Annotated in this window: 54 protein-coding genes, 1 pseudogene and 1 riboswitch (1 of these 56 running past the window's edge); of the genes and pseudogenes, 26 read left to right on the top strand and 29 right to left on the bottom strand. The window is 72.6% G+C overall.

Features of this window, described 5'->3' with window-relative positions; genetic code table 11:
• Positions 1 to 4: 4 nt before the first annotated feature.
• Entirely contained in the window at positions 5 to 964 is a 960-nt protein-coding gene (locus ACIO3O_RS02720; RefSeq protein WP_401741039.1) for an oxidoreductase, read from the top strand.
• A 32-nt stretch (positions 965 to 996) separates the two neighbouring features.
• On the opposite strand, the gene ACIO3O_RS02715 is transcribed toward ACIO3O_RS02720, so the two are convergent.
• The 4 genes from ACIO3O_RS02715 to ACIO3O_RS02700 all read right to left on the bottom strand — a co-directional run bounded on the left by ACIO3O_RS02715 (position 997) and on the right by ACIO3O_RS02700 (position 4,799).
• Positions 997 to 1,794 carry an inositol monophosphatase family protein gene (locus ACIO3O_RS02715; RefSeq protein ID WP_401741036.1) on the bottom strand — a complete coding sequence of 266 codons (798 nt, stop codon included), beginning with the start codon at positions 1,792 to 1,794 and terminating at the stop codon, positions 997 to 999.
• Positions 1,782 to 2,669 (bottom strand): RimK family alpha-L-glutamate ligase, encoded by an 888-nt coding sequence (locus ACIO3O_RS02710; protein WP_401741033.1) that lies wholly within the window; start codon positions 2,667 to 2,669, stop codon positions 1,782 to 1,784. Before ACIO3O_RS02710 ends, ACIO3O_RS02715 begins: the two co-directional genes overlap by 13 nt.
• The gene (locus ACIO3O_RS02705; RefSeq protein WP_401741031.1) at positions 2,666 to 3,739 is read right to left on the bottom strand and encodes a RimK family alpha-L-glutamate ligase; all 1,074 of its coding nucleotides are present in this window, start codon (positions 3,737 to 3,739) and stop codon (positions 2,666 to 2,668) included. Before ACIO3O_RS02705 ends, ACIO3O_RS02710 begins: the two co-directional genes overlap by 4 nt.
• Before the next feature lie 289 nt (positions 3,740 to 4,028).
• The gene (locus ACIO3O_RS02700; protein ID WP_401741029.1) at positions 4,029 to 4,799 is read right to left on the bottom strand and encodes a DUF4232 domain-containing protein; all 771 of its coding nucleotides are present in this window, start codon (positions 4,797 to 4,799) and stop codon (positions 4,029 to 4,031) included.
• 410 nt (positions 4,800 to 5,209) lie between these two features.
• Here ACIO3O_RS02700 and ACIO3O_RS02695 point away from each other — a divergent pair, with 410 nt between their 5' ends.
• Both ACIO3O_RS02695 and ACIO3O_RS02690 read left to right on the top strand, forming a co-directional pair.
• Complete coding sequence (locus tag ACIO3O_RS02695) at positions 5,210 to 6,106, top strand: ABC transporter ATP-binding protein (RefSeq protein WP_401741026.1); 897 nt, start codon at positions 5,210 to 5,212, stop codon at positions 6,104 to 6,106.
• Positions 6,103 to 8,610: an FtsX-like permease family protein gene (locus tag ACIO3O_RS02690; RefSeq protein WP_401741023.1), complete on the top strand. Its 2,508-nt coding sequence runs from the start codon at positions 6,103 to 6,105 to the stop codon at positions 8,608 to 8,610. The genes ACIO3O_RS02695 and ACIO3O_RS02690 overlap by 4 nt, the downstream gene beginning before the upstream one ends.
• 103 nt (positions 8,611 to 8,713) lie before the next feature.
• Here ACIO3O_RS02690 and ACIO3O_RS02685 read toward each other — a convergent pair whose 3' ends face one another.
• Positions 8,714 to 9,049, bottom strand: coding sequence for a deoxyxylulose-5-phosphate synthase (locus tag ACIO3O_RS02685; protein WP_401741022.1), 336 nt, complete (start codon positions 9,047 to 9,049; stop codon positions 8,714 to 8,716).
• 76 nt (positions 9,050 to 9,125) lie between these two features.
• Between ACIO3O_RS02685 and ACIO3O_RS02680 the strand changes: the two genes are divergently transcribed.
• Positions 9,126 to 9,653, top strand: a complete 528-nt coding sequence (locus tag ACIO3O_RS02680; RefSeq protein ID WP_401741020.1) for a GNAT family N-acetyltransferase — start codon at positions 9,126 to 9,128, stop codon at positions 9,651 to 9,653.
• Between the two features lie 51 nt (positions 9,654 to 9,704).
• Here the strand turns inward: ACIO3O_RS02680 and ACIO3O_RS02675 are convergent, their stop codons facing one another.
• Positions 9,705 to 10,460 carry a GNAT family N-acetyltransferase gene (locus ACIO3O_RS02675; RefSeq protein WP_401741018.1) on the bottom strand — a complete coding sequence of 252 codons (756 nt, stop codon included), beginning with the start codon at positions 10,458 to 10,460 and terminating at the stop codon, positions 9,705 to 9,707.
• Positions 10,461 to 10,518: 58 nt separating this feature from the next.
• On the opposite strand from ACIO3O_RS02675, the gene ACIO3O_RS02670 reads away from it, so the two are divergent.
• Entirely contained in the window at positions 10,519 to 11,175 is a 657-nt protein-coding gene (locus ACIO3O_RS02670; RefSeq protein WP_401741015.1) for a class I SAM-dependent methyltransferase, read from the top strand.
• Positions 11,176 to 11,193: 18 nt separating this feature from the next.
• Here the strand turns inward: ACIO3O_RS02670 and ACIO3O_RS02665 are convergent, their stop codons facing one another.
• A complete protein-coding gene (locus ACIO3O_RS02665) occupies positions 11,194 to 11,679 on the bottom strand; it encodes a MarR family winged helix-turn-helix transcriptional regulator (RefSeq protein ID WP_401741014.1) in 486 nt (161 codons plus the stop codon).
• A gap of 101 nt (positions 11,680 to 11,780) precedes the next feature.
• Between ACIO3O_RS02665 and ACIO3O_RS02660 the strand changes: the two genes are divergently transcribed.
• The 6 genes from ACIO3O_RS02660 (at position 11,781) to ACIO3O_RS02635 (ending at position 18,212) form a co-directional block, all read left to right on the top strand.
• Positions 11,781 to 12,620 carry an NAD(P)H-binding protein gene (locus tag ACIO3O_RS02660; RefSeq protein ID WP_401741012.1) on the top strand — a complete coding sequence of 280 codons (840 nt, stop codon included), beginning with the start codon at positions 11,781 to 11,783 and terminating at the stop codon, positions 12,618 to 12,620.
• A 127-nt stretch (positions 12,621 to 12,747) separates the two neighbouring features.
• A complete protein-coding gene (locus ACIO3O_RS02655; protein ID WP_401741009.1) occupies positions 12,748 to 13,239 on the top strand; it encodes a hypothetical protein in 492 nt (163 codons plus the stop codon).
• 217 nt (positions 13,240 to 13,456) lie between these two features.
• Positions 13,457 to 14,773 carry a hypothetical protein gene (locus tag ACIO3O_RS02650; RefSeq protein ID WP_401741859.1) on the top strand — a complete coding sequence of 439 codons (1,317 nt, stop codon included), beginning with the start codon at positions 13,457 to 13,459 and terminating at the stop codon, positions 14,771 to 14,773.
• A 96-nt stretch (positions 14,774 to 14,869) separates the two neighbouring features.
• On the top strand, positions 14,870 to 16,099 hold the full coding sequence (locus tag ACIO3O_RS02645; RefSeq protein WP_401741008.1) for an AAA family ATPase: 1,230 nt from the start codon (positions 14,870 to 14,872) through the stop codon (positions 16,097 to 16,099).
• Positions 16,100 to 16,473: 374 nt separating this feature from the next.
• Positions 16,474 to 17,736, top strand: coding sequence for a VWA-like domain-containing protein (locus ACIO3O_RS02640; RefSeq protein WP_401741856.1), 1,263 nt, complete (start codon positions 16,474 to 16,476; stop codon positions 17,734 to 17,736).
• Positions 17,737 to 17,768: 32 nt separating this feature from the next.
• Positions 17,769 to 18,212 carry a hypothetical protein gene (locus ACIO3O_RS02635; protein WP_401741005.1) on the top strand — a complete coding sequence of 148 codons (444 nt, stop codon included), beginning with the start codon at positions 17,769 to 17,771 and terminating at the stop codon, positions 18,210 to 18,212.
• 42 nt (positions 18,213 to 18,254) lie between these two features.
• On the opposite strand, the gene ACIO3O_RS02630 is transcribed toward ACIO3O_RS02635, so the two are convergent.
• The 5 genes from ACIO3O_RS02630 to ACIO3O_RS02610 form a co-directional block, all read right to left on the bottom strand.
• A complete protein-coding gene (locus ACIO3O_RS02630; RefSeq protein WP_401741004.1) occupies positions 18,255 to 18,893 on the bottom strand; it encodes an SMI1/KNR4 family protein in 639 nt (212 codons plus the stop codon).
• Between the two features lie 257 nt (positions 18,894 to 19,150).
• A complete protein-coding gene (locus ACIO3O_RS02625; protein ID WP_401741002.1) occupies positions 19,151 to 20,176 on the bottom strand; it encodes an ABC transporter substrate-binding protein in 1,026 nt (341 codons plus the stop codon).
• A gap of 15 nt (positions 20,177 to 20,191) precedes the next feature.
• Positions 20,192 to 20,971, bottom strand: coding sequence for an ABC transporter ATP-binding protein (locus tag ACIO3O_RS02620; protein WP_401741000.1), 780 nt, complete (start codon positions 20,969 to 20,971; stop codon positions 20,192 to 20,194).
• Positions 20,971 to 22,080 (bottom strand): FecCD family ABC transporter permease, encoded by a 1,110-nt coding sequence (locus ACIO3O_RS02615; RefSeq protein ID WP_401740998.1) that lies wholly within the window; start codon positions 22,078 to 22,080, stop codon positions 20,971 to 20,973. The genes ACIO3O_RS02620 and ACIO3O_RS02615 overlap by 1 nt, the downstream gene beginning before the upstream one ends.
• A gap of 102 nt (positions 22,081 to 22,182) precedes the next feature.
• Positions 22,183 to 22,344: riboswitch (cobalamin riboswitch) on the bottom strand.
• Positions 22,345 to 22,437: 93 nt separating this feature from the next.
• Positions 22,438 to 25,251 (bottom strand): M4 family metallopeptidase, encoded by a 2,814-nt coding sequence (locus tag ACIO3O_RS02610; RefSeq protein ID WP_401740995.1) that lies wholly within the window; start codon positions 25,249 to 25,251, stop codon positions 22,438 to 22,440.
• A 428-nt stretch (positions 25,252 to 25,679) separates the two neighbouring features.
• On the opposite strand from ACIO3O_RS02610, the gene ACIO3O_RS02605 reads away from it, so the two are divergent.
• The 3 genes from ACIO3O_RS02605 to ACIO3O_RS02595 all read left to right on the top strand — a co-directional run bounded on the left by ACIO3O_RS02605 (position 25,680) and on the right by ACIO3O_RS02595 (position 28,438).
• On the top strand, positions 25,680 to 26,336 hold the full coding sequence (locus tag ACIO3O_RS02605; RefSeq protein ID WP_401740992.1) for a carbonic anhydrase: 657 nt from the start codon (positions 25,680 to 25,682) through the stop codon (positions 26,334 to 26,336).
• Between the two features lie 63 nt (positions 26,337 to 26,399).
• On the top strand, positions 26,400 to 27,938 hold the full coding sequence (locus ACIO3O_RS02600; RefSeq protein WP_401741854.1) for a SulP family inorganic anion transporter: 1,539 nt from the start codon (positions 26,400 to 26,402) through the stop codon (positions 27,936 to 27,938).
• A gap of 56 nt (positions 27,939 to 27,994) precedes the next feature.
• Positions 27,995 to 28,438, top strand: a complete 444-nt coding sequence (locus ACIO3O_RS02595) for a VOC family protein (protein WP_401740990.1) — start codon at positions 27,995 to 27,997, stop codon at positions 28,436 to 28,438.
• Positions 28,439 to 28,447: 9 nt separating this feature from the next.
• On the opposite strand, the gene ACIO3O_RS02590 is transcribed toward ACIO3O_RS02595, so the two are convergent.
• A complete protein-coding gene (locus tag ACIO3O_RS02590; RefSeq protein ID WP_401740987.1) occupies positions 28,448 to 28,900 on the bottom strand; it encodes a pyridoxamine 5'-phosphate oxidase family protein in 453 nt (150 codons plus the stop codon).
• A 25-nt stretch (positions 28,901 to 28,925) separates the two neighbouring features.
• Positions 28,926 to 29,267, bottom strand: coding sequence for a VOC family protein (locus ACIO3O_RS02585; protein WP_401740985.1), 342 nt, complete (start codon positions 29,265 to 29,267; stop codon positions 28,926 to 28,928).
• Positions 29,268 to 29,396: 129 nt separating this feature from the next.
• Here ACIO3O_RS02585 and ACIO3O_RS02580 point away from each other — a divergent pair, with 129 nt between their 5' ends.
• The 5 genes from ACIO3O_RS02580 to ACIO3O_RS02560 all read left to right on the top strand — a co-directional run bounded on the left by ACIO3O_RS02580 (position 29,397) and on the right by ACIO3O_RS02560 (position 35,161).
• Positions 29,397 to 32,306 carry an ATP-binding protein gene (locus tag ACIO3O_RS02580; RefSeq protein WP_401740982.1) on the top strand — a complete coding sequence of 970 codons (2,910 nt, stop codon included), beginning with the start codon at positions 29,397 to 29,399 and terminating at the stop codon, positions 32,304 to 32,306.
• Between the two features lie 41 nt (positions 32,307 to 32,347).
• On the top strand, positions 32,348 to 32,989 hold the full coding sequence (locus ACIO3O_RS02575) for a hypothetical protein (protein ID WP_401740980.1): 642 nt from the start codon (positions 32,348 to 32,350) through the stop codon (positions 32,987 to 32,989).
• Positions 32,990 to 33,038: 49 nt separating this feature from the next.
• Positions 33,039 to 34,001, top strand: coding sequence for a MerR family transcriptional regulator (locus ACIO3O_RS02570; RefSeq protein ID WP_401740978.1), 963 nt, complete (start codon positions 33,039 to 33,041; stop codon positions 33,999 to 34,001).
• 53 nt (positions 34,002 to 34,054) lie between these two features.
• Positions 34,055 to 34,516 carry an SRPBCC family protein gene (locus ACIO3O_RS02565; RefSeq protein ID WP_401740976.1) on the top strand — a complete coding sequence of 154 codons (462 nt, stop codon included), beginning with the start codon at positions 34,055 to 34,057 and terminating at the stop codon, positions 34,514 to 34,516.
• Between the two features lie 114 nt (positions 34,517 to 34,630).
• The gene (locus ACIO3O_RS02560) at positions 34,631 to 35,161 is read left to right on the top strand and encodes an NUDIX hydrolase (RefSeq protein ID WP_401741852.1); all 531 of its coding nucleotides are present in this window, start codon (positions 34,631 to 34,633) and stop codon (positions 35,159 to 35,161) included.
• Here ACIO3O_RS02560 and ACIO3O_RS02555 read toward each other — a convergent pair.
• The 4 genes from ACIO3O_RS02555 to ACIO3O_RS02540 form a co-directional block, all read right to left on the bottom strand.
• The gene (locus ACIO3O_RS02555; protein WP_401740974.1) at positions 35,133 to 36,743 is read right to left on the bottom strand and encodes an MFS transporter; all 1,611 of its coding nucleotides are present in this window, start codon (positions 36,741 to 36,743) and stop codon (positions 35,133 to 35,135) included. The two genes, ACIO3O_RS02560 and ACIO3O_RS02555, sit on opposite strands and share 29 nt — an antisense overlap.
• Before the next feature lie 47 nt (positions 36,744 to 36,790).
• Entirely contained in the window at positions 36,791 to 37,552 is a 762-nt protein-coding gene (locus ACIO3O_RS02550; RefSeq protein WP_401740972.1) for an SDR family NAD(P)-dependent oxidoreductase, read from the bottom strand.
• Positions 37,553 to 37,622: 70 nt separating this feature from the next.
• Complete coding sequence (locus ACIO3O_RS02545; protein WP_401740970.1) at positions 37,623 to 38,486, bottom strand: helix-turn-helix transcriptional regulator; 864 nt, start codon at positions 38,484 to 38,486, stop codon at positions 37,623 to 37,625.
• A gap of 52 nt (positions 38,487 to 38,538) precedes the next feature.
• Complete coding sequence (locus tag ACIO3O_RS02540; protein WP_401740968.1) at positions 38,539 to 39,216, bottom strand: CGNR zinc finger domain-containing protein; 678 nt, start codon at positions 39,214 to 39,216, stop codon at positions 38,539 to 38,541.
• 133 nt (positions 39,217 to 39,349) lie between these two features.
• On the opposite strand from ACIO3O_RS02540, the gene ACIO3O_RS02535 reads away from it, so the two are divergent.
• Positions 39,350 to 39,934 carry an HPP family protein gene (locus ACIO3O_RS02535; RefSeq protein WP_401740965.1) on the top strand — a complete coding sequence of 195 codons (585 nt, stop codon included), beginning with the start codon at positions 39,350 to 39,352 and terminating at the stop codon, positions 39,932 to 39,934.
• Positions 39,935 to 39,983: 49 nt separating this feature from the next.
• Positions 39,984 to 44,774 carry a hypothetical protein gene (locus ACIO3O_RS02530; protein WP_401740963.1) on the top strand — a complete coding sequence of 1,597 codons (4,791 nt, stop codon included), beginning with the start codon at positions 39,984 to 39,986 and terminating at the stop codon, positions 44,772 to 44,774.
• A 21-nt stretch (positions 44,775 to 44,795) separates the two neighbouring features.
• Here the strand turns inward: ACIO3O_RS02530 and ACIO3O_RS02525 are convergent, their stop codons facing one another.
• Complete coding sequence (locus tag ACIO3O_RS02525; protein ID WP_401740960.1) at positions 44,796 to 45,797, bottom strand: GlxA family transcriptional regulator; 1,002 nt, start codon at positions 45,795 to 45,797, stop codon at positions 44,796 to 44,798.
• 138 nt (positions 45,798 to 45,935) lie between these two features.
• Between ACIO3O_RS02525 and ACIO3O_RS02520 the strand changes: the two genes are divergently transcribed.
• The gene (locus ACIO3O_RS02520) at positions 45,936 to 46,838 is read left to right on the top strand and encodes an NAD(P)-dependent oxidoreductase (protein ID WP_401740957.1); all 903 of its coding nucleotides are present in this window, start codon (positions 45,936 to 45,938) and stop codon (positions 46,836 to 46,838) included.
• 213 nt (positions 46,839 to 47,051) lie between these two features.
• On the opposite strand, the gene ACIO3O_RS02515 is transcribed toward ACIO3O_RS02520, so the two are convergent.
• The 3 genes from ACIO3O_RS02515 to ACIO3O_RS02505 all read right to left on the bottom strand — a co-directional run bounded on the left by ACIO3O_RS02515 (position 47,052) and on the right by ACIO3O_RS02505 (position 49,467).
• Positions 47,052 to 48,173 (bottom strand): FAD-dependent oxidoreductase, encoded by a 1,122-nt coding sequence (locus ACIO3O_RS02515; protein ID WP_401740954.1) that lies wholly within the window; start codon positions 48,171 to 48,173, stop codon positions 47,052 to 47,054.
• 279 nt (positions 48,174 to 48,452) lie between these two features.
• Positions 48,453 to 48,581 carry a hypothetical protein gene (locus ACIO3O_RS02510; protein WP_401740952.1) on the bottom strand — a complete coding sequence of 43 codons (129 nt, stop codon included), beginning with the start codon at positions 48,579 to 48,581 and terminating at the stop codon, positions 48,453 to 48,455.
• On the bottom strand, positions 48,568 to 49,467 hold the full coding sequence (locus ACIO3O_RS02505; protein WP_401740949.1) for an AraC family transcriptional regulator: 900 nt from the start codon (positions 49,465 to 49,467) through the stop codon (positions 48,568 to 48,570). The genes ACIO3O_RS02510 and ACIO3O_RS02505 overlap by 14 nt, the downstream gene beginning before the upstream one ends.
• On the opposite strand from ACIO3O_RS02505, the gene ACIO3O_RS02500 reads away from it, so the two are divergent.
• Positions 49,466 to 49,933: a DUF2000 family protein gene (locus tag ACIO3O_RS02500; protein ID WP_401740946.1), complete on the top strand. Its 468-nt coding sequence runs from the start codon at positions 49,466 to 49,468 to the stop codon at positions 49,931 to 49,933. The genes ACIO3O_RS02505 and ACIO3O_RS02500 overlap by 2 nt on opposite strands.
• Positions 49,930 to 50,052 carry a hypothetical protein gene (locus ACIO3O_RS02495; protein WP_401740944.1) on the top strand — a complete coding sequence of 41 codons (123 nt, stop codon included), beginning with the start codon at positions 49,930 to 49,932 and terminating at the stop codon, positions 50,050 to 50,052. The genes ACIO3O_RS02500 and ACIO3O_RS02495 overlap by 4 nt, the downstream gene beginning before the upstream one ends.
• A 507-nt stretch (positions 50,053 to 50,559) precedes the next feature.
• On the opposite strand, the gene ACIO3O_RS02490 is transcribed toward ACIO3O_RS02495, so the two are convergent.
• From ACIO3O_RS02490 to ACIO3O_RS02460, 7 genes are all read right to left on the bottom strand, one after another.
• A complete protein-coding gene (locus ACIO3O_RS02490; RefSeq protein ID WP_401740941.1) occupies positions 50,560 to 50,817 on the bottom strand; it encodes a hypothetical protein in 258 nt (85 codons plus the stop codon).
• The gene (locus tag ACIO3O_RS02485) at positions 50,814 to 51,056 is read right to left on the bottom strand and encodes a hypothetical protein (RefSeq protein WP_401740939.1); all 243 of its coding nucleotides are present in this window, start codon (positions 51,054 to 51,056) and stop codon (positions 50,814 to 50,816) included. The genes ACIO3O_RS02490 and ACIO3O_RS02485 overlap by 4 nt, the downstream gene beginning before the upstream one ends.
• Positions 51,053 to 51,310, bottom strand: coding sequence for a hypothetical protein (locus ACIO3O_RS02480; RefSeq protein WP_401740937.1), 258 nt, complete (start codon positions 51,308 to 51,310; stop codon positions 51,053 to 51,055). The genes ACIO3O_RS02485 and ACIO3O_RS02480 overlap by 4 nt, the downstream gene beginning before the upstream one ends.
• A 489-nt stretch (positions 51,311 to 51,799) precedes the next feature.
• Entirely contained in the window at positions 51,800 to 52,285 is a 486-nt protein-coding gene (locus ACIO3O_RS02475) for a hypothetical protein (protein ID WP_401740934.1), read from the bottom strand.
• Positions 52,285 to 52,494, bottom strand: coding sequence for a hypothetical protein (locus tag ACIO3O_RS02470; RefSeq protein ID WP_401740931.1), 210 nt, complete (start codon positions 52,492 to 52,494; stop codon positions 52,285 to 52,287). Before ACIO3O_RS02470 ends, ACIO3O_RS02475 begins: the two co-directional genes overlap by 1 nt.
• Complete coding sequence (locus tag ACIO3O_RS02465; protein ID WP_401740928.1) at positions 52,482 to 52,796, bottom strand: hypothetical protein; 315 nt, start codon at positions 52,794 to 52,796, stop codon at positions 52,482 to 52,484. Before ACIO3O_RS02465 ends, ACIO3O_RS02470 begins: the two co-directional genes overlap by 13 nt.
• 44 nt (positions 52,797 to 52,840) lie before the next feature.
• The gene (locus ACIO3O_RS02460) at positions 52,841 to 53,071 is read right to left on the bottom strand and encodes a hypothetical protein (RefSeq protein WP_401740926.1); all 231 of its coding nucleotides are present in this window, start codon (positions 53,069 to 53,071) and stop codon (positions 52,841 to 52,843) included.
• Between ACIO3O_RS02460 and ACIO3O_RS02455 the strand changes: the two are divergent.
• Positions 53,071 to 53,220, top strand: a pseudogene (locus ACIO3O_RS02455) (IS3 family transposase); the annotation flags it as partial. The gene ACIO3O_RS02460 and the pseudogene ACIO3O_RS02455 overlap by 1 nt on opposite strands.
• Before the next feature lie 408 nt (positions 53,221 to 53,628).
• A protein-coding gene (locus ACIO3O_RS02450) for an RHS repeat-associated core domain-containing protein (RefSeq protein ID WP_401740924.1) crosses the window boundary here: on the top strand, positions 53,629 to 54,980 show its start. Its footprint extends 1,909 nt past the window's final position; 1,352 of the gene's 3,261 nt are visible here — the first part of the coding sequence; its start codon is at positions 53,629 to 53,631; the stop codon falls past the right edge of the window.

The following is a 54,980-nucleotide window of genomic DNA, read 5'->3' as shown; positions in this document are numbered from 1 at the left end:
CCGCATGAAGGAACACGACTTCTCCCTGCCCTGGAACGTCGACCGGATTCCCGACCAGACCGGCCGCCTGTGTGTGGTCACCGGAGCCACCGGCGGACTCGGCCTCGCCACCACACGGGCCCTGGCCCGGCGCGGTGCAGACGTGGTCCTCGCCGTCCGGGACGAGGCCAAGGGCCACCGGACGGTGGCCGCCCTGCGCGAAGAACTGCCGGACGCCCGCCTGGAAGTGCGGCGGCTGGACCTCGCCGATCTCGACTCCGTACGGGCCTTCGCCGAGCGGCTGCACGGCGACCGGGCCCGCCTCGACGTCCTCGTCAACAACGCCGGAGTCATGGCTCCGCCCCGCACGCTCAGCGCACAGGGCCATGAGCTGCAACTGGCCTGCAACCACCTCGGCCACTTCGCCCTCACGGGCCTCCTGCTCGACCTGCTCGAAGCGGCAGCCCGGGACGGGGCCGACGCCCGTGTCGTGACGGTCAGTTCGGTCAACCACCGCAAGGCCCGGATCGACTTCGACGACCTGCACGGCACACGTGCGTACTCCGCCATGAGGGCCTACAACCAGTCGAAACTCGCCAATGCGGTCTTCGGGCACGAGCTGCACCGGCGGCTGAGCGAGGCGGGCAGCCCTGTGCGCAGCGTGCTTGCCCATCCCGGGTACACCGCCACAGGGCTTCAGATGAACGGGCCGATCGGCATCTGGCGGCTCGTGTTCGGCCGTATCGGCAACCCGCTCCTCGCCCAGCCCCCGGAACAGGGCGCCCTGCCGCAGCTGTACGCCGCGACCGCCGAAGGTGTGGCGGGCGGCGACTTCATCGGACCCGGCGGACTCGCGGAACTCCGGGGCGCGCCGATCCGCGTGGAACTCGCCCCGGCCGCGGCCGATCCCGGGACGGGCCGCAGGCTCTGGGAGCTGTCGGAGGAGATGACAGGCGTACGGTTCCGGCTGGCGGCCACGGCCTGACCGATTGGACCGGTCTGGTCGGGCCGCAGCCGCTACGCGAGCCGGATCAGCTTCATCAGCGCGGCGTGCGTCTCCGCGTCCGCCGCCGCCACCAGGCCGCCCGCGCTCGATGCGAGCGGCAGACCGTCGATGCCCGTCACCGTGCAGCCCGCCGCCTCGCACAGCGCGATTCCGGCCGCGAAGTGCACGCTCTCACGCAGGTCGCCGCCGTCGGTGACGTACGCGGCCCGACGGCCGGCCGCCACCCAGGCCACCGCCAGGGAGGTGGAGACCACGCGCGGCCGGAAGCGCTCGGCGAACCCGGGGGCGGTGAGCAGCCGGGCGGGCGGGAAGGCGGGGAACGGCGGGTCGAGGTTGAGGTCGACCAGGCGGGAGTCCGGGGAAGGGAGGAGGGGGGTGTCCGTCTCGCCCCTGCGGAGCCGGGCGCGGGTGCCGTCCGTCCAGAACACCTCGTCGTTGAACGGGTCGGCCGTCGCCGCCGCCGTGATCCCCGATCCGGTCTCGCGCAGGGCGACGTTCACACCGACCAGCATGTTCTGCACGGCGTAGTTCAGCGTGCCGCAGAGCGGATCGACCAGCCAGCGCCGCTGCGCCCCGGCCGTCCCCGTGGCCCCGCTCTCCTCGCCCGTCACCGCGTCCTCGGGGCGCGCGGTGCGCAGCAGGTCCAGCATGGTGCGCTCGGCCGCGAGGTCGGCCTCGGTGGCGAAGTCCCCGGCGGACTTCTCGACGCGATCCAGCGGGGCACCGTACAGCCCCCGGACCACGGAGGCGCCCGATTGCGCGGTGGACAGGGCGAGTTGGGCGTCGTCGGTCGTGTTCATGATCGGCATGCGGGAAGCGTAAGGGGAGCCGCGTCCGTCCCCAGCGCCAGCGAGGCCAGCGCCTCGGGGGCGCCCGCCTGGCCCCGGATGCCGGGGAAGGCGTTGATGTCGACGATGAGCGGGGTGCCGTCCTTGGTGCTGATGACGTCGACTCCGTACACCTGGAGCCCGAACACCTCGCCCACCCGGCGCACCAGGTCGGTCCGGTCGGGGAGCGGAGGCGGGGCGTCGAGGTCCCCGTGGGCCAGTTCGGAACGGCGATGCGCGGCGAAGACGTGCCGGCCGACGGCCCACAGCTTCTCGTCCCAGCCGTCGTTCGGGGCGAACTCCTGGACCACGACGGGCTCGTGCGGATGCCGTGCGGCCAGTTCGCGCAGGTCGCGAGGGGTGTCGACGCGAGCCACCACATCGTCCTTGCGGCTGTGGCGGCTCTTGACCACCACGGGTCCGGCGGGCGGAGGGCCCGCCGCGAAGTCGGCGAGCGCGGCGAAGGTGCGGGTGGTGGCGAAGGGAAGTCCGGCGCGCCGGGCGACGTCGGCCATCTCCGTACGGTCCTGGAGGAGCGCGGTCGCACCGGCGGAGTTCACCACGCGCGCACCGCGCCGCTCCAGCTCACGCGCGAGGGCGAGCGCGCGCGGCGTCCGGGCCTTGAGGAGGTAGACGTCCGCCTGCGGTCCGGAGGCGGGAGGTCCGGAAGCGGGAGGTCCGGAGGCACGGGATTCGGAGGCGCGGGGTCCGGAGGCCGGAGCCCCGGACCGCGCGTCCGTTGTCTCCGTCGTCGACGGATCTCGTACGAGCACCTGGTGACCGGCGTCGACGAGCAGCGCAGCGGTCTCCGCCAGCAGCGGATGGTCCGGCCGGGGTGTGATCAGGCCGACCCTCATGCGCCCTCACCCGCGACCACCGGCATCGGCGCGCCGAGAGCCGCGGACCCCGAAAGGGACTGAACCGGGTCCGGGAGGGACTGAACCGCCCCCGAAAGGGACTGGACAGGGTCCGGGAGGGACCGTTGAGGGACCGAATGAGCCCGCACAAGGCCCGAATCGCCCTTATCTGCGCCTGAAATGTACTGATTCGCGCTCGAAAGGGACTGAAGGGACTGAACTCTCGACACCCCCGCGACGCCCGGCACCGGCAACTCCGGCCCCCTCCGCGCGAGTTCCAGCACCGCCCGCGCCACCTGTCCCGCAGCGTCCGGGACCCGGCGGAAGCTGGGGAAGTCGTTCACGTCCACCACCACCGGCCCGTCCGGACCCAGCAGCACGTCCACCCCGTACAGATCGAGCCCGTACACCTCCCCGACCCGTACGACGGTCTTCGCGACCTCGGCCGGGAGGGCGACGCGGCGTTCGCGCGCCGGGTGGTCGGGGTGGAGCGGGGAGCGCCGTTCGGTGGCGTAGAGCTCGCCGCCGACGCTGTAGACCTTGAGGTCGACGCCCGCGTTGGGCACGTACGGCTGGGCGATCAGCATGCCCTCGCCGGAGAGTGCGGGGAGCAGCGCGGCGAGCCGCTGCGGGGTGGGGACGAGGTGGACCGAGCGGCCCGCGCTGCCGTCGGCGGGCTTGACGACCAGCGGGTACGCCGATTCGGGTATCGCGGTGAGGAGTTCGGGGGAGGCTGCCGCATAGGTCGGCGGGAGGGGCAGCCCGTGGCTGCGGCCGATCGCCGCCGCCAGGGCCTTGTCGCGTACGCGGCGTATCGCGCGGGCGTCGTTGACGGTGGTCAGCCCGGCCTCGGCGGCGGCCTCCAGGAGGGTGAGTCCGGGCCCGCCGGAGACGGTCTTCAGGACCCAGGCGTCGTGCACCCCAGCCCGTACCGCCTCGCCCATCTCCAGCAGCGAGCCGCCCGGCCGCACCACGTCCACCCGGTGTCCCCAGGAGGTCAGTCGGCCGATCACCTCGCGGGGCATGCCGTCGTGCCGGTAGTGCTCTTCCACCAGGAAGCAGAGCCTCATCGATGTTCCCCGTAACCCCAAAGCCCCAGGAGCCTCGGGGCCCCTGGACGCCCGCCGATCCCCTCCGGCGAGTCGTGACGCTCAAGGATGTCATGCCCCGTCAGGAAGCGGTCTTCCAGTCGCCGTCAGAGCCGTGTGAGGGGAGGCGTACGGATGCGCGCCCTGCGGTGGCGAGCCGTTCGCGCGCTGTGGACCGGTAATGCGCGCGCTGTGGACCGGGTCATAGGGGGAGCCGCCCCGTCCGAATGGGGGATTCGGGCGGGGCGGCCGTTCTGGGGGGGGCAGGCGACTAGAAGTCGTCGGCGCCGTTGCGGAACTCGTACGTCCAGTAGCCGGTCTTGGCGTTTTTCTCGTCGACCTGGAAGCCGCTCGGCACGGAGACGACCTCGGCGCCCTCCCGGGGGCCGCCGCCCTTGGCGAAGACCTCCACGTTGAACTCCTTGTACTCGGCGCTGTCCTCGTTGGTGCCCGCGAAGTTGATCTTGATCATGGCGTAGGCGGGCGCGCCCGGCTCCAGCACGATCGGGACCTCGGGCTTGCTCTTGGCGACGGCCGGGAGGGTCTTCGCGGTGTGGAAGTCGCCGAAGGTGACCTGCGGGTAGTCCACCAGCTGGCACGCGTGGCCGGAGGTGTTCTTCGCGGTCAGTTCGAGGTAGCTGAAGGGCGGCTCGGCGTTCGTCTTCGCGGACATCTTCACGTCGTCGACGGTGCAGGCGGGGGCCTTGCCCGCGCCGGGCTTCTTGGAGCCGGTCTGGGAGGCGGAGGAGCCGGACTTGCTGCCGGAGCTGCTGCCCGAGCCGCTGCCGCCGGCCGAGCCGCTGCCCGAGCCCGCGCTGTCCTTGGCCTGGCCCTTGCCGTCGGAAGACGGGCCGTCGGTGCTCGCGTCGGCGGACTTGTCCGTGCCGGGGGTCGCCCCCGAGTTCGACTGCTCCGAGGCGGAGGACGGGGAGGCGGCGCTGCCGGTGGCCTTGTCGTCACCGTTGCAGGCGGTGAGCGAGAGGCTGAGGGCGGCGACCGCGGCAGCGGCGAGGACGGCGGGACGGCGAACGGACGTACGCATGTGGGGCTCCCCCTGGGGTGTGGCGGACTGGAACGCGATGGAACGGAGTGCGGCGGAACGGAGTGCGGCGGACTGGTCGGTGCATCGTGCAAGCACCTGGTCTGCCTTCAGCTTCAGCCCCTGGCCTGTCGTTCCGCTTACGTTCCGCTAACGCCTCGCTATTTCGGCTCTGACCTGCGGTTTTGCCGTTTCACGGCACCTTCACAAGGCTTTGCATTTCTTTCCGGAAAAGCGGGAACCGAGGAGCCTGAACCCCGTTCAGGTGGGGGGCTAGCACCACCCCACAGAGCGTGGTTGGCCCCATTCCTCCCGAGGCCGCGGATTTCTACGGTGGAGACATCACGTACCAGCAGCACCACACCACCCACGGCTCCATCACCTTGCGAGTGAGCCGTGCAGAAAGGGACGTCATGGCCTTGCGTCGAGACCGCACGCACACCGAGACGCGGACGAAGCGCCCCAGGAGCGAGGCCCCGGCGCGTCCCACGCACCCGGCCGCCTTCCATCAGCCCGGGGCCTTCCACCAGCCCGGGGCCTTCCACCAGCCCGAGCCCGCCGCCGTCGAGCTGCGGTCCGTCGTCCGCACCTACGGGCGCGGCTCCGCCACCGTGCACGCCCTGCGCGGCATCGACCTCGCCCTGCCGCGCGGTGGCTTCACCGCCGTCATGGGGCCCTCCGGCTCCGGGAAGTCGACCTTCCTCCAGTGCGCGGCGGGCCTTGACCGGCCCAGCTCCGGCGACGTACTCCTCGGTGGCGAGTCCATCTCCCGCCTCCGCGAGGACCGGCTCACCGAACTGCGCCGCTCCCGCATCGGCTTCGTCTTCCAGTCCTTCAACCTGCTGCCCTCCCTGACCGTCGCGCAGAACGTCCTGCTGCCGCAACGCCTCGCGGGCGTCAAGCAGGACCGCGGGCTCGCACAGCAACTCCTCACCGAAGTGGGCCTGCCCGCGCACGGCGACCGCCGCCCCGGCCAGCTCTCGGGCGGCCAGCAGCAGCGCGTCGCCATCGCCCGGGCCCTGATCACCCGCCCCGAGGTCGTCTTCGCCGACGAGCCGACCGGCGCGCTCGACACCCAGGCCGCGCAGGAGGTGCTGGGACTGCTGCGCCGGGCCGTCGACTCGATGGGTGCGACCGTCGTCATGGTCACCCACGACCCGGTCGCCGCCTCGCACGCCGACCGCGTCCTCTTCCTCGCCGACGGCGCGCTCGCCGGTGAACTGCACCGGCCCGACCCGCAGTCGGTGGCCGCCCGCATGGCCGATCTCGCCGCCTTCCGCCCCGCCTCCTTCGCGGGAGCCGCTGCGTGAGCAACGGTCTCGCCCGGGCGGCGGTCCGTTTCCGCCCGGCCTCCTTCGTGGGCAGTTTCGTCGCCCTCCTCCTCGGCGCCGCCGTCATCGCGGGCTGCGGCGCCCTCCTCCAGACCAGCCTCCTCGCGAAGGTCGAGCCGGTGCGGTACGCACACGCCCCCGTCGTCGTCGCGGCCGATCCGTACACCTCCCTGACCATGAACCGGGGCAGCGAGAACGAGCAGACCATCTCGGTCCCGCTGCCCGAACGCGGCCGCGTGGACACCGCGTTGGCGGTACGGATAGCCGCCCGCCCCGGTGTCGCCTCGGCGGTGCCGGACGCACCCTTCCCCGTACAGCAGCCGAAGGCGGGGGCGCTGACCGGCGGGAACATCGCCGCCGCCGGGCCCCTCGCCGCCGGACGCGCGCCCTCCGCCGGGGAAGTCGTCCTCGACCGGCGGGCCGCCGGGCAGGCCGGGGTGAAGCCCGGCGACCGCATCCGGCTCGCCGCCCCCGGCGGCACCGGTACCTACACCGTCTCCGGCCTCGCCGACTCCTCGCCGCTCGGCACCCAGGCCTGGTTCGCCGCGCCGACCGCCGACCGGCTCTCCGGCCACCCCGGGAAGGCCGACGCGATCCTTGTCACCCCCAAGCGGGGGACGGACGCCGACACGCTTGCCGCGCAGGTCGGGCAGGCGGTCGGCGACAGGGCGCAGGTACTGACCGGCAAGGACCGGGGCGGGGCGGAACTTCCCGCCCTGGCGGCGGGAAAGACGTATCTGCTGGGTCTCGGGGCCTCCTTCGGCGGGATCGCCGCCATGACCGCCGTGTTCGTCATCATGGGCACCCTCGCCCTCGCGACGAACCAGCGTGCTCGCGAGTTCGCGCTGCTCAGGGCGATCGGCGCGACACCGCAGCAGATCCGCCGGACCATCGCCACCGAGGCGATGATGCTGGCCCCGGCGGCCGGGCTGCTGGGGGCGATCCCCGGTTATGCCCTGGCGCGCTGGTGGTTCGCGGAGTTGGTGGAGCGGGGTGCGGTGCCGCCGCAGATCACGCTGGAGACGGGCCCGCTGCCGGTCGTGGCCGCGGTGCTGATCAGCGTTCTCGCGGCGCTCGGGGCGGGCCGACTCGCCGCCCGCAAGCCGTCCAAGCTGCGGCCGGGGCTCGCGCTCGGTGCGGCGGCCGTGCCGTCCGCGACGCTGGGCAAGGTGCGGGTCGGGTTCGGCATCGGGTTCTGCGCGGGGGGTGCGGCGATGGCGGCCGTCGCCTCGCAACTCGGCGGCGACGCGGCCGCGACGACCGCGCTCGGGGTCGTCCTGTGTTTCCTGGCCGGGGTGGCGTTGCTCGGCCCGATGATCGCACAAATCGGCACCGGATTCCTCGCTTTTCCGCTCAAATCGGGCGCGTTGGGGGCGTCGGGATCGTTGTCCGCGGACAACACCCGGGCCAATGCGCGGCGTTTGGCGTCCGCGATCACACCGATCGTGATGGTGATCGCCTTCTGCGGAACACTCGTCTTCATGCAGAGCAGCATCCGCGAGGCCTCCTCGCGCAATGTCTCCGCAGCGGTCGTCGCCGACCGCGTCCTGACCTCCGGCTCCGGGCTTCCCGCCGAGACCGCCGGATACGCGGCGGCGCTTCCGGGCGTCGAGAGCGCCACCGGAATCCTCCGTACCGGAGTGGTCTACGAGTCCATGCAGAACCTGGTGACGGCCACGGCCCTGGGTGTCTCCGGCAACCCCGCCGACCTGCCGAAGGTGCTCGACCTGGGCCTGAAGGACGGTTCCTTCGCAGCCCTGGCCAAGGGCACCGTCGCCCTGGACGGCAGGCTCGCCGAGAACCTGGGTGTGCGGACCGGTGACCGCGTCCCGCTGCGCCTCGGCGACGGGACGAAGGTGACGCCGAAGCTGGTGGCGACGTACGACAGAGGTCTGGGCGTGGGGCAGGTGCTCATGCCGCGAGCGGACGTGGCGGCGCACGTCACGGCCCCGTACGACACGCAGGTCCTCGTCGCGGCGAAGCCCGGGTCCGAACAGGGCGCCCTGGCGAAGGAATTGCAGCGGCTCGCCCCCTCGGCGGCCGTCACCGACGCGGCCGGGTACGGCGTCCAGGCGGACCTCACCCAGGAACTCGGGGCGTGGGCGAACACGGTCATGGCGGCGGTGCTCGGCGGATTCGCGGCCATCGCGGCCGTCAACACTCTCGTGATGACGGTCCTGGAGCGCCGCCGTGAGGTCGGGCTGCTGCGGCTGTCCGGCACGACCCGCCGCCAGGTGAGGGGCATGATGCGCTGGGAGGCGCTGCTGGTCGCCGGGACAGGGCTGATCCTCGGGTCAGCGATCGCCTGGATCACGCTGCTGCCGATCGCGCGCGGCATCACGGGGTCGGGCCCGCACATCCCGATGACGGTGGCGGTGCCGCTGGCGGCGGGCGCGGTCCTGCTCACCGTGGCCGCGACGGCGTTCCCGACCCGGGCGCTGCTCAGGGTGCGACCGCTGGAGGCGGGGGCGGGCAAGCAGTAGCCGCGCACACGGGGGAAGGCGCCGCACCGGCCCCCGCCCACACGGGGAAGGGGCCAAACTGGCCTCCGCCCACACGGGGAAGGGGCCACACCGGCCCCTTCCCTCATGGCATGTTCTCCCGGGTGAGCGCGCGGGCATCGGGCGTGCCCGTCCGGCGGCCCACGACCAGTCGCTCGCGCACCTCACGCACGGTGCGCGGCCGGAAGCCGGGCCCGCCGCTGCGGCTCTTGTGGAATCCGACCCCGGCGCGGAGCAGCACGCCCACCGTCCGCCAGGCGTTCACGTCCCGCCGCCTGGGCGCGGCGAAGGCCGAACCGGCGTGGATCAACGGCTCGGTGCAGCGCGGACAGATCCGCTGCCGGTCGGGCTGCCCCTCGTACGGCTGCTTGTACGAGACCCGGCAGGCGAGGCAGACGTACGACGTCTTTCCATGACCCATGGGGCTCAAGTTAGGCGCTGGGGAAGGGAGTCGGCCAACGGTTTACCCCTGCGGTACGGGTCTCTAGGCTTTCGCCATGACTCACACCAGCCCCGCGCTTCACCTACGCCCCGGCACCATCGACGACGCACCCGCCATCCTCGACCTGCTCGACGGGGCCGTGGCCTGGATGAACGCGCGCGGCAACACCCAGCAGTGGGGCACCACCCCGTACTCGCAGAAGCCCGGCGGCGTGCAGCGGATCGAGGGCTACACGACCGTGCAGGAGGCGTACGTCGCCGAGCTGGACGGTGAGCTGGTCGGCGCGGTGGTGCTCGGGACCGGGCCCGGCCACGAGGCGATCCCGCTGGTCACCGAGCCCGAGCGGTACGTCCGCCTGCTGATCACCGACCGGCGGCGGGTCGGCCAGGGCATCGGCTCGGTGCTCCTGGCCCACGCGGTGGAGGTGACCCGAAAGGCCGAGGTGGACCTGCTCCGGGTCGACTGCTGGGCGGGCGGCGGGGGCGAGCTGGTCGCGTACTACGAGCGGAACGGGTTCGTCCGCACCGCGCCGTTCACGGTGGGGGAGTGGCCGGGACAGGTGCTGGAGATGCGGGTGGGGTGAGGCGGCGGCGGGCTGGCGGGTGCTGGTCGGCCGGGGGCAGGGGGTGGCAGGTCAGGGGCTCTGGTCGGCCGGGACGCGCACGCTCAACTGCGCCCCCAACTCCCGGAACCCCAGCGCCCGCGCCACCCGCTGCGACGGAACCGGCCGCGCCCTCCACTGCGCCAGGAGCCCCGCGTCCAGCGCATGGGCCACCGCAGCCGACGCCACGGCGCGGGCCAGCCCCCGGCCGCGGACTTCCGGTGCGACCAGCACGCTCAGGTGCGCGGCGCGCCCCGCCCAGACCTCGTAGCCCGCGGCGGCCACGATGCCACCGCCGCTGCCCAGGCAGAAGGCGGGCGAGTCGATGTCCGTCAGCGCGCTCTCCTCGGCCTCAGCCTGGTCGACCCGGGCCAGCAGTGGCCCCAGGAAGCGGCCGACGTCGGCGTGCTCCTCGACCCCGGCGGCCTCGTGGGTGGGGAGGAAGGTGCTTCCGTCCGCGTAGAACAGCGCGGCGGGGCCGAGGACTTCCCGCACCGGCAGGGACAGGTACGCCGGGTCGACGAGCGCCTCGGGCGGCAGGCCGCGCGTCGCCTCCGCCACGCGGGCGGCGGTCCCACGGTCCGGCGCGGTCACCAGAGCCGCATCCCCTATCCGTACGAAACCGCACCAGGACGGCGGACACCACCGGGACGCGGGCGAGACCACGATCCGGGCGTCGCCGGTGGGCCCGAACCGCACGGGCGCGCCCGCGAGTTCCACCCACAGGGCACGGGCGTGGGCGAGGAGGGGAGCCGTTGCCGCCGGGGCCGTCGGGCCGCTGTGATCCATCCGGCCATCTTCGCCGGGCGGTTCGGGACGGGCTTGCCCGGGGTGATGGAATCTCGGGATGACGAGACCGTTGGTGCGATTGCTTCAGGCCCTCGACCGGTTCCATGCGGGGCGGCCCTGGGACCACAACGCCCACTACCACCCGTGGATTCTGCGGCAGTTGCCCGCGCGGTTCGGGAGTGCGCTCGATGTGGGGTGCGGGAGCGGGGATCTGGCGCGGTTGCTCGCGGCGCGGGGTGGGGCGGTGCGGGGTGTCGACGCCGATGCCGCGATCGTGGAGCGGGCGCGGGAGCTGACGCCGTCGGAGTCGGCCGTGCGGTACGTGGTGGGGGATGCGGTGAAGGAGCTTCCGCCCGGGACGTACGACGTCATCACGTGTGTCGCGGTGCTGCACCATCTGCCGTTCCGGGAGGCGTTGGAAGGGTTCCGGGAGCGGCTGGCACCCGGGGGGACGCTGGTGGTGGTCGGGTGCGCGAGGGAGGAATCGCGGACGGACCAGGCGTTCGGGCTGGCTTCCGCGGCGGCGAACGTCGTGATGGCGCTGGCCAGGAACAAGGGGCGGAAGGTGGCCAGGCCCGCCGCGATGACCGCTCCGGTGCGGGCGGCGGACATGAGCTTCGCGCGGATCGCCGGTGAGGCGCGGGTGCTGCTGCCGGGCGTGAGGGTGAGGCGGGGGTTGTTCTGGCGGTACGTGATGGTGTGGCGCAAGCCGTAGGGGAGGAGGAGGCGGGCTTCAGCGGGAGGGGCGCAGGGCGTCCTGGGAATCCACGTACTTCAGGAGGAGGCGGGCGAATGCGAGGCGCTCGCCCTCGGGCCAGTCGGCGGTGATGGCCTCGAAGGCCGCACGCTGGTGGCGGCGGAAGCGGGCCATCAGGTCGCGGCCCTCCTCGCTGAGGTGCAGGACCGTGCGGCGGCCGTCCTGCTGGGAGGCGGCGCGGACGAGATAGCCCGCCGTGATGCAGTCCGAGACCATCCGGCTGGCGACGGACGGGTCCGCGCCCAGGTGGGTGGCGATGCCACCGACCGTGATTTCGCGGGGCTCCTCGGGCGGGTCGACCTGCTCCGCCTCCAGGACGATGTTGAGCACCAGGGTGCGGCTCAAGTCCTTGGCGGAGATGGGGTTCTCCACGTCCAGGAGGGAGGACCGCCGCAGCTTGCCGAGGGCTGGACCTGCGGCGTTCAGCAGGTCGTCGGCGGATTCCGGTGCGCGCTTCGTCATGGCCGACATCGTAGCTGGATGGGTTCACGCAGACATGTGTTGACGTGAAAACGTGTGCGTGTAAACATGCATATGTGAATACGCAAGCAATGGAATCTCGTGTGCCCATCCTCGTCACCGGCGCCCGCGGCCAGATCGGCCGTGCCGTCGTCGACCGGCTGCACTCCGCCGGTCTCCCCGTCCGCGCCGCCAGCGCCCGCCCTGCGGAGCTGTCCGTTCCGGACGGCGTCGACGCCGTCGAGCTGGTGCTCGACCGGCCGGAGACCTTCGCCGCCGCGCTCGACGGCGTCCGGCAGGTCTTCCTCTACCCGAACCCCGAAGGCATCGACGACCTGATCAAGGCGGCCGTCGCCGCAGGGGTCGAGCACATCGTGCTGCTGTCCTCCTCCTCGGTCCTCGCGCCGGGAGCGGAGAACGACTCCCTCGCGCTGCACCACTCCCAGGTCGAGGAGGCGCTCGCCGCATCCGAGCTGACCTGCACCTTCCTGCGCCCGGGCGCCTTCGACAGCAACGCCAGGGGCTGGGCGCGCACCATCGGTCGGTCGCTGCCGGTCCAGCTCGCCTTCCCGGAGGCCGAGTTCGCGTTCATCCACCCGGACGACGTCGCCGACGTCGCGGTGGCCGCCCTCACCGGCGACGCGCTCGCCGGTCGTTCGATCTCCCTGACCGGGCCGCAGTCGCTCAGCTTCCGGCAGCAGCTCGCCGCCATCGGCGACGCCATCGGCCGTGAGGTCGCCGTCGAACGGATCTCGCGTGCCGAACAGGAGCGGCAGATGTCCGCGTTCATGCCCGCGCCGATGGTCTCCTCGCTGCTCAGGGGGTGGGAGGCCGCCGACGGCAAGCCCGAGCCCGTGGCCGAGACGACGGCTTCGCTGCTGGGACGGCCGGCGCGTACGTTCGCGCAGTGGGCGCGGGAGAACACCGGGATCTTCACGTCCTAACCGGTGCCGTCGCGCAGGCCGGCCCGGTGGGGAGGGGTCGGGGAGAGGCGGCGAGGTGGTGGGACGGCTCGGTGGTCGTGTCCGGGGCCGGAGGGGGATTGTCAGACCTCCGTGGCACGCTGTTTCCATGGCTGCCGAACTCGAACTCTTCGCCGATTACCACCAGATCCACGTCCAGGACGAGGAGTCCGAGGACGACCTCGGAGAGGCGTGGACCGATCAGACGGTGTCCGACGGCATCGCCGTCGCCGACGGGCTGCTGGGGATAGGCACCGCTGTCAATGTCACGGTGGCCGTTCGAGTCGATGTCCTCACGGCGGAACCGACGGCCGGTGACCTCGCGGACTTCGACCACGTCGTCGAGGCGGGGCTCGAAGCGCCCTCCGGGCAGGTGGTCGTCATGGGGTGCAGCGACTTCTTCGACGACGCGGCCCGCTTCGACGTCCCCGAGGGGTGGATACGGGTCCGGGCCTCCCGGCGCAACCTCGCCGCAGCGGTCGCGGCGGACATCGACTCCGGCACGTCGCCCGAGACCATGGAGCAGGTCCGCCTGCAGATCTGGCCTGCCCCGCAGGCGGCGGCCCGAGTGCTGAAGAGGTGGGAACGGGCGGGCGTGTGAGAGCAGTTGGGGCGGGGGCGGAGAAAAGTGCTGGCCGGTCCCGGGGGACTGTGCTTATGCTCCCGGCGATGACTACTTCTTCGGTATGCCGATGGGGGGCCCCGTCCGCGCAAGGTGAGTGCTGATGCTCACTGAGTACGCGGCGGTGGATACCCGCCCCCTTCAGGAGTCCGTGGCCGGTTCCGGGACTCCCTCCTCTTCCTCTCCTCCGCTGGACATGCCGGATTCCCGGCTCTCCCTGTGGCTGCGCGTGCGCAGATACGCCGTGCCGCCGTCCATGATCGAGACAGCTGCCGCCCGTCGTCGTGCCGGGGACTGGGCCGGGGCGTGTGCGGCGGCCGGTGTCGACGTCGACATTCCGCTCCGCGATGTGCGGCAGGCGTACGGCAAGGACTTTGCGGCGAACGTCCGTGCGGACCTGCGGTGTCTGGTGCCGGATCTGCTGCGCTGGCACCTTCCCCGGATCGCCCCCGACGGACTTCTCCGCCCCGGGCTGACCATTCCGCTTGCCCGGTACACGGGGGCGGGGCCCGGCTCCGTGTGGCTCGTCGTGCGGACACCGCCCGCCTGGGCTGACGCCGGACAGCGGGTCAGCCTGACCCTGTGGGACGGCACCCGGGCCGCTGCCCACCCCGACCGCCGCTTCCGCTTTGATCTGCACCGGCATCTGTGGGACGCCCGCAGGACGGGGGAGTTGGGGGTACGGGCAGGGGTCGGCCCGCGCCCCGGGCAACTGCCCGATCTGCCGCACCGGGAGGCGTTCGCGGTGGACCGGTGGGTCGAGGAGGCCCGCCTTCTGCTGCGGGACCAAGGGCGGGACGCCGGTCTCGTCCAGGTGCGGGTCGGGCGGCGGCACCGGGTGCTGGTGGATGCCGGGCGGGGCGTGATGCGGGCCGTGGACGGGCCGCTGGAGTCCGGGCTTCCGGTGCTGCCGGACGCGGCGACCTGGGTGCTGCCCGATCTCGGGCTTCTGCGTGCCGGGGAGATCGGTGCCGGGGGGCTGCATCCGTTGGTCGGCTCCGTACTCGTACCGGATCATGAAGAGGAGCCTGCGGCGGAGGCGATGGCGCCCGGGCGGCCCCGGTATGTCGACTGCCGGGGGGCTCGGCATCGGATCGGGCTGGTCGACGGGGTGCTGGTGCCGCTCGACCACGATCCCGGTGAGCTGCGGCGCGAGGAGCTGCTGGTTGAGCTGAGCGGCACGCCGCTGCCCTGTCTGCGTGCCGTCGATGACGCGCACCGCAACCCCCACTGCCTCTCCGGCGTGCGCGAACGCCTCGACCACGGTGATGTCGCCGGTGCGCTCGCGGTGGTCGAGGGGCTGCTCGGGCCTGCGGCGACGTTGCGCAGCGGAGCGCTCCAGGAGGAGTTGGAGGAGGCGGCGCGGCGGCGGGTCGCGTACGGGTTGTTCCGGGCGGGGATCGAGGAGCCCGGGCGCGACTGGAGTGAACTCGCCTGGCACCGGTGGCAGTCGCATCCGACCCCGCACAGCTCTGCCCATCGCCAGCGTCGGGCGAGGCACGTCGGGCCGTGAGCCCGTATTCAGGGCCCCGCTGAGGGCCTGATCTTCCGTTCTGCCCCGCCGGGCGCTCGTCCGGCGGTTCCTTCTCGTACCCCAAGGTGATGCCGTATGTCCGCAGATGCACCTTCTCTCCTTCCGCAACTCGACGTGGCCGCCGACCTGTTGACCCTGCTCCGGGCGACCGGCACCGAGCCCCGCCCGGACGTCCAGCTGGAGGCGCTGACGTTGTCGGTCGCCGCCGACCTGCCCGTACTTCTGTGGGGTGAGCCCGGCATCGGCAAGACCGCCGCGCTCACCCAGCTCGCCGAGTCGCTCGACCTGCCCCTGACCACGGTCATCGCCAGCGTCCACGAGCCGTCGGACTTCTCCGGGCTGCCCGTCATCGGCGACGATCCCGCCACGCAGGGCGTTCCGATGGCCCCGCCGGACTGGGCGGTACGGCTCGCGGAGGCGGGGCGGGGGCTGCTGTTCCTGGACGAGCTGTCCACCGCGCCGCCCGCCGTGCAGGCCGCCCTCCTCCGTCTCGTCCTGGAACGGCGCGTCGGTGCGCTGCGACTTCCGCCCGGCGTACGGATCGTGGCCGCCGCCAACCCGCGTGCGTCGGCGGCGGACGGCTGGGAGCTGAGCCCGCCGCTCGCGAACCGTTTTGTGCACCTGTACTGGACGCACGACCCCGACGTCGTCGTGCGGGGTCTCGGCGGTACATGGCCGAGGGCGAGCCTGCCGCAGCTCGACCCGGCGAAGCTGGTGGACTCGGTGGCGTACGCGCGGCGGGCGGTGTGCGGGCTCTTGGAGGCCAGGCCCGCACTCGTCCACCGGCTGCCCAGCAGCGAGACGCGGCGCGGCGGGGCGTGGCCTTCGCCCCGGAGCTGGGACATGGCGCTGAGCCTGACCGCGTTCGCGACGGCGGCGGGGGCGTCGCGGGAAGTGCTGTCCCTGCTGGTCAGGGGCACGGTCGGGGACGGGCCTGGGCTCGAACTCCTGGCGAGCCTGGACCGGATGGACCTCCCGGACCCGGAATCCGTCCTCGCCGATCCGGCCGCTGCGGAGCTCCCGGAGCGGGGCGATCTGCGGCAGGCGGTGCTGGACGGGGTGGTCGCGGCGGTCCGCAAGCGCCCGGAGAGGGCGCGGTGGGACGCGGCGTGGGAGGTGCTCGTACGGGCGATGGAGACGGGGGCACCGGACCTGGTGGTCGTACCGGCGACGACGCTGGCGTCGCTGCGGCAGGAGGAATGGGATGTTCCGGCGTCGATCGAGAAGCTTGCGGGGGTTGTGCAGTTGTCCCATCGGGCGGACCGGGCGGCGGGCCGAGTGGCGGCGCTGGGGGCGGGGCGATGAAGGGGACGGGGGAGGCTCCGGGGCGCGGGGCGGCGCCGGTGCCGGTTCCGGAGTGGGCCGGTGGTGAGGGCGGGGCGGTGCCTGGGGTGCGGGCAGGGGCCGGTACCGGGGCGGGCCCGGATCGGGCGGGCCGCCCCCTTGCCCGCCCGTTCCGCCCTCTGGGGGCGGCCCCGTCGCCCAAGTGGGCTCGGGGGGAGGGGGTGGCTCCGCGGCGCATTCCCAAGCCAGGCCCCCGGCCGAAGCCCGAGCCGGGGCCCCCGCGGGGCGACGGTCCCGAGGCGGACGGGCGGCCACCGGGCGGAAGCAGCGGTCCCCATGCCCAGGACGCCTCACCGCTCGCACCTTCCCGGAGAGCGACCCCGACTTCCACGCCGATCCAGGCCCAAGCCTCGACTCCGTCCCCCGGCACCCCCCTCGACCTGGACAAACTCCTCGCGGCCCGCCTTCAGGCCGTCCGCGCCCGGCCCTACCTCGCCACCGCGCTCTTCGCGCTGCACCCCGTCGCCTCCCGGTCCGTCCCCACCATGGCCGTCGACCGGCACTGGCGCTGCTACGTCTCCCCGGGTTTCGTCGACCGCACCCCCGTCGAGGAGTTGGCCAGCGTGTGGGTGCACGAGGTGTCGCACCTGCTGCGCGACCACCACGGCCGCAGCGACCGCGTCGCCCGCGCCCGCGAGTTGACCGGCCCCGGCGACCGACTGCGCATGAACATCGCCGCCGACTGCGAGATCAACGACGACGCCTTCGGGGACGGACTCGTCCAGCCGAAAGGCGCCGTCACGCCGAGCCTGCTCGGGCTCGGCAGCGACGAGTTGATGGAGGACTACCTCCGGCAGTTCCGCCTCGGCCCGCGCACCGCGGACCTCACCTGGCTCGACTGCGGCAGCGGCGCCGACGGACGCGAGCGCCCCTGGGACCTCGGACCCGGCGGAGCCCACGGCCTCAGCGCGCAGGAGCGGGACGCCGTACGGTTCCGGGTCGCGCAGGGGCTCTCGTCCCGGCCCGGCAACGCCCCCGAGGGGTGGAAACGGTGGGCGGAGGAGGCCTTCCACCCGCCGCAGCCCTGGCGGGAGTTGCTCGGCGCGGCGATCCGTTCGGCCGCCTCGGGGTCGGGGGCGGGGGACGACTATGCGTACGGGCGTCCCTCGCGCCGCTCCGCGAGCGTGCCCGGGGCGGTGCTGCCGAGTCTGCGGCGCGTGCCGCCGCGCGTGACGGTCGTCATCGACACGTCCGGCTCGGTCAGCGACGCCGAGCTGGGCAGCGCCCTGCTCGAAGTCGCCGCGATCGCCCGCGCGGTGGGCGGACGCCGCGACCTGGTGACGGTGCTGTCCTGCGACGCGGCGCCCCAGGCCGTGCACGCCCTGTGCCGGGCGGAGGGAATACCGCTGGTGGGCGGGGGCGGAACGGATCTCCGTACCGGATTCGCCAGAGCAATCCGGGCCCGCCCGAAGCCGGACGTCATCGTGACCCTCACCGACGGCCACACCCCGTGGCCGTCCGCGCGGCCGCCCGCGCGCACGGTGATCGGGCTCTTCGACCGCCCGTACGAGCGCTCCAACCGGTACGAGCGGGAGGACGACCCCGCCTACGAGCCGTCGGGCCCGCCGGACTGGGCCCAGGTGGTGAATATCGGGTAGCGGGGCCCCGTTGGGTCGGACAGCATGCGGCCATGCCCCACCTCCCGCACGCCGACGGCGACTACGCGATCACCGTCCTGTACTCCGTGCCCGACGACGCCTGGTACCTGGAGCTGGACCGTGTCGCCGACCAGCGCACCGTGGCGATCGCGATCGTCCCCGACGAGGACCCTGCCCGGGAACCGACCGTGAGCTTCGATCCCGGCGCGGGGCACGTCCGCGTGCCGTACGAGGTCATGCGCTGGTTCATGGAGCAGGTGGCGGAGGAGGTACGGACGAGCCGTGCCTGGATGGGGCTCCGGCCGGAACTCGTCCACGTCATCCACGCGTTGAGGCAGGAACACCTGGGCGTCATCGCCGACGAGGACTTCGCCCGGGTGCTGCCGGAGGTGCGGGCAGCCGTGCCCGAAGCGGACCTGGCACCGGTCCTGGCGGCGGCCTTCGGACGGACACCGGACGGGGGCTTCGTGTGCTGAGCCCGGCGGCGCGGAAGGCCGGGACCGGCCGAGGGACGGCCGTCAGGCCCCCCCCTCGGGCTCCAAGGCCTCCTCGGCCGCTGGGTACGCCTCACGGACATGGGCGGGGATGCGGCCCCGGTAGTTGACGACGATGCCGTTCTCGCGGGTCCATTCCTCCAGGTCGCGGTCCTGCGCCTGGTGGGGTGGCCGGATGCCCTCCAGGCCGTCCGCGATGTCCGTGAGGTAGGCGGACAGCGAGGGGTGCACGGCCTCCTCGGGGCCCTCGCTCTCGCTCCACGAACCCACCGTTCCGGTACGGGTGTCGAGGAAGGTCCCGTACAAGCCGTCGTCCTCCGCCACGATCGGCAACCACTCCCTGCGCCAGAGCGAACGGTCAAGCGCCGCCAGGTCCATGCGCGCCGCGTGGACCCGCTCGATGTCGGTCAGGCCGAGGAGGGACCAGCTGGGGGTGACGCCCGCGCAACCGTACGCCACCAAGGTCGTACGCGGCGCGTCCCGCCGCCCCGCCTCCGCGTCGTGCGCGAGCAGGAACTGGCGTACTGCGGGGGTGAGTCGTACGCCCATGTGCCCCTCCGCGGCGTGGATGGAATCGGCGTCCCCCGGACCTCCGAGACGGGCGTGCACCTCGGGGGCATGCGCCTCCAGCCACGCGGAGATCCGGGCCCAGGCGCGGAGCACCGCTGCCGCTTCATGCTCATCGGGCGACGGCGCAGACGGCGTAGACGGCGCAGACGGCGTAGACGGCGTAGACGGCGTAGACGGCGTAGACGGCGTAGACGGCACAGAGGGTGTGGGCGGTATGGGGGACACGGGCTCGCTTCTCCCCTGCAGGTCCGCCGGGAGTTGCTGGACCAGCCCGACCCGGGTCGGCTCGATGGTGTTCATGTCGTCAGTGTGTCCCCGGGCACTGACAACGCCGGTCGTCGTGCCGCCCCCTACCTGCCCATCAGCTTCCGCAGGTCCGTCGCCAGGGAGGCGATCGCTTCCGGATTGCGGGGGCTTTCGACCAGTTCCGCGTAGTCGAGCACGACGATGCGGTCGTTCTTGATCGCGGAGACGTTCTTCAGCGGGGCGTAGGACTTCAGGAAGGAACGCTTCTGCTCCGCCGTCGTGTCGCCGTAGTTGTTGATCACGATGACCTCGGGGTCGCGCTCGACCACCGTCTCCCAGCCGACCGTCGCCCAGCTGTCCTTCAGGTCCTTCATCACGTGGTCGCCGCCCGCCCGCGTGATGATGTCGTGCGGCGCCGCGTACAGGCCCGAGGTGAACGGCTTGTCCGTGCCCGCGTCGTAGAGGAAGACACGGGGGCGGTCCGCGCCCTTGAGCGCTTTCGCCTCCGCGTCCGCCACCTGCTTGCGGAACTTCGTGATCAGGGCCTCCGCCCGGTCCTCGACCGCGAAGACGCGGCCCAGGTTGCGCAGGTCGGCGTAGAGGGCGTCCAGCGGCGGCATCACCCCGCGCGACTGCGCGCCGACGCCGTTCCGGCAGGACTCGCTCAGGAGGTAGGAGCCGATGCCGACCTTCTTCAGGTCGGCGGGCGTGAAGCCCTCGCCCTCGTTGAAGCCGTAGTTCCAGCCGGCGAAGACCAGGTCGGCGCGGGCGTCGAGGGCCATCTCCTTGTTGATCTGCTTCTTGGAGAGCCACTTCGTCTTTGCGTAGCCGTCCTTCCAGGGGACGGAGGTCAGGTCGCCCTTGTCGTCCGGCATCACGAAGCCCGCCATGTGCTTCTCCAGGCCGAGCGCGAACATGATCTCGGTGATGCCGACGTCGTTCGTGACCACGCGCTGCGGGGCCTTCGGGTACGCCTGCTTCTCGCCGCAGTTGGTGATGGTGACGGGGTAATGGGCGTCGCCGGACGGCTTCGCGGCGGGCTTGGCGTCATCGGTGACCTGCGCGCCGCAGGCGGTGAGGGAGGTCAGGAGCAGCGCGGCGAAGGGGAGGGTGAGGGTGCGGGTGCGCATGAGGTGCGGGGGTCCTTAGGAAGGGGTGGGCAGGAGGCGGTCGAAGAGGAGCTGCACCGCGCCGGTCTCCGGGTGCCGGACGCGGTGGGCCCGTACGCCGAATACGTCCGCGAGGAGTTCCGGGGTCAGCACGTCGTGCGGCGGGCCGGAGGCGACGATGCGGCCGGACTCGATGACGTACAGCAGATCGCAGTGCAGGGCGGCGAGGTTCAGGTCGTGGAGCGCGGTGAGGACGGTCAGGCCGCTGCCGCGCACCAGGGCGAGGACTTCCAACTGCTGGGCGATGTCGAGGTGGTTCGTGGGCTCGTCGAGGATCAGGGCGCGCGGCTGCTGGGCGAGCGCGCGGGCGATCAGGACGCGCTGTTTCTCGCCGCCGGAGAGGGTGAGGTAGCCCCGGTCGGACAGGTGGGAGGCACCCACCTGGGCGAGGGCCGTGGCACAGGTGTCGCGGTCCTCGTCCGAGGTGCGGGCCATCGCGCGCTGGTGCGGGACGCGGCCCATCGCGACGACCTCGGCCACCGTGAAGTCGAACTCCGTGGAGGCCTCCTGGGGGAGCGCGGCCAGGCGGCGCGCGCTCTCCCGCGCGCTCATGCCGTACAGGTCGTCGCCGTCGAGGAGGACGGTGCCGGAGCTCGGGCGCAGGGCGCGGTAGACGGTGCGCAGGAGGGTGGACTTGCCGCTGCCGTTCGGGCCGATCAGGCCGACGAGTTGGCCGGTGGCGGCGTGCAGGGTGATGTCCGAGACCAGCCGCGCACCGGCGATCTCGACGGACAGGCCGGTGACGTCGATACGCATCACGCACCCCCGAAGCTGTAGGACTTGCGCCGCATGAGGAGGACGAAACAGGGGACTCCGACGGCCGCCGTCAGCACGCCGACCGGCAGTTCGACGGGCGCGAGGACGGTACGGGACAGCACGTCGACCCAGATCAGCAGCAGCGCGCCCAGCAGCGGGGCCACCGCGAGGAGGCGGCGATGATCGGCGCCCACCAGCATCCGTACCGCATGCGGAACCATCAGCCCCACGAAGCCGATCGCCCCGCTCACCGCGACCACCGCACCGGTCACGGCCGCGCACACGACGAACAGTTCTTTACGAAACCGGCCCGCGTCGACCCCGAGCGCGGCGGCGGTCTCGTCGCCCATCGCGAGGGCGTTCAACCGGCGCGCCGACCAGGCGAGATGGGCCAGACCGGCGAGCACGGCACCCGCCGCGATCGGCACCGAGGCCCAGCTCGCGCCGCCCAGGCTGCCCAGCAGCCACATCATGGCGGAACGGGCCGCCTCGCCGCGTTCGGCGGCGAACACCATGAAGGTGGTGATGGCCGAGAAGCCGTAGTACATGGCGGTGCCGGTCAGGACCAGGCGCAGCGGCGTGAGCCCGCGCGGGGTGCGCGCGACGACGTACACGAGGGTCATCGCGGCGAGCGCGGAGACGAACGCGGCCGCCGACAGCGCCCACACCCCCAGTGCACCGAGCGCGCCGAAGAGCAGGACGGCGTTCGCGCCGACGGCCGCGCCCGAGGAGATGCCCAGGACGAACGGGTCGGCCAGGGCGTTGCGGACCATGGCCTGCACGGCGATGCCGATCGCGGACAGGCCCGCGCCGACGACGGCGGCGAGGACGGCGCGCGGGAAACGCAGCTCCCAGACGATCGTGTACGCGGGGACCTCGTCCGGGGATATGGAGCCGCCGCTCAGCCCCGCCCAGAGGTAGCGCAGGACTTCCGCCCAGGTCAGACCGGACGCGCCGAGGCCCGCGCCGCAGACCAGGGAGAGGACGACGGCGGCGAGGAGGGCGGGGACGAGAAGGGCGAGGGGCAGCCGCCGGGGCGGCGCGGGGCCGGACGTGGTGCGGGCCGCCGCGGAGGGCGTGACGGGGCGGCGGTCGGTGGGCGTGGCCACGGGCAGGATCGCTTTCGCCTCGGGCCGCACGGCTGCGGCGACCGAAGCGGACCGGGAGTGCGGGACGCCCGGCGCAGCGTCTTTCGCAGTCCACGGCGAATTGACTCGTGCAGTTCGCTCCGCGGGTGATCGGGCTCGCGGGACCTGTGGCACCTACAAAGCCAGTGGGTCCGCCTACCGTTGCGGGTCAGCGCCGGACTTCGACCGGCTTCCCCCGCGGAGTTCCTGCAGCTTAAGGGGTGGACGGAGGGCCTTGATGCCGGGGGCTGCGACCTCGGGCCCCCGCTGGTTCGCGGCCCGGCCCGGGGGCCTCCCGCCCGGACCGGGGAGGTCCGGGCGACAGGGTGCCGTACAGGATCAGCCGCAACGCCCCCTCGGCGTCTTCCGCGTCACCACGTCCGGCGTCCCCGTCGTCGCGTCCAGCCAGACGACCTGGGCACCGGACACCGCCGCCGCGGCGATCTGCTCGCCCCGGTTGCAGGAGACACGGCCCTTGTACGTCCCCGGGGCGTCCGGCGCGCCCGAGGCCGCGAACTGGTGGAGCTTGCCGGTCGACTCGTTCCGTATCGCGGTGTCGGGGACGTACGTGCCGACCGTCACGGTGTCCGCCGAGACCGTCAGGTCGTACATGTTCAGGGCGTTCGGCCCGGTCTGCGGGCTGAGGTCGACGATGTTCGCGCCCGCGAGGTCGGAGCGGCGCAGGGTCGTCCTTCCCTCCGCCGAGCCGTCGTCCAGCAGCCAGAAGAGGTGTGTGCCGTTGAGGGCGGTCGGGCCGAGGCTGGTGCCGCTCGGGTTCTCGCGGACGACGGTGTTCTCGCCGGTCGCGACGGTGAGGAGGCGTGTGGCGAGGGAGTATTCGGCGGCGCGCGGAGCAGTCTCCGTGAGGGCGACCCGCCGCCGCTCCTGGTAGGCCACCTTGCCGTTGCTCGCCGAGGAGCCGTGCGCGCGGTGGTAGGTGCCGCCGCCGATGGACTCGATCTTCGACGGGTCCTTCAGGCTCAGGTACTTCACGCCCATCCGGCCGCCGTGGTTGTAGAAGTCGAACGCGACCAGGTCGCCGTCGACGTCGAGGGAGCTGCCGGTGGCCCTGCCCTCCCACAGCTTCTTGATCACGCCCCCGGCGATCGGCCGGGACAGCACCTCTGTGCCGCCGGGGCCCACCGCCTGCCAGACCACCGTCTTCCCGTCGGTGGCCGGATTGACGTGATAGCGGCCGTCGTTGGGGCTCATCAGGCGCTTCTCGCCCTTGCCGTCCACCCGTCCGGCCCACACGGAGTACGGTTCCGAGCCCGCCTCGTTCGACTTCGACGCCGCCCACCAGCCGCCGCCCGCGCCGAGGTTCGTGTCGGCGGTGTGGATGCGGCCGAACAGCTTCTCGGAGTCGATGCCGAGCGCCTGCTCCCAGCCGGGCACGATGCCGTGCGCGGTGAAGGCACGGGCGAGCGCCTTCTGCTGGGCGGCCGTGACCTGGAGGTCCTTCGCCGCCGCCAGCACGGCCGCGCGGCCCTCGGTGAAGCCGTCGATCGGGGTGAGGTACTGCGTCAGGGCCTTGTAGACGATGCGGTCGGCGAGGTCCGCGCCCAGTTCCTTGCGGGCGTCCCACAGGGCGCCGCCGAAGATCGTGGAGTTGAGGTGGACACCGCCGTTGTCGTTGGCGTACCCGACGCCGACGAAGGAGCCGGCCGTGGTGCGGCCGTCGCCCAGGTCGCGCAGGGCGCAGTCGCGCGGGCCCTTGGTGCGGCACAGGCGGTCGCCGACCAGGCCTGAGTCGGGGTCGGACATGGGGACGTCGTACGCGGCGGTCTCGATCGCGTTGCCGAAGTAGTCCGCGATCGCCTCGTTCATCGCGCCGGACTGGCCCGCGTAGACCAGGTTCGCGGAGGTCTCGACGACGGCGTGCGTCATCTCGTGCCCGACGACGTCCAGCCCGGCCGACAGCGGGAGGTACTCCTCGTCGCCGATGCCGTAGACCATCTTCTGGCCGTCCCAGAAGGCGTTCACGTACGGCATGCCGTAACTGCTGATCCCGACCAGGGAGTTGATGGTCATGCCCCGGCCGTCGAGGCTGTCGCGGCCGTGCTTGTCCTTGAAGTAGTCGAAGACGCGGGCCGCTCCCCAGTGCGCGTCGACCGCGCCTGCCTCGGTGGCGTCCGTGCCGAAGGCGGGGGTGGGGGAGGAGAACTCCTGGATGCCCTCGGGCCAGCGCCCGGACACGTCGCTCGCCCACGTGCCGCGGGCGTCCCAGGTGGACAGGGTGCGGTTGTAGCCGTCGTCCTGGGGGAGGCGGGTGCGGTCGCGCAGGACGTACAGGCCGCGCGTCTCGTCGTGGTCGACGTCGAGGGTGACGGGCTTGCCGTCCAGCTTGGTGCCGCTGCCCTTCGTGGCCTGGAGCGGCGGTTTCCCCTCCGTCGCGCGCGGTGCGGTGAACGTCTTGATACCGCTGTACTGGAGCACCGGATACCCGGCGCGCGCATCGACGTACACCTCGCTCAGTACGGGTTCGCCGCTCGCGGGGTCGGTGCCGCGCACCGTGACGTGGTGCGTGAGGACGCCCGGGCCCTGGGGGAGGACGACCAGGCCGCGTGCGGTGCCCTCAAGGACGGGGTCCTCGTCGGAGAACTTCCGGTCGGTGAGCCGGGTGCGGGTCGCGTCCACCGCGCGTTCGACCGCCAGCGCGGCGTCGACCTGCGGCGTCGTGCTCGCGGTCAGTCCCGTGAAGTACTTGCCCGAGGTGCCGGTGACGACCCGCTCGCCGCCCGCGCGTTCCATCCGTACGACGTACTGGCCGCCCAGCACCGGCACACCCCGGTGCTGCTGCTGGAGCCGTACGGTCTCCTGGCCCCCGGCGGTCTGGGTGCCGCCCGCCGGGGCCAGGTCGCGTGTCGCGTCGGCGATCCGGTAGCGGTCGCGCTTCCGGCTCAGATACGTCCGGGCCGCGTCCGGCGCGCTGCCCGTGCCGGGCGCGGCCTCGCGGATGCCGCGCACCAGCGCGGGGGTGGAGGTGCCCTGGCCGGGGGTGACGTCACCGGTGGCGGGCGTGGGGTCGGGGGCGGCGTGGGCGGTGCCCGGGGCGGTCAGGGTGAGTGCGGCGACGCCGAGCAGCGCGGCCGCGCCGGATATCCGGTGTCTTCGGGACGCACCTGCGGGTGCGGTTCTTCGTGAGTGGCTCACTGGTTTCTCGTTCCCCCTCGTCGGTCGCCGGGCGGCGGCTCGCGGTCCGGCAGGGGACATCGAAGCGGTTGGGGCCTCGGTCGATCAATGGTGCGGGGGTGGCGGGAGTCGACTTCCAGCCGTCCGCTGTTCGATTTCCGGGAGGCGGGATACCGGTCATTTGGCGGTCGGCCTGAAAGTAAGCGGAATGTGCTCGCTTTCTCGCCAAAACTCCTGATCGAACATTGCCCAAAGCTTGAGAACTTGACCAACTCCCAGTTCAGGGGCGGTATTTACTCAAAATTTGGCAGGAAAACGCTCTGTCATCAAAGGTTAATGTGATGGCAAAGTGAGAGTCACGGGAGCCCTGAAGGCTGTTTCCCGAAAGACCATCGACCCGACCACACCGCGTCCGCCCCCCACGGCAGGGACGCAGGAGGCAGGCCACCATGAAGTCACTGATCGACAACGCCCGTTCCTTCGCCGCCACCCATGTCGCGGACCCGCGGAACGCAGCGGCCTTCGAGGCCCTGCGCGCCGGGCAGTCGCCCGAAGCCCTGTTCATCACCTGCTCCGACTCGCGCGTCGTACCCGCCCTCATCACCGGGGCCCGTCCGGGCGAGCTCTTCGAACTCCGTACGGCGGGCAACGTCGTACCGGAATACCGGGCCCCTCTCCCGCAGGGGGAGGCCGCCACCATCGAGTACGCGGTGAGCGTGCTCGGCGTCCGCGACGTCGTCGTCTGCGGGCACTCGCACTGCGGAGCCGTCGGCGCGCTCGTGCGCCGCGAGGACCTGTCCTCCGTACCCGCCGTACGCGACTGGCTGGAGCACTCCGTCGACCCGCGCGGCGCCGTGCGCACCGCCGCCCCCGCCACCCCCGACGTCGCCGAAGCCGTACAGGCGCACGTCCTCGCGCAAGTCGAGCGGCTGCGGGCCTACCCGTGCATAGCCGAGCGGATCGCCGACGGCTCGCTGACCCTGCACGCCTGGTACTACGAGGTCCACACGGGGACCGTGACGGCCCACCGCCCGAGCGGCGACGAATCCGGTGCCGGCGGCGACCTTCGACCCGCGGGCGTGCGACCCGCGTTCGTCCCGCTGTGAGAACGGCCGAGCACCGACGTCCGGCCCGCATCTCACGACAGGACCCCCACCGTGAAGTCCACCCTGACCACCTCCTTCCGCGCGCCCTATCGCGCCCTGCGTGAACCAGGCGTCCTCCGACAGGACCTCCTCGCCTCACTCGTCGTCTTCCTGGTCGCCCTGCCGCTGTGCGTCGGCGTGGCGGTCGCCTCCGGCGTCCCCGCCGAACTCGGCCTCGTCACCGGCATCGTCGGCGGTCTCGTCGTCGGCCTGCTGCCGGGCAGCGCCCTCCAGGTCAGCGGCCCGGCCGCCGGGCTCACCGTGCTCGTCTTCGAAGCGGTACGGGAGTTCGGGCTCGGCATGCTCGGTGCGATCGTGCTGCTCACCGGCGTGCTCCAGATCGGGCTCGGGCTGCTGAAGTGCGGGCGCTGGTTCCGCGCCATCTCCGTGTCCGTCGTCCAGGGCATGCTGGCCGGCATCGGCCTCGTCCTCATCCTCGGCCAGCTCTACAGCATGACCGGGGCCGACCAACCCCTCTCCGGAACGGCCAAGTTCACCGGGCTGCCGGGGCTGGTCGCCGACACGATCACCTCGCCCGTCGCCCTCACCGCCGCCGCCGTCGGGCTCGGCACGATCGCCGTGCTCGTGGTGTGGCCGAAGCTGCCCGCCGCCGTACGGGTCGTGCCCGCCCCGCTGGCGGCCGTCGCCCTGGCCACCGTGGCCGGGCTCGTCCTGCCGCTGCGCCTGGAGAACGTCACGGTCAAGGGCCTCTTCCACGCCATCCAGCCACCGGGCGCGAGTGACCTGGCCAACCTCGGCAGCCTCGCCGTCCTCGGTACGGTCCTGGCCTTCACGCTCATCGCCTCCGCCGAGTCCCTCTTCAGCGCGGCGGCCGTCGACCGCATGCACGACGGCCCGCGCACCCACTACGACAAGGAACTCGTCGCCCAGGGCGTCGGCAACACCGTCTGCGGTGTGCTCGGCGCGCTGCCGATGACCGCCGTCATCGTCCGCAGTTCCGCCAACGTCCAGGCGGGCGCGCGCACCCCGCTCTCCCGCGTCGTGCACGGCGGCTGGCTGCTGCTCTTCGCGGTGCTCCTCCCCGCGGCGCTCGGCGTCATCCCGCTGGCCGCCCTCGCGGGCGTCCTGATCCACGCGGGCTTCAAGCTGCTGCCGGTCAAGGACCTCGTACCGCTGGTACGGGCGCACCGGGGGGAGGCGCTGGTGCTGGCCACCACGGCGATAGCGATCGTGGTGACCAACATGTTCGAGGGCGTGCTCATCGGCCTCGCGCTGGCGATCGTCAAGGTCGCCTGGGAGACCTCGCACGTGCACGTCCACGTACGGGAGCTGACCGGCGGGCGGATGATCGTCACCCTCACCGGCAACGCCACCTTCCTGCGCCTGCCGCGCATCCTGGAAACGCTGGAGGCGCTGCCCCAGGACCGGCCCATAGAGCTGGACCTGACCACCGTCCACCATCTCGACCACGCGTGCCGCACCACCCTGGAGAACTGGGCGACCCGGCACAACGACGCCGACACGGAGGCGGTCCGGATGCGCACGGCGGCGGCGAAACCGGCCCCCGAGCCGGAACCGGAGGTGGGCGCCCCGCCGGGGTGAGGCGGGCATCGCCGCTGGTCGGGGCGATTGTCAGTGGTGACGTCTAAGGTCTCGTCATGGACACCAGAATCACCAGAATCGACCTGACGCTCGACTGCGCGGACGCCCAACTCCTGCGCGCCTTCTGGAAGACGGCGCTCGGGTACGTCGACAACCCGCCGCCCGCGCCCTTCCGCACCACCGAGGAATGGTTCGCCAGCCTCGACCTGCCGGAGGGCGAGTCGGTGGAGGACGGGGCCTGGCTCTGCGACCCCGCAGGAGCCGGGCCCCTTCTGTCCCTACTCAAGGTGCCCGAGCCCAAGACCGCCAAGAACCGGCTGCACATCGACGTCCGCATCCCCGGGCACGGCAGCGCCGAGGAGCGGTCCGCCCGCCTCGCGGCCGAGGTTGCAAGGCTCACGGAGGCGGGCGGGAGCGTGCTGGCGGAGTCCCAGGGGCATCACGTGGTCATGGCAGACCCTGAGGGGAACGAGTTCTGTGTGGCCCTGTCGGCGGGATGAGCCGCGGCTTCAGGCCAGCCAGGTTCCCTCCCGCATCAGCGTCCGGCCCGGCAACTCGTCCGCCTCGCGCCAGGCCTGGACCAGGCGCGGGGTGACGCGGAACCAGTGGTACGGCGTGGTCGGTTCCCGGGGGTCGAAGCCGGTCCGCGCGCAGAACCGGTCGCCCCGCTCCCCGGGCAGGGCGTCCCGTTCCAGCACCTCGACGTCGCCCTCGATCACGGTCACGTCGCGGGTGGCCCCCAGGCTCAGCCGGACGGTCCGCCCGGCGGCCAGGTTCCGGCCGGTCGGGCTCGCCGCGGGCGTGGCCAGCAGGAGGGTCTCGCCGTCCCACTCGAAGGACAGCGGCACCAGGTGCGGCACACCGTCCGCCGAAGCACTGGCCACCCAGAGGTCGATGTCGTGGGCGAGCCGGTGCTCGGTGTCGCGGCGGCGTTCGGCGGGGGAGCGGGGCGGGGTGTTCACGGGTGCCCTCCTTCGGGGAACGGGGTCAGTCCTGGAGGACGCCGATGAGGTTGCCGTCCGGGTCGGCGAGGGTCGCCACCAGGCGGCCGCCGCCGACGTCCTGCGCGGGCTGGCGGACCGTGGCCCCGGCGGCGGTCAGCTCCGCGACCTTCGCCTCGATGTCGCGCACGTGCCAGTACGCCAGCGACGAGGTCAGGCCCTGCGGACCGCCGCCGGGCACCAGGCCGACGTGCTGGCCCGCGACGTCGAAGCCGACGTAGTAGGGCGCGTCGGTCTGCGGCTCGGTGCCCAGCAGGGCGGCGTACACGGCCTTCGCCTTGGCGAGGTCGGAGACGGGGTGCAGGACGGTCTTGATTCCGGTGGTCATGGCTTCTCCTCAAGAGGTGGGTCGGTGTCCGTGTTCTTCGTGGTCACAGACTCCCCCGGCAGGCACCCCGGCCGCCTCCGTGCTCACCACGGAAAGCCACTACGGATGCCGACTACGGATAATGACTCCGTGCCCAGACCCGTGGTCCCCCCGCCCCCGGCAATATCGGCCCGAGAGGCCGAAGTCCTCGCCCTGCTGGGGGAGTTCCTCAGCAACGCGGAGATAGCCGCCCGCCTGTTCATCTCCGTACGCACCGTGGAGTCGCACGTCTCCTCGCTGCTGCGCAAGCTGGAGGTGCCGGACCGGCGCGCGCTCTCCCGGCATGCCGCCGAACAGGCCCGCACGCAGCCGTCCGCACCCGCCCCCGTCCTCCCCACCCCGCTGACGGCGTTCGTCGGCCGGGTGCGCGAGCGGGAGGAGCTGGCCGAGGCGGTGACGGCGCGCAGGCAGGTCAGCGCCGTCGGCCCCGGCGGCGTCGGCAAGACGCGCCTCGCCCTGGCCGTCGCCGCCCAACTGGCCGAGGACGAGGACCACTTCGCCGACGGGGTGTGGTTCGTCGACCTGGTCCCGGTCACCGACCCGGCCCGCCTGGCCGCGACCGTGGCCGCCGCCGTCGGCGTGGGCGAGCAGCCCGGCCGCGACATCGACGAGTCCCTGCTGTCCACCCTCGCCGGTCGCCGGGCCCTGCTCGTACTCGACAATTGTGAGCAAGTACGGGACGGGGTGGGCCCGTTCCTGGAGCGGCTCCTCGCCGCCTGCCCGCACCTGCACGTCCTGGCCACCAGCCGGGCCCGCCTCCTGGTCCCCTTCGAGTGGGTGTACCCGGTGCCGCCGCTGTCCCGCGAGGGCGGCGACGCCTCCGAGGCCGTCAGCCTCTTCATGGAACGTGCGGCAGCCGTCGGCCTGCCGCCCGACCCGACGGTACGGGGCCGGGTCGTGGCCCTGTGCGAACGCCTCGACGGCATGGCGCTCGCCATCGAACTCGCGGCGGCCCGCTGGGCGACCCTCGGCCTCGACGGCCTGACCGCCGGACTCTCCGACCAGCTCCGCGTGCTGTCCGGCGGCCCCCGCGCCACCGACCGGCACCGGTCCGTCCGCGCCGCCCTGGACTGGAGCCACGACCTCCTCGACCCGGCGGACCGGGCCCTGCTGCGCCGCGTCTCCGTCTTCGCCGCGCCCTTCACGGCCCCGGCGGCGGGCGAGGTGGCGGGATACGCCCCGCTCACCCCGGAGTCGGTGGCCGAAGGCCTCGGCCGCCTCGCCGAACAGAGCCTGCTCACCGTCCTGCCCTCCGCCTCCGCAACCCGCTACCGGGCCCTGGAGACCATCCGCCAGTACGGCGCGGAACGCCTGACAGAGGCGGACGAGTCCCCGCACACACGCGCCCGCCACGTGCGGTGGTGCCTGGCGGCCGCCGCCGACCTCGGCACCACCGACACCGGAGCGGACTGGCGCGCCCGCTTCGATGCCCTGGCCGGAGACCTGCGGGCGGCGCTCGCCTGGGCGGCCGCCGAGCCCGCCCACCGCCCCGAGGTGCACGACCTGGCGCTGCGCCTCGCGGAGCTGACCTTCGCCGGGAACCTCCTCGGCGAGGCCCAACAGCGGTACGAGCAGGCGGCGGAGCTGGCCCAACCGGCCGAGGGCGACGACGCGGTGCGGGGGCGGACCCCTGCCGACGCGACGCTCGCCCGGGCCTCCGCCGACGCGGCGTGCACCCGGGCCTCCGCCGACGCCCTGCGGCACGCCGCCGGGGTCGCCGGGTGCCGACGCCACGGGGACGACATGTACCGGCTGCACCTCGCCGCCGCGGAGGTCGCCCGGCGCGGCGGGGACACGGCGGGCGCCGCCGGGGATCTCGCGGCCGCGGCCACCGTCGCGTACCGCTTCTCCAGCGAGTTCACCCGGCTGCCCTCCGTTGCGGAGGCCACCGAGCTGCTCACGCGGGCGCGCACGTGGGCCGAGGCGGCGGACACCCCCGACCCCGCCGCCGCGGCCGGGGTCGCGCTCGCCGAGGCGGCGGTGCTGGCGGACGCGTTCGGCGCGGTGCAAGGGAGTGCGGACAACACCGCGCAGGAGACGGTCGATCACGCCGAACAGGCCGTCGCCCTGGCCCGACGCGCGGGCGACCCGGTCGCCGAGTCCGCCGCCCTCGACGCCCTTTCCGGCGCCCGCACCTGGGCGGGCGAGAGCTTCGCAGCCGCCGACGCGGCCCGGCGGCGTATCGACGTCCTCGCGGCAGCCCCGCGTACCCCCGCGAGCGCGCACGAACTCACCGACGCACTCGCCATGGCCGCCGGAACGGCCGTCGGCGTCGGCGACCTCCCGGCGGCCCGGCGGTGGGGCACGCGGCTCGCGGAGCTGCCCATGCTCGCCGAAGTGGGCCACTACGCCACGTCCTGGCTGCTGGTCGCGGACGCGTTCGCGGGCGACGCGCCGGGTGTGCTCGCGGGCGGCGCGAGGTTCCTCGACGGGTGGGAACAGAGCGGGCAGCAACGGTCGTTCTCGCTCGGGCCCGCCGCCGCGGCCACCGCGATGATCCACGGTCTGCGCGGCGACGACGAGGCCCGGACACGCTGGCTCGCGCTCGTCGACGACGCGGGCACCGCGTCGGAGTACCGGTACGGGTACGGAGCCGTCTTCGACGCGCTGCACCTGCTGCACCGGGGCGAAGTGGACGCCGCACTGAAGCGGGTCGCCCCGGAGCCGGAACAGGTGTGGAAGTGGGTGTCGTGGATCTGGCTGCACTGGTACGTCGCGCTGCGCGCGGAGGCGGCCGTGCTGGCCGGGCACCCGGAGGCTGCGGTACGGATCGCCGCCGCGCGCCGGGTCGTCGCGGGCAATCCGGTGGCGTCGGCGCAGGTGCAGCGGGCGGAAGCGCTGAGGGTGGGCGACGTGCCGGAGCTGCTGCGCTTGGCGCGGGACTTGGAGGCGGCGGGCTGCCCGTACCAGGCGGCGCGGACGCTGGTGCTGGCCGGGGGAGAGCATGCGAAGGAGGGGGCGGAGGCGCTGGCGCGACGGGGCTTCGCGGTTGCCGAGTAGGGGCTCTTCCGGGGGGCGGCTCAGGCCGTCATGCTGGCCCGGTGACCGAGGACGCGGCACAGCCGCAGGACGCTGAGGAGCCGCGGGACGCCGAGGAGCTGCGGGACGCCGAGGAGCCGCAGGACGCCGCCCGGCCGTACGACGCCGCCCGGCCGTACGACGCGGATCCCGGTGCCTTCCGCTGGGAGACGTACCGCAGCGCGCACCCGACGCCACGGGACTGGAGCAGCGGCATCGTCGTCACGCTCTTCCACGTGGTGCCGGTGGGCCTGATCGCCGCGACGGAGCCGTGGGCGGGGCTGATGCTGGGCGGGGTGTTCGGCGTGTTCTGGGGAAGCCTGCTGGTGCCGCCGTGGGCGCGGGAGCGGCGGGCGGTGGTGGCCGTGGAGATCCGGCCACCGGGCGAGCTGGTCCTCGTACACAACAACGGCAGGCGGACCGTCCGCCCGCTCACCTCGGTGACGGCGGCGCGACCGCTCACGGTGGGGTACCGGTCGGTCGACAGCAGCGGCGACCGCGTCCTGGAACTGCGGGTGGCCGGCCGGACCTACCGCACCCGCGCGGGCTTCGCCCTCCCGGCGAACGACCCGCACCTCCTCGCGGAGGCGCTCCGGCGGGCGTGCCCGGACCTGGTGATCGGTCCGCACCAGGACACGTCGCGGTGGGTGACGGACTCGGGGTAGCGGGAAGGGGCTTGCGTCTCCAGTGGGTGGAGGCAGCAGGCTGGTCCCCATGAACCACGGCCCCCTCCACCCCATCGGCGAGCTCGCCCGCCGCACCGGCCTCTCGGTCAGGACCATCCGCTTCTACTCGGACGCCGGAATCGTCACGCCCGCGCGGCGCGGCGCCAACGGTCACCGGCTGTACGGTCCCGAGGCCGTCACGCGACTCGAACTGGTCCGCACCCTGCGGGAGTTGGGGGTCGACCTGCCCACCGTGCGTACGGTCCTGAACCGCGAGGCCGCCCTCCCCGAGGTCGCGGCGGCGCACGCGCGGGCCATCGACGTACAGATACGGACCCTGCGCCTGCGCTGGGCGGTGCTCACCGCTGCGGCGCGGCGCGGGTCGGACCCCGAGGAGCTGGACCTGATGCACAGACTTGCCGGACTGTCCGAGCAGGAGCGGCGTCGCATGGTCGCCGCATTCCTCGACGCGGCCTTCGAAGGCCTGCACTCCGACCCCGTGTTCGCCGGGGTCATGCGCACCCTGACGCCGGAACTGCCGGACGACCCGTCGACGGAGCAGGTGGAGGCATGGGTGGAGCTCGCGGAGCTCCTGCAGGACGCGGAGTTCCGGGCGGACATGCACGCGACTGCCCTGGACCTGGCGTCCGACCGGTCCGGGGCCGACGGGCCCGGCGTGCCCCGGACACTGGCGGAGGCCGTACGTTCCCTGGCGGAACCGGCACTGGCTGCCGGGGTCGATCCGGCCTCGGCGGAGGGCGCCGCCGTCGCGTCGAAGCTGGCGGAACGCTATGCGCGCATCGTCGCGCGCCCGGACGGACCGGACGGTCCGGACGGCCCGGACCGCCCGGACCTGAGGGCCCGGCTGTTGACCCGCCTGGAGCGCATAAACTCCCCGCGCCGGGACCGCTACCTGCACCTTCTGGCGATCGTGAACGGCTGGCCGGAGCCCGATGGGATGGCGCCGGCGCTGGAGTGGACCCTGCGGGCGTTCCGGCCGCGCCCCACCTGATCTCTCCTTGGCCGCGCCTCGCGCGTTCGTGCCGGACGCGCGGGTGCCGCGGCGTGAGGCATCCGCTCCGGCTGACCGCGTCCGTCGAGATCGAGGCCGACCCCGAGCAGGTCTGGGCGGTGCTCACCGACCTCGGTGCCTACCCGCAGTGGAACCCCTTCATCACCGAGGCCACCGTTACCTCCGGCGACGGCCTGCGGCCGGGTGCGACGATGCTCAACAGCCTGAAGCAGGAGGGTGAGACCTCCACGTTCACCCCGACCGTCCTCCAGGCGAGCGCGGGCCGCGAACTGCGCTGGCTGGGCAAGGTCGGGCCGGGCTGGATCGGTGACGGCGAGCACTACTTCGTCATCGAACGCACCGGACGGGACACCGTCCGCCTCACGCAGGGCGAGGATTTCACCGGCGTGGCGGTGCCCTTCTTTGCCGACAGCCTCAGGAACGACACCCTGACCCAGTTCCGGGCGATGAACAGTGCGTTGAAGGAACGGGTCGAGCAGCTCGCCGCACGCTGATCCAGGGAGCCGGTCCACGGGCCCCGCCACCCACCACCCCGCCCCCCTCAACCACCGGCCATCATCGGACAGCACACCCGCAACCACATGCCCCACCGACGAGAGGCCCCCACCATGGCCGAATTCGTGGACCGCGTCGACGATCAGGACCGCGTCCTGGGCATCGTCGACCGGAGCCAAGCCATCCGCGAGCGATGGCTGCACCGCGTCGCCACCACCGTGTGCCGGGACGCCGAAGGTCGCATCCTGGTGCACCGCCGTCCGCCCACCGTGTCCCGCTTCCCCGGCCAGTACAACTGGCTCCTCGGCGGCGCCGTCAACGCCGGCGAGAGCTATCAGGCCGCTGCGGAGAGAGAGTTGGAGGAGGAGGCAGGGGTTCGGGCCCGGGTCCTGCCCCTGTTCTCCTTCCTCTGCCGGGGTGCGATCAGCCCGTACTGGCTGGCCGTGCACGAGGCCCTCGTGACGGGGCCCGTCACCCCCGACCCCGGCGAGGTCGACTGGTACGACTGGCTGGACATGGACGCGTTCCGCCGGGCGATGCGCGAGTGGCCGTTCGTCGCCGACGGCCGGGAGGCCTTCCAGCGGTACGAGCAGCTGGACCGCCCCGCTCCCAGAGTCAGCGGTGACCCCCGACCGAGGCGCTAGCCCCCTCCCGCACGCCGCCCCCGGACCCCTTCACCGCACGCCGAGCCCGCCCGAGCATCCCGTACACGCCCACAGCCAGCACCGCACAGATCCCCGCGCAGGCCCACAGAACCACCCGCCAGGCATCGGTCAGCCCCTGCGTGACGAAGTCGGTGAACTCCGGCCGCACCCCGGCGGGCACCCGGGCGAGCGCCCCCGCCAGGTCGCCCGCGTTCACGCTGTTGGACAGGTCCCCGGCCCCCTGCGCGTACGCGGGGAACCGGCCCAGCCCACCTGCCAGGTGATGATCCGTCAGGTTGATCAGGGCCGATCCGGCCGCCGCGATGACCACCGCCTCACTGCCCAGCCGCAGCGTGTTGAGGAAGCCCGCCGCCGTGCCGGTGGCCCCGGGTGCCACCACGGTGAGGACCGCACCGTCCACCAGGCCGAAGTTGAGCCCGAGCCCCACCCCGAGGGTGATCAGCGGCCCGGCGAGCACCGCGGCGCCCGCCCCCGGCGCGAGCACGGCGGCCAGCCACCCCACCCCGCCGGTCAGGCACACCAGACTGAGCGCGAACACGCTCCGGGGGGACAGCCCCCACCCGATCAGCCTCCCCGCGACCAGCGGGGCCAGCAGGATCGGCAGCGTCATCCACAGCATCGTCGCGCCCGCCGCCCCACTCGTGGCACCGTTCGCCACCAGCAGGTAGTTCGGCAGCAGCGGCAGCAGGACCACGAAGGAGAAACTGACCACCACCGGAATCAGGCACAGCGCCATGAACGGCGCGTTGCGCAACAGCTCCAGGTCGAGCATCGGGTACGCGGCCCGCCGCTCGACGCGCACGAACACTCCCATCAGCACCACCGCCCCCACCAAGAGCCCCAGCACCGCCGCGCTGCCCCATCCCCACTGCGGCCCCTCGACCATGCCGAGCAGCAGCAGGAAGAGGCTGCCGACGAAAGTTGCCGTACCCGCCCAGTCCACGCGGGCGGCCGTCGCCTCGCCGCGCGATTCGCCGAGGAACGGCACGGCGCACAGAGCGAGCAGCATCAACGCCGCGTGCAGCCCGAAGAAGGCACGCCAGCTCAGCGCGTCCGCGAGCGTTCCGGCGGCCATGGCCCCCAGCGCGAGCCCGGCGCCCGTCACGATCCCGACGGCGGCGAACACCCGGCTGCGCGCCGCGCCCGTGAACGTCGCGGCCAGCAGCGAGCTTCCGCTGGTCAGTAGGGCGGCCGCGCCGATGCCAGCCAGCGCGCGCAGCACATCGAGCAGCACGATCTCGCTCGTTGCCGCACTCGCCGCAGACGCCACCGTGAACAGCACACCGCCCGCCGCGAACATCCGCCGCCTGCCGAAGAGATCGGCCAGCGAGCCGCAGGCGAGCATGAAGCTGGCGAAGGTCAGGTTGTAGCCGTGCACCACCCAGCTGAGCGCGTCGAGCGACGCGCCCGTGTCGCGCCCGATGTGCGGCAGCGCCACCCCCGACCCGGTCACCGAGGTCGGCAGGATCAGCATGGCGAGCAGCACCGCGACCAGCGCGACGACGGGCCTCGGCCTGCGCGCCGTACGGCCCGCGAGGGGGACGTCGGCTGATGTCTCCACGGCGGCAACCGCAGTCGTCCGTACGCTCTTCACTCTCGTACGCCCCCTCAGCGACCGGCGGGCACGGAGCCGAGAAGCCCGCCGTCCACCACGAGGTCCTGGCCGGTGACGTACGCGGCGTCGTCGGAGGCGAGGAACGCCACGGCGGCCGCGACGTCATCGGGGTGGCCGAGGCTGCCGAGCGGAACCTCGGCCGAGTTGAGGGCCTCGGCGCCGGGGTCCGGGTTGGCGTCCCGGTACATCTCGGTGTCGATGTAGCCCGGGCTCACGGAGTTGACCCTGATGCCGCGCGGGGCGAGTTCGGCGCCCAGGGTGCGGGCGAGGTTGTGCGCGGCGGCCTTGGTGGCCGAGTACACGGAGGCGACCGGCAGGCCCCGGTGCAGGGTCCAGGAGGCGTTGACGACGATCGCACCGCCCTCCCGCAGCAGCGGCAGGGCGGCCTGCACGGTGAAGAACACCCCCTTGAAGTTCACGTCCACGGTGTGGTCGAAGTCCTCCTCGGTGAGCTCGGCGCTCGGCTTGAAGACGCCGACGCCCGCGTTGGCGAAGACGGCGTCCAGGCTGCCGCGCCAGGTCTCGATCTGCCGTACGAGTACGGCGAGTTCGGCCCGGGAGGCCACGTCGGCCCGTACCGCGAGCGCTCGGCCCGGGGCGGCGTCGAGGCGGGTGAGGGTGGCGTCCAGGCGGGCCTGGTCACGGCCGGTGACGACGACGTACGCGCCCTCGTCGAGCAGGCGGCGTGCGGTGGCGAAGCCGATGCCGCTGGTGCCGCCGGTGATCAGGACCGTCTTGTTGGTGAATCGCTTCATGCCCACGATCGTCGAGCGGGTCGAGCGCGTGCGGCAGAGCCGGTCGGACCTGGGTCTGTCACCACCACCCTCATCGCCCTCGGCCGGTGGTCGCTTCCTCGGTGAGGACGTCGGCCATCCGCGCCTCCGTCCCGGTGCCCGGCGCCGGTGTGTACAGCAGCAGCCGGTGGCCCGGCAGTTCGGGCAGCGGGAGGGTGGCGTACTCGAAGACCAGCTCGCCCAGTTCGGGATGGTGCAGCGCCTTGGTGCCCTGGGGCGCGCTGCCGACCGGGTGCTCGGCCCAGATCTCGGCGAAGGCGGGGCTCGCCGCGCACATGTCGGAGGCCAGCCGCCCGAACTCCGGGTCGTCCGGGTAGCGGGCGGCGTCCGCACGGAACTGGCCGACGATCTCCCGTGCCGCGTCCTCCCAGTGGCACACGGCGGTACGGAAGCGGGCGCGGGTGAAGAAGCTCACCAGGCAGCTGTGATCGTCCTCGTCGTAACCGAACACGAGCCGGGCCGCGCGGTTGACGGCGAGCAGGTTCCAGTGCCGGTCGATGATGTACGCGGGGCGGGGCAGCCAGCCGTCGATCACCCGGCGGAGCCCCGGGGAGACCTCCCGGTCCGCCGGACGGGCGCGGGGCGGGTTCAGCCCGGAGAGAAGATAGAGGTGTTCCCGCTCGGCGATGTCCAGCCGCAGGACGCGGGCGACGGCGTCCAGGACGTCCTCGGACACGTTGATTTCCCGGCCCTGTTCGAGCCATGTGTACCAGGAGACCCCCACTCCGGCGAGCACGGCCACCTCCTCGCGGCGGAGCCCCGGCGTGCGCCGTCCTCCGCCGCCCGGCATGCCCAGGTCCTCGGGCGAGAGCCGGGCCCGCCGCGAGCGCAGGAACTCGCGTATCTCGGAGCGGCGTCGCTGTCGTGCGTCTGCGGGAAGCCGGGAGAGATCCATCGGGCCATGCTAAGCAGGCGGTTCGACCGTGCCGGTCGTGAGGGGGAGCGCATCAACCTCCGGCCCCCGCCGACCCGTCATACCCCCGCATCCGCCTGCTGTGCCGGGCCACCCGGACCCGGTTTCCGCAGCTCACCGTGCACCACTCACGGCGTACCGGAACCTTCAGGAAGTACAGGACGCAGCCCGGCGCCGGGCAGGCCCGTATCTTCTCCGCGTCCTCGCCTGTGAACAGCCGCACCCCCTGCGCCGCCACCTCCCCCAGCGCCACCAGCAACGGATCGGGCTCCGGCCAGCGCGGCACGGCGACAAAGGCGGACCGAGCGTCCAGAGCGGAACGCGCGTCGGCAGCGGGAAACGCGTCCAGCTCCGACCAGCGGGAGGCCAGTCGTACGGCCGCGTTGACCACCTGTACGTCCCTGACGCCAGGGGTACGTCGACGGGCCCTGGCCCCTGCCAGCCCGCGCAGCGCGTGCCGCAGCTCGACGAAGCGGGCCAGGTGGACGTCCCCGGCGGGCGGCGGGTCGGCGAGATAGCGGGCGAGGTCGTCGCTGAAGCCGCCGCGGTGCAGGGCGAGCCACCGGTCCAGGTCGCCGGGCTCCCCGAGGGCGTCGAGCAGCTGACCCCGTACTCCACCCCTGATGAAGGTGGTGTTGACGAGGTCGAGGGGGAGGGGCTCACCGGTCAGGGGGAGCCGGTCGTGCGGCGGGGGTTCGGTGCGGGCGCCCATCCGCCCATCTTGCCGGGTGGACGCCGGATGCCTCTAGCTAATGCCCCCCGATATATTGAGCCGTTAGCTTGAGTTGATCAGCCCGCCCGCCGGATCGTCCCCCGGCCCCGGCGACACCACGGAAGGAACGTTCGTGCCCGACGCCACGACCCTGAACCCCGCCACCCCCCAGGTGCAGGCGTCGGTGGAAACCGGTTGTCGTCCCACGCGTTGGCAGCGGTGCGCCGCCGTGTTCGCCGGGAAGGCCCCCGCGCGGGCCCCCCTGCCGACCGTCGCGGCCATGACCGTGTGCGGGGTCGCCGTGATGCTCCTGCTCGTCGCGCTCGGCGTCGTCCTGCACGAACCCCTGCTCATACCCCCGCTCGCCGCCAGCGCCGCCCTCGTCTTCGCCGCCCCCGCCCTGCCGCTGGCCCAGCCCCGCAGCATCGTCGGCGGGCAGCTCATCTCGGCGGCGCTCGGACTCGCCGCCGTCGCCGTGGGCGGCAGTTCGCTGTGGACGGCGGCCGTCGCGGCCGGACTCACCATCGGCGCGATGGCCTGGGCGCGCACCCCGCACTCGCCCGCCTCCGCCACCGCAGTGATCGTGGTGCTGACCGACCCCCGACCACTGCACTTCGTCGGCCTGTTGACGCTGGCCACGCTTGTGATCGTCGGGGCCGGGGTGCTCGTGGGCAAGGTGGACCGGGTCGATCACAAGTACCCCGCCTACTGGTGGTAGGCACAGGGGCCGGGCGGCGTTGTCAGTGGTGCGTGCGACGATCCAGAACATGACCGATGCGTACGACGGACTTCTGCCCCCCGCCGGAAAGGCGCACGTCTCCACCACGTACGCCGACTGGGCCGCCGCCCACGACCCCGGCACGGCCGAGGCCGCGCGTGAACTGGTCGACGGTCTGTACGGCGAGCTGTCCATGACCTGGGACAGACCGGGCCGGTTCGTCGACACCATGACCACGCGCGCCAAGCGGCTGCCCCCGCCGCACCTGCCGTGGTTCTGGGACACGGTCGGACACCGCCTGTTCGGCAACGGCAGCAGCGGCCGCCGCGCCGCGGGCCGCGCCTACGCGGCCGCGCGCGCCGCCGAGACGCAGCACGCCCTGCCCGTCGCCACGGGACACCGGATCGCCAACGCGCTGCTGTTCGCGCGGCACGGGGCCGTGCCCGCCAAGGAGTTGGCCGCCCACCAGCGCTTCCTCACTGAAGCCCTGCCCCCGGCCGAGGCGTACACGGCGCTGGAGGAGTTCCTGCTCGCCTGGGCGCGCTCGCGGGCCGACCTCCCCGCCGACCTGGTGCGCCGGGTACGGGCGGCCGCCAAGCCCGCCGGGTACGGGGACGCGGCGGCCGCGCGGACGGTCGGCGCGGTCCTGGCCGTGACCCGTCGCAAAGCCGTGCCGGACGCCCTGTTGACCGCCGCCAGCCCCCTGCTGGCCGCCCATCCGCCGACGGACGAGATCGCCACCGGTCTGCTCGACGTCTTTCCCGACGGGGTCACCGACGGCGGCCCCTGGCTGCGGCTGCTCATCGCCTCCGGCGCGACCGCCGCGATGGAGGCCGGACGGATCGTGCCGGACGGCGGCCTGCCCCACTGGGTGAGCAATTTCGTTCGGATGTACCAGTACGCGGCGCAGTCCGGCGGCGGGGTCGCCCGCCAGCCCCTGCCGGAGGAACTCCTCGACCTCGTCGGCCGGTTGGGCCCCCGTCTGCGGGCGGCCGAGACACCGCTCACGCTGCACACCACCCGCCACTCCTGGCACGGCTTCGACGCCGACGTCCTGGACGCCTGCCTCGCCGCCGGAGTGCCGGTGGTGGACCCCGGCGCCGAGATCGGGATGCGCTTCTGGGGCGAGAAGTCCCGCCGCGACCTCGCCGCGCTCGCCGCCGACCCGGTGTTCGGCCCCCGCCTCGAAGGCACCGTCCACGCCGGCCTGCTGCCCCAGCGGAACCCCGCACACGGCCGCCGCCCCGGCTCGGCCGTGACCCTGCTGCCCGGCAACGAGGGCATCGCCCACGGCGTGGCCACCCGGGTCGGCAAGCTGCTCGACACCGTCGCAGGCGGCGGCATGGCCGGGGCGGAGGAGGCGATCGCCGAGCTGGCGACCGTACTCGACCGCCCCACGGTGTCGGCCCTCGACGGCATCACGGACGCCCTCGACGCGGCGGGGACGGCGGGCGCCCTGCGGCGCTCGCTGACGGCCGGACTGCCCGAGGAACTGGCCTGGCCCGCCCTGGAATCGGCGTACGCCGAACTGGCGACCGACGAGGACGGCCCCCTGCCGGGCGTGGCAGGGGTGACCTCCACCTGGCCGGTGCTGACCGTCTTCGGCCGCGACCGGGCGATCGCCGTCGCCCCCGACGGGGAGCGCGGCTCCTGCCGCTTCACGATTCCCGACGGCGCGACCATGTACGCCGTCCACTACGTCGGCGGCTCCTTCCTCGTCAGCTGGACCCTCGAACCCAGTCCGTACCACTGCGACACCGCCGTGTGGGCCGACCGCCCCGAGGAGCCCTTCACCCCGGACGAATCGGGCGGCCTCGTCCCGTTCGACGGCAGCCTGAAGGGGGCGTACGGCTTCCAGTTCGAGACCGCCGACGGCAGCGGTCGACACGGCGGCCGACGCGTACTGCGCCCCGGCGAGAAATCCGGCATCGACCGCGACGAACTCCAGCTCGGCGACGGCGCCCACGTCTGGACCAACGCCGTCTTCGGCCGCCGACCCTGGGAGACCGTCCACCGGGTCACCGGCGAGCGCCAAGGCGTACGTCCCCTGCCCGACTTCCCCGGCCGCGCCCCCGACCCCGGTACCGAGGCCGACCTGTCCCTCGCCCCGGAAGCCCTCCAACTCGCCCCGCTGCCCGCAGGGTTGACCGACTCCCCGCTCGGGTTCAAGGACGGCCTCGTCGGCACCCGCGTCCTCTTCCGCACCCGCCACCGCCACCACGCCCCCGACCACTACCTGGTCGAGAGCATCGACGGCCGCAGCGCCCGCTTCGACATCGACCGGCAGGGCCAGGAACCCTGGGGCCTGTGGGCCGCACCCGAGGGCGCGGTCGAGGACGTCGTCCTGGCCGAGGCCCAGACCCGTACGGGAGTACGCGCCTACGCGGCGGACGGCACCCTCCTGTGGGAGCTCGACGGACACACCGCACCCCAGCACTCCCGTCCGGTCAACTCCAGCCGCCGTGCCACCGTGTCCGGCGGTGTGGCCGTCCCGCCCGCCTTCTGGTACCTGCTGCGCACCCGCCAACCGGCCGCCTCCCGCAACCTGCGCACCGTCACCGCGCAGACGGCGGACGCCCTGTTCACCGCCGCCCTGACCGACCCCGACTCCCTCCCCCTCGCGGTGCGACGCGAACTGCCCGCCGTGACCGACCCGGTCCTCGTCGAGGCGGTCGCCGCCGTGGCCCGGCGGGCTGCCCGGGTGGAGACGCGCCGCCGCGAACTCCACCGCCGCGTCACCCTCCTCGCCGAGGCCCCGCCCGCCACACCGCGCCGGGCGGCCCCCGACTCCGACCTGGTGCCCGCCCTCCACGGGCTCGTCACGGACGGCTCCCGCCCCACGCACCGCCCCGGCCCGGAAGCGACCCTCCCGGCGACGCTCACCGCCCTGGCCACGGACGGAGCCTGCCTGGCCGGGACGGTCGCGGAGGAGGTCCGCCGCCTCTCCCCGCCCGCCCCGCCGCACGACTGGTCGCAGCTCCTGGGCACGATCGACGCGGTGGCCTGGCGGGCTGCGGTGGCCCCGACCCCGGACACCTCCCGGGCCGCACTGCTGGCTCTCCTGGACACCTGGGCCGAGCAGCCCTTCGCCCGGCAGGGCAGCCGCTGGTGGACCGGCCGCACGGACGACACCGAGGCCCTGGACGCCCTGCGCGCCCAGGGCGCGGCGGTGGCGTCGGCGCGGATGCGCGCCGGAGGAAGACAGCACTGGTACGTCACGGCCGCCGCCGACGCCACACCGGAACCCCTGCCCGCCACACCGGAACCCCTGCCCGAAGCCCGGCTCGTGCGCATGGAACGGGACGACGCATCCCGCCTCCGCGCGCTCGTCACGGCCGTGGACGCCGAAGGACCGGTCCCGCTCCCCGAGTCGGCGGCCGCCCGCTTCGCCGAACTGACCGGCGTACGCAGGGCGTTGGCCCGCCTCGTCATCGCCGGACTCGTCAGCGACCCCGACCCCGAGGCTGACCGCGCCCAGGCCCGCAAGGCCCCGTACAAGGCGACCCCGAAGACCGTCGAAACGTACGAACGCCTCCGCACCCGCCTCGGCGCGCACGGCCGCCGCGCCCTCCTGGCCGCCGCGCTCCCCGACGACCCCGCCGAGCTGTGGCGGCCCGGCGGCGTCGAAACCGCCGTGGAACGCATGGCGGCGGTCTGGTGCGAGCGGATCGGGGCCCGCCCCACCGTCGACGACGCGACGGCCGACGCCCTGGAGAGCGACCTCGACCTCTCGGAGGCCTGGGCCCGGCGGCTCGCGGGCGGCTACGAGGCCCACCCGGGCCCGATCATGCCGCCCGGAGGCAACGAGGCCGACGGAGACACGGCCGTGCCCGCCGTCGGCTGGGAACTGGCGGCGAGCACCTGGGGCTCGGGAGTGGACGTCAGGGCCGTGCCCGAGGCCGGGCCCCCGCTGCCGTACCGCACCCCGATCGGCATCCCGTACGGGACGATCGCGTCCGCCCTCGCCTGGGCGTGGACGGACCGCCCCGTCGGCGACCCGGCAGCAGCCGGAGCGTACGACCTCTACGAGCGGATGCGCACCGAACTCGCCCGGCCGGAAATGCTGGTGGAGCTGCGCTTCGGCAAGGTCGACGGCACCCCCGAGGAGATCGCCGAACGGTTCGGGCCCACCCGCCTGCCGGTGGCGCTGGACACACGCAAGAAGGAGGGACCGTTCGACGTCGTTCCGTACGACAGCGGGCCGCTCGTCGTCTGCGCCCCCGGAGGCACCGCCTTCCTGCGGCCCGCGCTGGTCGAGGGCCCCGAGGCCCTGCGGAAGCTGGGCGAGCAGACCGGCCTGACCGACGAACTGGCCCGGCTGGCACCCCTGCTCCCGGGCGGCGGCCTGGAGCGCATGATGCACCGGGCGCGCTCCGGAGCCGTACCGGACGGGGCGTACGAGGCGGACCCCCGGCAGTCCTGCCCCGACCTCGTCGCCCGCGCGGCCGCACACCTGGGCACCGGCGAGGACGCGGCGGCCCTCTACCTCCAGCTCGCGGCGCTCCCCGCGCCCACCGACCGCGACGTCCGCCGGTGGAACGGCTGGACACCCAAGCGGCACACGGAGGTGCGCGCCGAACTCCTCGCGACCGGCGCGGTGCTGGAGGCCAAGCGGGCCCGCGCCGGGCGGACCCTGTTCCTGCCGGGGGAGTGGACCGAGCTCAAGGCGCCGCACCTGCCGCTGGAGACCGCCAAGCTGACCGCGTACGCGGTGCGCCCGCTGTGGCGGGACCAGGTCCTGGCCCCCTACCTGCGGGTGCTGCCGGTGGCAACGCTGCACGAGATGTTCACCGAGGCGTGGGAGAGGGAGGTGACGAGCCTCCGGCAGCGCATCGGGTAGCGAACCGCACCCCTGCGGTCCTCATGCCCCGGCAAGGGTGCGCGGGAAGGCCCGGCGGTAGTCGCTGGGGGACACCCCGACCTGCTTGAGGAAGTGGTGGCGGAGGTTGTTGGCCGTGCCCAGGCCGCTGAGCTCCGCCACCTTCTCGACCGGCAGGTCCGTCGACTCCAGGAGGCTCTGCGCCCGGCCCAGCCGCTGGTTGAGGAGCCACTGCAACGGCGTCGTGCCGGTGGCCGCCTGAAGTCTGCGGTGCAGGGTGCGCGGGCTCACCGCCGCCCGCCGGGCCAGGTCCTCGACGGTCAGGGGCTCGTCCAGGTGGGCGCGGGCCCAGTCCAGGACGGGGTTCAGGCTCCCGCAGTCGTCGTCCGGCACCGACAGGTCGATGAACTGCGCCTGCCCGCCCGGCCGATGGGCGGGCACCACCATCAGCCGGGCCAGCTGGTTCGCGACATGCGCGCCCAGGTCCCGGCGGACCAGGTGCAGACACAGGTCGAGCCCCGCCGTCACGCCCGCGCTGGTGAGGACGTCGCCGTCGTCCACGTACAGCACCGAGTCGTCGACCTCCACCTTCGGATAGCGGGCGGCGAGCTCGGCGCTGTGCACCCAGTGCGAGGTGGCGCGCCGCCCGTCGAGCAGGCCCGCCTCGGCGAGCGCGAACGCCCCCGTGCACAGCGACATCATCCGCGCGCCCGCCGCATGGGCCCGGCGCAGGGCGTCGATCAGCGCCGGATCCATCGGCGCACCCTCCTCGATCACGGGGTCGGGCACCGAGGTCACGATCACCGTGTCCGCGCCGACCAGGTCGTCCAGCCCGTACGGGGTGCGCAGCGACAGCCCGTACTCGGACCCGGCGGTGCTGCGGGGGCCGGCCTCCGCCCGGCACAGCTTCACGTCGTACCAGGGCATGGTCAGGTCGGGCGGCGGCTGCCCGAACACGGTGAGCGGGATGCTCAGTTCGTACAGGTCCCACGAGGGGACCCCGATGTCTTCCGGTACGACGACGGCCACGGAACCAGGACTCATGCCGTGCAGCCTAGACGACGAGGTGGCAGGAATTTGGTGGTGGGCGTCACCGCTGCCACTGTTGTCGTTCCCCGTGCCCTGCGATCTTTGATGCACGAGATCGAACGCCGCGAAAGCGGCCGAACACGGAGCAATGGAATGTCTTTTGACGACGCGTCAGCACATGGCAAGCAGGCAGTGACCGTCCTCGGTCTCGGCAACATGGGCTCCGCCCTCGCCGCCGCCCTTCTCGACCGAGGCCACGAGGTCACCGTCTGGAACCGCACCCCCGACAAGGCCCAGCCGCTCGTCGCCCGGGGCGCCCGCCTCGCCGCGACCCCGCAGGAGGCCTCCGCCTCCAACCAGCTGATCATCGCCTGCGTACTGGACTACGAAGCGCTGTTCGGCGTACTGGACCCCTTCGCCGCCTCCCTCGCGGGCAAGACCCTCGTCAACCTCACCTCCGGCTCCCCCGAGCAGGGCCACGAGGCCGCCGCCTGGGCCGAGAAGCACGGCGTCGACTACCTCGACGGCGGCATCATGACCACCCCGCCCGGCGTCGGCACCCGCGAGGTGATGTTCCTCTACAGCGGCTCGCCCGCCGTCTTCGCCACCCACCGCCCCACCCTGGAAGCCCTCGGCGACCCGATCCACCTCGGCGACGACCCCGGCCTCGCCTCCCTCTACGACTCCGCGCTCCTCGGCCTCATGTGGGCCACCTTCAACGGCTGGCTGCACGGCACCGCCCTGGTCGGCGCGGAGAAGATCGAGGCCAAGGCCTACACCGAGGTCGCGCTGCGCTGGCTGAAGACGGTCAGCGTGTTCATGGACACCTACGCCGCCCAGATCGACGCCGGTGACTACCCGGGCGACGACGCCACCGTCGACGTACAGATCACCACCATCGACCACCTGCTGCACGCCGCGGAGGCCCGTGGCGTCGACAACGCCCTGCCCGAGCTCCTGAAGGCATCGATGCTGCGCGCCAAGGCGCAGGGCCACGGCCAGGACAGCTACGCGAGCGTGATCGAGGCCCTGCGGAAGCCGGGCGGCGCTTCGTGACCCCGCGGCTCTTCTCGTACCGCTGATCGCGGCGATCGTCGCGGCGGGGGTGGCGGTGACGGGGCTGCGGGGGAGGTCCGGACGGACGGTCGAGGTGTCGATCCCGTCGGAGTCCCGGGAACCCCAGCCCCACTGACCCTTCCTGCACGGGGTGCACCCCTCGCTGCCTCTCCACGGCGGCGGGGGCGCACCCTTTCCCCGCACCCGCGACTGTTACTGCTCCTGCTGGACCGCGTCGAAGACCGCCAGGGCCTGGGACGGGTCCGGGCTCACCAGGCGGGAGAGACCCGTGATGGTGAAGCCGGCCCAGCGTTCGGCCCGGTGCCACATGTGGGTTTCGAAGGTACGGACGACCTCGTCCAGCGCGTCGGGCGCGGCGGCGATCGCCTCGGCCAGTTCGGCGCCCTCCAGCAGCGCGAGGTTCGCCCCCGCCCCCAGTGGCGGCATCAGGTGCGCGGCGTCACCCAGCAGCGTCACCCCGGGGACGTGGGTCCATGTGTGGGACACGGGCATGGTGTGCAGGGCGCGCGGGACGTAGGCGGCGCCGCGCAGGAAGAGGTCGAGGACGGGCGCGGCCCAGCCGTCGAACAGGGCCAGGAAGTGGGCCCGTACGGCATCGGTGTCGGCCGGGTCCAGTCCGGTCAGCCCGTCCATCGGCGCGCGGAACTGCGCGTACACCTTCACATGGCCCCCGCTGTTGCGCTGGGCCACCACCGAGCGGTTCACCCCGTACACCGCCACCGAACCGTCCCCCACCAGCCGGGCGAGGTCCGGGTGGCGCGTGTCGACGTCGTCGAGGGAGGTCTCGATCAGGCTGACGCCCGTGTACTGCGGGACCACGGGCGAGACCGCCGCCCGGGTACGGGACCAGGCGCCGTCCGCGCCGACGACCAGGTCGTACGTCTCCTGCTTGCCGTCCGCGAAGCGGACCAGCGTGCCGTCGGGGTCACCCGGGACCACCTCGGCCACCGTACGGCCCCACCGGACCTCCAGCGGCCCGAGCAGCAGGTCGCGCAGCCGGCCGCGGTCGATCTCCGGATTGGCCTGTTCGTCCGGGTCCGGCTGCCAGTCGCGCAGGACCGCGCCGCCCGGGGCCAGGATGCGCATGGCCTGACCCTCGGGGCGGGACAGTTCCTGGAACGCGGAGAGCAGTCCCGCCTTCTCCAGGGCCAGTTGGCCCATGCCCTTGTGCAGGTCGAGGGTGCCGCCCGGTGGGCGGGCGTCGCGGGAGGGGTCGCGTTCGAGGACGGTGACGGGGAGACCGTGCCGGTGCAGGACGCGGGCGAAGGCCAGTCCGCCGGGGCCGCCGCCGATCACGGCGATACGAGGGCTCATGACCGTCCAACCTACGCTCCGGCGGGCTTTTGGGGGTGCGGCGGGGCTCCTCCCGCCACCGGTCTTGTGCCGCCAACACCCGGTAGCGCACGGCCGCTTCGGCGCGCGTGCGCCGCCGCCCGCTTGCGGACCGTCTCGTCGGGTTCGGCCGGCAGCGCGGCACAGTCCGGCGGAGACCTGCCGGTAGAAGTGGCCCCCGAGGAACTCGTCGTCGTACCTGGTCATCATGTGCACGACGGCCGCGTCCGGCAGGGCCCGGTCCCGGCACGGCGCCATGCGTCAGGCGGGCGCGCCGTCCGCGAGCAGCCGCAGCAGTACGTCGTCCGGGGCGGCCGGATTCAGCGCCACCCCCGCGAGCCGGCGCTCGGACAGCCCGGCCTCCTCCCGGATCCGCTCAGGATTGCGCACGGGCGGCCTCTCCACCGGTGTCCGGGCCCTTCGCGTAGCGGCCCGGGGTGGTGCCCACGACCTTCTTGAAGTGCCGGGTCAGGTGCGACTGGTCGTAGAAGCCGACCGCCGTCGCCACCTCGCCCGCGGGCCGCCCGGCGAGCAGCATCCGGCGGGCGTGATCGACGCGGCGGGACATCAGGTACTGGTGCGGGGCGATCCCGTACGCGCTGCTGAAGGCCCGTACGAGATGGGTGGGGTGGGCGTGCACCAGCCCGGCGGCCTCCTCCAGGGTGACGCCCTCGTGCAGGCGGGCGTCGAGCAGGTCGCGGAGGTCCCGGGCGACCCGGAGGCCGGGGACGGGGCCGGGGAGGAGAAGGCGGGGGCGCAGGTGGAAGTGGAGTCGCTCGCGGATCAGCGCCAGTCGGCTCTCCGCCTCGAAGGAGTCGCCGGGGTGGGCCAGGGCCGCGTGCAACTGCCCCACGCGAGTGCGTAGTTGGGGGTCCGCGACATCCGGGTCGTCCACCGCCGCGCCGATCAGGTCATCGCCGAGCTGCGTCGAGTCCAGGTACAGGACGCGCTTGCGGAAGCCGTGCGCGGTGGCGGGCGAGCCGTTGTGCGGGACGTGGGGCGGGAGCAGGCTCACGGTGTCGCCGGGGGTGCCCCGCTCGAAGCGGTCCAGGTCGTACCGCACCGCCCCGTCGTCGACGATGAGCACCGTCCAGACGTCGTGCACGTGCATCGGGTACGCGTGCTCGGTGAAGTGCGCGTGGAACACCTCCACGACACCCGGCACCGCGGGCTGCCAGGCGGATACTTCCGGCGGTGTCGCACGCCGGGGGACTGCGGGGCTCACGCTAGGAACGTACAAGACGGGCCGCCGCCCGACGAGCGAGTCTCGACCCATGAGAAACGACACCGCCACCCCTGCCGACGACACCGCCACCCCCGCCCCCGCCCCCGTCCGCTTCGACACCAAGATCGCGATCCTGCTGCGCGAGGACCTGGAGACCTGGCAGCGGCTGAACGTGACCGCCTTCCTGGTCAGCGGCCTGGGCACGATCGCCCCCGAGGTGATCGGCGAGCCCTACACGGACGCCGACGACACCTCGTACCTGCCGATGTTCCGCCAGCCGGTACTGGTCTTCGAAGGTACGAAGGAGAACCTGACGGCTGCGCACACCAAGGCCCTGTCACGGGAGCTGCCGGTCTCCGTCTTCACCTCGGACCTCTTCCGCACGGGCAACGACCGCGACAACCGCGCCGCCGTCCGAGCCGTGGGCCGGGCCGGCCTCGACCTGGTCGGCCTCGCGGTGTATGGCCCGAAGAACGCGGTGGACAAGGTGCTGAAGGGGGCGAGGATGCACCCGTGACCGAAATCGGGGCAACGGAGCTGTGCGGGGCGGGCTTTTCCAACGTGGATTATTTCTATGAAACCGCAGCTCAGCGGCTCTTCGGGCAGTGGCGGCGGCTGGACGAGGGGTTTGGATAGCCGCCGCCTTCCTCATTCTGCCCGAACTGGCTGCGCCCTTCTGTCCCCCGCCTGTCCCCCGTGTCCCCCGTGCGTCCTCCCGGAGGATGAACCGGGGGCGTCGGGTTCTGGGTGGTAGACGTGCAGGTCGTGCCGAGAGTGCGATCTGGTGGGTGCCGCAATCAGTTCGTTCTCGCGACACCTACGCAGCACCTAAGCGGCTCGTATGAGCTGGCGTAGGTGGCAGGAGGTCTTGGGGTGTTCCTGGGGCAAGACCTGTGTCGTTCAGGAGGGGAGGACCATCCGCTGCGTGGCTATGTCCCAGGTGCACTCGCTGTAGAGGCGGTTGAAGTCGTGGTCGGCGCCGGGGTCGTCGGCGTTGCACTGTTCGTACCCGTTGGGGCCGGTGCGCCAGTAGAAGCCGTACTCCTCGCACTCTGTTTGGCCGGGGTAGGTGCCGGTCCAGAGGGTGTGGCGGGTGCGGTCGAGTTCGTGGGTGGGGCAACCCTCCCGACCCCTCTCACCAGGTCAGTCGTGCAGCCCCCGCTCCACAGCCGACCGCACTGCCTCCACCTCGGCGGCAAGCCCCGACCTCGCCGCCTCCAGCTTCGCCCTGGATTCCTTCAGCGCCTTCGTCGTACGGGCGAGACGCTGCACCCTCCTGAGCTTGGCCAGCCGCTCCACCTGCCGCTGGTGATACTCGATCTGCTCCGCCCGGATCTCGGCGCTCGGGCGCCGTTCTGCCTGCGGCTGGCCTTTGCGCGGGCCCGGGGTGCGGGGCTTCATCTGCTGGGCGGCGAAGTCCAGGAACTCCTGCCGGGCACGTACTTCACCGGTTTCAGGCGGGCACCGGTCAGCAACGCCACCTTCGGGAAGTCGTCGGGGTGGCGGGCTGCCCAGTTCGAGACGGTGGCGCGGACGACACCGACCAGCTTCGCCGCCGCGGTGAAGTGGATCAGTTCGTCCTCGCGGCCGATGAATTCCGGGCGGAGCCAGGTTCCTGTGCCGTGGCTTTCGCTGGTCACTTCGCACCTGCCGCGGCCTGGTTGTCGAGGAGACCGAGGAGGAACGACAGGTCGGCGGCGGCCTCGGTGAGCAGGGCGGCTGTGGCGGCGGCGAGTCTGCGGTCGTTTTCGGCCTGTTCCTGGGAGTCGCACTCCTCGGGGTCGTGGTTGCAGTCGACTTCCGCGACGACGAGACCTTCGGCGGTGACGATGCTGTGATGCGTGCGGACGGCCCGCGGGCTGGAGCCGTCCACTTCGTCGCCGCGTACGTCCAAGGTGCAGGTGTCGGCGAACAGGGTGGGCAGGCTGCGGCTTTCAGGCGCGCGCGGATGGCGTCGATGCGGGCCCGCGTCTCCTTGGCCTGTCCTCCCCATCGGACGAACTGCTGCGCGGTGGCGTACCAGTGGTAGCCGATGCGGTGGTGCCGGGAGTTGGTGCGGAAGTGCTGGCTTCCCAGGAGGCTGGCCCAGGTGCGGGTGGTCTGGAGGACAAGGGTGCCGTCGCTGCGCATGGTGTCGATGAGGCGGGTCGCGGCAACGACGTCGGGGGTGTTGATGTCACGGATATGGCGTTAGGTCTGCGGGTCGTAGCCGATGGCCCACAGGGTGCGCAGGGCGATGTCGTACCGCTGCATCGGCCGGTCGTGGGTGGTGAGGACGTTCAGGACGTCGGTGCGGGTGGGCTGGCGCATGGCGTTGTTCTCCGTGGGTGGTGTGCGGGGCGGCCTGGCTTCACATGCGGGGCCCCCACCAGGTAGTTGAGGGTCAGGCGGCGGCGTCGGCCGACGCCTGCGCCTGGTGGTCGGCTTCGTTGTCGGTGTGCTCGCTCCTCTTGCGGCGGGTGGCGAGGACTTCCGCCTCGACCTCGAACCACAGCTTCTTCAGGCCGTCCACCCCGGACTTCGCGGCCTCATCGACCTTCGGCAGCCACGCCTCCGCCAAGTCCCCGGTCAGCTTCGGCGCCGCCTCCGGCTGCACATGGGAGGTGCAGCCCATCAGCCCGAACACCAGTCGCTCCACTGTGAAGTCGGCGACCTCCATCGGCTCCCCCTCGCGGGGGACCCGGAACTTCAGCGACCGAGCAGCGACGATCTGCGGATCCTTATCCCTGCGCAGCCGCACCCACGCGGTCGCGTCGAACGCCAACGACTTCTGCCCCTCGACCCGCCAGTCCTTCGTCTTCGGGATCCGGGTCCCCGTTCCCTCCCCGTTCCCGTCGACGGCCGCGATCTCCTTGCCCCGGGCCAGCATCACCAGGATCCCGACATCGTCCGCACCAGGTACATCACCCGGTTCCACCGCTCTGTGGCGTCGTTCCACAAGTTCATCGACGGCTTGATCTCGGCGTCCGGGTCCCGGTTCAGCTTGGACTGGCCCGAGTTGGAGCGGCGGGCACGCCCGTTGGTCCAGTTCACGAGCATCCGCCACAGCAGCGACACCGAGTCGATCACCAACACCACCGGGGGCTCCCCGGCAGCTGCGACCGCTTGGCCTCCGCATGGACGGCTTCCACCTGGCCGAGGATGTCGCGGTAGGTGCCGTTGTGGACGATCAGCCGGTAGTCGGCACCGTGGACGGCGGCGTACTCGTCGGCAGTGTCTTCGCCGAGCTCCAGCCAGTACGCCTGGCCGGTGTGCTTCGAGCCGGTGAACTCGGCGGCGGTGAAGGACTTGCCTGCCTTCTCCTCGCCTTCGAGGAGGATCTTCGGCCACGGCACAACGCCGGTGGGCTTACGGGTACGGAGCTTGGGAACAGCAGACATGATCTCCACAAGAGGTCTAACGAGTAGAAATGTTGCGGCCTGTTTCAGGCGGATCGGAGACCCCGCGTCTCGAACAGGACGGACCACTCCGGGTGCAACTCCAGCAGTAGGCGCACGTACCTCGACCGGTCGTCGTTGTTCAGCCGCCACGGGTCGCCGGAGGTGGCCCGTCCGTACTGCCGGCGCAGCACTTTGAACAGCATCCGGATGCCCACCCGCCTCAGCCCCTTGTCGACGCAGTCGGCGGTCAGCGCCCCAGCTTCGCCAGAATCCATGGGTTGAGCTGATGGAACGCCGCGACGCTTTCCGATGGCTCCACCGTTACAACACCCGACGCCGCCACTCCCGCCTCGGACAACGATCACCGATCGCCTTCGAAAACGCCCTCCACCTCACACCAACTACGCTGGCACCAGCCGCATAACCCGTGTTCAGGAGTCAGGGTCAAGGCCCGGCAAGCGGATGGCGGTTTCTGTGGGGTGCGATGGTGGCGGACCGGGGTGAGCTGGATGCCTCGATCGCCCGCCCGGGGCGACGCTGCTTCCTCTCGATGGAGCGCCCCTGAGCCTTCTTCTCGCGCCAGCGCCTGATCTTCACGTGGTGACCTTGAGGGCCCTGTGGAGAAGTCAAGTATGTCAACGTTTGTGCTCTCGAAATGTGTCCAACGTCGCACGCATGATCAAAAACTTTGAGGGCACGGCCTGAAGTTCGTGGAGGTTCCATGTAAATGTGTGTGCTGTCGGGGGCTTATGAGGCCATCACGGCACGTCAGTTCGCATTTCCTTGGGGGAAGTTGCAGCACAAGCACGCCCGAATCCGGGCGAGACGCTCCTTGACTGTTGCCCTGGCCGTTCTGGCTCTAGGGGCCAGCGCCCTGCCGACCGCGATGGCCGCCCCGGTGAAGCCCCCGCCACTGCCTGCTGACTCGGTATGGGGCAAGAAGGCCGGAAGCCTGCCGATCCCGCCAGTGAAGGTGGGTGAAACGAAGCCCGTCGCGCCGCAGGCAGAAGCGAAGCCGTCTGAAGAGCGAGCGGCGTGGCGCAAGGCGCAGGAGGCGCGCGCGGAGTCCGGGCAGAAGGCCCGCTTCGCGGCCCCGTCCGCTGCGGCGGCCCCGCTGGCGGCGGAGGTGCCGAAGGGGCAGGGGTCGGTGCCGTGGCACAAGATCTCCGACTTCCGTATCACTGACTCACTGGTTGCTCGTGTCAATTACTCGACCGGCAACCTGATGCTCGCCGCCACCGACTTCGACGTCGCGGGTGTCGGCCAGAATCTGCAGCTGGCGCGGACGTACAACTCGATGGATGCGCCGTGGGGCAAGGTCTCCCAGCGGTGGTGGCAGGGCTACGAACGGTACGCGCAGATCACCGACACCGAGTTCGTCCTCTACGACGCCACCGGCGCCTCGGTGAAGTTCGCTACGAAGGCTGACGGGACGTACACGACTCCGGCCGGGTACTCGAAGGACCTGAAGAAGAACGCGGACGGCACGTTCACCCTGACCGACCGCAAGTCCGGCTCCAAGGACACCTACAGCCAGTACGGCACGCTCACCAAGGTCACAGACAGCAACAACGGCACCATCACGGTGACCCAGCACGACGAGGGTGCGGAGCACAAGGGTTTCAAGCTGACCGAGACCCGCTCGGGCCGGTTCGTGGACCTGGTGAAGACGGATGCCTCGCAGTGGCAGGCCAAGGACCACACCGGCCGCACCGTTGTGTTCGACCTGAATCCGGCCGGTGACCTCGCGAAGACCACCGACACGGCGGGCAAGTCGACCGTCTTTGAGTACGACTCCTCGCGCCGCCTAACCCGCATCACCACCCCCGACGGGCGGGTCACCAACTTCGGCTACGACGCGAACAACCGCGTCACCTCCATGCAGCGGGCCACTGCCTTCAACGGCACTGGCCACACCGGACCCACCTTCACCTACGTGTACGAGTCGGAGAAGACGAAGGTCACCGACCCCGAACAGCACACCACCACCTACGAGTTGAACAAGGACGGCGGCGTCACCAAGACCACCGACGCCCTCGGCCACAACCGTTCCTCGTCGTACGACGCCAACCACAACGTCAAGACGGCCACCGACGCCATGGGCGTGGGGGCGACCCCGGGCAACGAGACCGAGTACGGGGGGGACGCCCGCAACAACGCCACCTCGGCGAAGCTGCCGACCGG

The sequence above is a fragment of the Streptomyces sp. NPDC087440 genome, assembly GCF_044744005.1.
In the GTDB taxonomy this organism is placed as follows: domain Bacteria; phylum Actinomycetota; class Actinomycetes; order Streptomycetales; family Streptomycetaceae; genus Streptomyces.
Note: the sequence above shows the minus strand (reverse complement) of the source record. Positions and strands in the feature narration are given on the sequence as shown.

Coding starts and splice junctions, on each gene's coding strand:
- ACIO3O_RS02720 (WP_401741039.1), top strand. CDS start 5: ATGAAGGAACACGACTTCTCCCTGCCCTGGAACGTCGACCGGATTCCC.
- ACIO3O_RS02715 (WP_401741036.1), bottom strand. CDS start 1,794: ATGCCGATCATGAACACGACCGACGACGCCCAACTCGCCCTGTCCACC.
- ACIO3O_RS02710 (WP_401741033.1), bottom strand. CDS start 2,669: ATGAGGGTCGGCCTGATCACACCCCGGCCGGACCATCCGCTGCTGGCG.
- ACIO3O_RS02705 (WP_401741031.1), bottom strand. CDS start 3,739: ATGAGGCTCTGCTTCCTGGTGGAAGAGCACTACCGGCACGACGGCATG.
- ACIO3O_RS02700 (WP_401741029.1), bottom strand. CDS start 4,799: ATGCGTACGTCCGTTCGCCGTCCCGCCGTCCTCGCCGCTGCCGCGGTC.
- ACIO3O_RS02695 (WP_401741026.1), top strand. CDS start 5,210: ATGGCCTTGCGTCGAGACCGCACGCACACCGAGACGCGGACGAAGCGC.
- ACIO3O_RS02685 (WP_401741022.1), bottom strand. CDS start 9,049: ATGGGTCATGGAAAGACGTCGTACGTCTGCCTCGCCTGCCGGGTCTCG.
- ACIO3O_RS02680 (WP_401741020.1), top strand. CDS start 9,126: ATGACTCACACCAGCCCCGCGCTTCACCTACGCCCCGGCACCATCGAC.
- ACIO3O_RS02675 (WP_401741018.1), bottom strand. CDS start 10,460: ATGGATCACAGCGGCCCGACGGCCCCGGCGGCAACGGCTCCCCTCCTC.
- ACIO3O_RS02670 (WP_401741015.1), top strand. CDS start 10,519: ATGACGAGACCGTTGGTGCGATTGCTTCAGGCCCTCGACCGGTTCCAT.
- ACIO3O_RS02665 (WP_401741014.1), bottom strand. CDS start 11,679: ATGACGAAGCGCGCACCGGAATCCGCCGACGACCTGCTGAACGCCGCA.
- ACIO3O_RS02655 (WP_401741009.1), top strand. CDS start 12,748: ATGGCTGCCGAACTCGAACTCTTCGCCGATTACCACCAGATCCACGTC.
- ACIO3O_RS02650 (WP_401741859.1), top strand. CDS start 13,457: ATGCCGGATTCCCGGCTCTCCCTGTGGCTGCGCGTGCGCAGATACGCC.
- ACIO3O_RS02645 (WP_401741008.1), top strand. CDS start 14,870: ATGTCCGCAGATGCACCTTCTCTCCTTCCGCAACTCGACGTGGCCGCC.
- ACIO3O_RS02635 (WP_401741005.1), top strand. CDS start 17,769: ATGCCCCACCTCCCGCACGCCGACGGCGACTACGCGATCACCGTCCTG.
- ACIO3O_RS02625 (WP_401741002.1), bottom strand. CDS start 20,176: ATGCGCACCCGCACCCTCACCCTCCCCTTCGCCGCGCTGCTCCTGACC.
- ACIO3O_RS02620 (WP_401741000.1), bottom strand. CDS start 20,971: ATGCGTATCGACGTCACCGGCCTGTCCGTCGAGATCGCCGGTGCGCGG.
- ACIO3O_RS02605 (WP_401740992.1), top strand. CDS start 25,680: ATGAAGTCACTGATCGACAACGCCCGTTCCTTCGCCGCCACCCATGTC.
- ACIO3O_RS02595 (WP_401740990.1), top strand. CDS start 27,995: ATGGACACCAGAATCACCAGAATCGACCTGACGCTCGACTGCGCGGAC.
- ACIO3O_RS02585 (WP_401740985.1), bottom strand. CDS start 29,267: ATGACCACCGGAATCAAGACCGTCCTGCACCCCGTCTCCGACCTCGCC.
- ACIO3O_RS02570 (WP_401740978.1), top strand. CDS start 33,039: ATGAACCACGGCCCCCTCCACCCCATCGGCGAGCTCGCCCGCCGCACC.
- ACIO3O_RS02560 (WP_401741852.1), top strand. CDS start 34,631: ATGGCCGAATTCGTGGACCGCGTCGACGATCAGGACCGCGTCCTGGGC.
- ACIO3O_RS02550 (WP_401740972.1), bottom strand. CDS start 37,552: ATGAAGCGATTCACCAACAAGACGGTCCTGATCACCGGCGGCACCAGC.
- ACIO3O_RS02545 (WP_401740970.1), bottom strand. CDS start 38,486: ATGGATCTCTCCCGGCTTCCCGCAGACGCACGACAGCGACGCCGCTCC.
- ACIO3O_RS02540 (WP_401740968.1), bottom strand. CDS start 39,216: ATGGGCGCCCGCACCGAACCCCCGCCGCACGACCGGCTCCCCCTGACC.
- ACIO3O_RS02530 (WP_401740963.1), top strand. CDS start 39,984: ATGACCGATGCGTACGACGGACTTCTGCCCCCCGCCGGAAAGGCGCAC.
- ACIO3O_RS02525 (WP_401740960.1), bottom strand. CDS start 45,797: ATGAGTCCTGGTTCCGTGGCCGTCGTCGTACCGGAAGACATCGGGGTC.
- ACIO3O_RS02520 (WP_401740957.1), top strand. CDS start 45,936: ATGTCTTTTGACGACGCGTCAGCACATGGCAAGCAGGCAGTGACCGTC.
- ACIO3O_RS02515 (WP_401740954.1), bottom strand. CDS start 48,173: ATGAGCCCTCGTATCGCCGTGATCGGCGGCGGCCCCGGCGGACTGGCC.
- ACIO3O_RS02500 (WP_401740946.1), top strand. CDS start 49,466: ATGAGAAACGACACCGCCACCCCTGCCGACGACACCGCCACCCCCGCC.
- ACIO3O_RS02505 (WP_401740949.1), bottom strand. CDS start 49,467: ATGGGTCGAGACTCGCTCGTCGGGCGGCGGCCCGTCTTGTACGTTCCT.
- ACIO3O_RS02490 (WP_401740941.1), bottom strand. CDS start 50,817: ATGAAGCCCCGCACCCCGGGCCCGCGCAAAGGCCAGCCGCAGGCAGAA.
- ACIO3O_RS02475 (WP_401740934.1), bottom strand. CDS start 52,285: ATGCTGGCCCGGGGCAAGGAGATCGCGGCCGTCGACGGGAACGGGGAG.
- ACIO3O_RS02465 (WP_401740928.1), bottom strand. CDS start 52,796: ATGTCTGCTGTTCCCAAGCTCCGTACCCGTAAGCCCACCGGCGTTGTG.
- ACIO3O_RS02460 (WP_401740926.1), bottom strand. CDS start 53,071: ATGGATTCTGGCGAAGCTGGGGCGCTGACCGCCGACTGCGTCGACAAG.